Raw genomic sequence first — 57,671 nt, 5'->3', positions numbered from 1 at the left:
CGTTCAGCCGTTTCGCCACCGCTTGCAGCGTGAGCTCGGATGCATACTCCCGGTCGATGATCATCTTCGTTTCCGCAACGAGCCGCTTGGGAGACTGCGACAGAAGGCGGCGGATTTCTTCCGCGTTATCCAGCAGGTAACGTTCAAGCGATCTCATCATATCCGTCAGGATCAAACTGGAAAGCATCGTTTCCCGGATTTCGACCGCCGTCCGGGCGTCCGGTTCGATGCCGAACTCCAGCAGCACGTCCTCCGACCGTTCGATCATCCCGATGCAGAAATGCTGGATATCCTTACGGCTCGCGCCGACGGACAGCATGCGGCGGTAGGCGGCGGAGATCGAAGCGCGGATGCCGTCCGTCTCGCCGGTGCGCAGAAGTTCGGCCACCCGATTGACCGACGAGAGCGACTCTTTCTCCTTCTCGCTGACGATCGTCTCGATCGCATCGAAGGCAAGAACCGTCTTTTTGCCGAGCAGCATGCGATAATCCATGCAAACGCCGGTTTGCCCGATGGCCTCCGGCAGATCGAGAAAGGAAGCCATCGTCCGGCTGATGCCGACCGAAACGCTCAGTTCTTCCTGCGATTCGCACGCTTCGATCATTCGCTTCGCGAAACCGATGCTCCGGGAAGCGTCCGTTTCCGAATCCGACCGGCACGGCAGAAGCGCGTAGACCCCGCTTGCGGTTTCGGACATCCAGACCGTCGTTCCTTCCCGTTTCGATACGGTCTCCAGCGCCTTGCGGACCTGCTTCAGCGCGAACGGATTGCGCGAATAGGGCGAACCTTGCGCATGATCCAGCTCGGCATAGAGCAGGACAAAATTCCCGTCTTCGATCCCGCGGCCCAACAGCCATTCCCGCTTCTGTTCCGCCGCCAGCGTCTCGCCTCCGATCGCCATAAAGAACGAATCCTGCTCCAGCCAATCGTCGCGCTCCCTGGCCCGCAGCTGTTCCACCGCGTTCACGAGATCCTCCGGCCTGAACGGCTTGGTAATGAAATCGGCCGCGCCCAGACGAACGGCTTGTCTCGCATACTCGAATTCATGATGCGCGGTAAGGAAAATAATCGGCAGATCGGGACGCGTCGTCCGGACCGCCTCGGCCAGCGCAATGCCGTCCATGACGGGCATGCGAATGTCGGTTAACAATACGTCGGGACTCGTTCTCTCCACGAGTCCGAGCGCCTCCTCCCCGTTGGCGGCCGTTCCGACAATCGTGCACCTTGCCTGCTCCCACTGCGGCAAACCCGCCAAATAGTCGCGGATTTCGGACTCGTCATCGACGACAAGTATACGCATCCTTATTCCTCCCCTGTCTGGTTCCAAAGCTGGATCGGCATCTTCAGCGTGACCGTTACCGTTCCTTCCGCGTCCCGGCCGAGCTTGGCGCCGTATACGTTGCCGAAATGATGACGAATCCGCATATTGACATTTTCCAGACCGGAACCCAAGCCTTTCTTGCCCGGCCGACCGGGACCCGAGCCGCGATCCGACCCGACGGGCGGGGCCGGATTGCGGACTTCGATCGCCAGCATATACTCTTCTTCCTTTGCCTCGATCTCGATGCGGCCGCCGTCCGGCAGACGGTCGATGCCGTGGATGACCGCGTTCTCGACGAGCGGCTGCAGCACCAGCTTCGGCACTACGGCCTGCCGAAGCATCTCCGGCAGAACGATGGCGTGCTGCATCCGTCCGCCGAACCGGTATTGATGAATCTGCAGGTACTTTTCCGCGAACGCGAATTCCGTCTCGAGCGGTACGAACTTTTCTCCAGGGATGATAGAGAACCGGAAAATGCTCGACAGCTTCTGAACGATATCGGGCACATACCGCGCCTTGTCGGGGTTCTGCGACATAATGCTGATGTATTCCAGCGTGTTGTACAGGAAATGCGGATTGATGTACATGCGGATCGCTTTCAGCTCGGCCTCCCGCACCAGAAGCTCGTTCTTGTAATTCTTGTCGATCAAGTCCTTGGTCCGCAGCACGAGCCGGTTGTAGCCGTGACAGAGCATGGCGATCTCATCCCTCGTCGCAACATCCTGGAACAGCTGGTATTCCTCATTCTCCGCGCGGCGCATCAGCCGGGTAAGCCGCTGGATCGGATCGGTCACGCGCCTTAGGATCAAATACGTCACGACCAGAACGGCCAGCCACGCCAGGAAGGTGAGCGTTGCGGAGAACAGCGCCTGCTTCTTGACGATCTTATCCGTGCCCGGTGTCGCCAGCCGAATGTAACGGTAGTCGGCATACTGCGACTTCTGCCGAATCAGCAGCTGCGTTGCCGGTCCCCGCACATCCAGCACGCTTCCGATTTCGTCCGGATCGGAAGCGGAGAGAATGATGTTGTCCGAGCTGGTGATGTAGAAGGTGCCGGGCGCAAAGTCGGCATACACGTTCTGCAGACTCGAGGGAAGCAGCGTGACGACGAGACGTCCAAGCAATTGATCGGTATCGGCCGTGTTGCCGATCCCGTAAATGTTCATGTCGCAAGCCATTCGTCTAGCATCGGTAAAAAAAGCCCATTCGGGCATTCGGTCGAATTCGAAAGGCAGGAGGCGGTAAGCGGAAGGGTATTGCAGCGTGCGGCTGCCGTCGATGCCGACGACCCGATCGTCCGGCGTGATCAAATACATGCTGTCCACGAATGGACCGATGGTTCGCTTGAGTTCATTCCGTTCGACTTGCAGCACGTCCTTTACGCTCTCGAGCAAGTTGAACCGGTTTTCGTCATTCGTCGCGTTGGCGTCGGTTTGTCGATAGAGTCTCAAATAGGATTGGATCGTATCCCGTTCGCCTATTTCCAGCATCCGCTTCTTGATGGCGAGAAGCGGGGCGTCGATCGCCGACGCGGCTGCGGCAAGCTCTTGTTGGGCGTCCTCCGCCGCTTTCTTGCCGATCAATTGGCTGGAACGGTAGTAGAAGGTGGTGCTGACGACGATCAGCGGAACAAGCGTAAGCAGCGAGTAGATGATCAGCATCTTGTAGAACAGCCTCGAGCGGATCGAGTTGACGAAATCGAATATCAAGTTTGTCATGCCGCCGGCCCCCGCAACGATATCTATATGCCGATTATACTACAGCCGCCGCGCCGTCTCTTTGCTTTGTTTGATCATTTCTTTGCTGCATTTGACACTGCAGATGTCCGTCATAAAGAAATCATTCATTAAAAAATCCCCCGATCGGGGATGGCGTCGGGGGATATGCCGAAGCATCACAACAAACGGAGCTCTTTGGCGCGCCGGATCGCGTGGAATCGATTGTTCACGTCCAGCTTCATGTAAATATGTTTGATATGGGTTTTGACGGTTTCGGAAGTGACGAAGCATTGTTCGGCGATTTGTTTGTTGGTAAGCCCCTTGGCGATCAGCCTTAAAATATTCAATTGCTGGCCGGTCAACATAACCGACGGAGCCGTTGGCCCTTCGACCGTATCGGGGAGCACGCTCAAAAGCTTCTTGATATAGAGCAACGACGCAGGGTTCGATTCCCGTATGAAACGGTGCTGCCTCATGTGCAAGTATCGCGTGAGCAGTTCCGCCATCCCCGCTCCCTCGTCCGCGAAGCTTCGCACGTATCCGTTCGGTTCCGCCAATTGAAGCGCGACGGACAGCTTCTCGATCGCAGCCTCCGTATTCCCACGCCTGTGTTCCATCATGCTCCATTTCACCAATACTTTGATTTTATCCCGGAGCCGATTTTCTTTATGAGTTAGGCGAAAGAGTTTGTCCAACAAAAATTCGGCTTGGTCCGGTTGATGATCATGCTCCAGCACGCGCGCCAACGCGATATATTCGGGAATTCGGTAAAAAGGAACGGCATCGGCAGGCTTTAATCCGCATGTTCGCGCCCAGTCGCCAATGTCGCCGGACGCCGCCCGCGCTAGCTTTGAAGAGACGAGATGAGCTTCCAGCTTCAAGTCGAACACGGCCCGATCGGGCGAATCGATCATCGATTTGGCGTTCTCGATGTGCTCGAACGCCTTATCCAAGCGTCCTTCGGCCTGTTCGACTTGCGACAAGCTGATGGCCGCGCGAACCATGATTCGGGCATAAGGCCGCATATCTTGCCGCTCCATTGCCCGTTCGGCGAACGATTTGGCCTCTTCAAGAAGGTTCCTTTCATACAGCAACTCGCTATAAGAAGCGAAGAAATAGCCGACGAACGGATAGTTGATTTTGTTCTCCCAGGCCTCGATCCAACGGATGAGGAACGCTTCCGCTTCCTGCAAATCGTTGAAGTGGGACAAGAAATGGTCATAGTCCGACCCTTGCGCCGTATTGCCGCCCATCATTTGATAATCGTTGCCGTCGGGCATCTCTTTATCGAATTGTTCCAAATAGGCGGAGGTTTGCGCCGCGTCTTTTTGGATGATGGCGAAATTGGCGAATGCCAAGTAGACATGACCCGCAAAAGGCTGCCACTTCTCCTCCGACAGTTTATCCTGGATTTTCATGATTCGCGACTTCGCAAGATGCCATTGGCCAATAACGATGAGTACGGAGAAATAGAAGATTTCGATCTTTGGATTGTCTGCGATCAACGATTCGGGAAGCATGGTCATCCATCGATAAAGGACGGATCGGTTCAATTGCAGCAGCAGGGGCAACTGGTTTTCAACGATCCTGATAACCTCCGAGCTTTGCTGTCCGGCAAGGAAATGCTCCACCGCCTCTTCGATCCATCCATGGGCTTCAAACCATTTTGCCGCCCGTTCATGAGCTTGTTCCCATTGTTCAGGATCGTTCAGACGAAGCTGCTGCTGCAAAAAATCGGCGAACAAATGGTGATACCGGTACCACTCCCCGTGCTCGTCCAGCGGAATGACGAACAATTGCTTGTTTTCCAACCTCTTCAATTGATCCTGGCAGTCCCGGAGATCCATTACCGCCTGGCATAGCGATTCGTTCATGCGGTTTAACACCGATGTTTTCATCAAAAACGAACGCACCTGCCCGGGTTGCCTCCCGAACACTTCCTCCAACAAATAATTCGCGATATCGCGTTGGCGGCCTTTGAACCTTTGGATGAAATCGGACGGACGGCTGCTCGCGCGCATCGAAATCCCCGCCATTTGCAAGCCGCTGACCCACCCTTCCGTCAGTTCGACGAGCAAAGCCGCGTCTTCCCGGGGAAGGGGCAACTCCATGCAGGTTTGAAAAAAACGGATTCCTTCCTCCGCTTGGAACCGCAAATCGTCTAACGCCAGTTTATACAACTCGCCTCTTGCCAGCAGCCGCGCCGTCGGCAGATCCGGCTGATGACGGCTTGCCACGACAATATGAACGGATGCCGGTAAATAATCGAGCATATAGGCTAATGCATCGTTAATAGAAGGAAGATCGATCGTGTGGAAATCGTCCAGCACCAGGATGAGATGGCCGGGCAACCCGGTGAATTCGCCGAGCAACGCGGATAGAAAAGCATCGTAATCATCGGGTTGAATATTTTTCAGATGCTGCGGAAGCGATGCTCCGAAGCTTGGATACGATTGGTCGACGGAGGCGATCGCGTAGGTCCAGAATCGCTCGAAATCGTTGTCGCGGGCGTCCAAGGATACCCAAGCGACCGGCGTCTCGCATGATTTGGCCCACTCGCTTAATAACGTCGATTTTCCGTATCCCGCCGGAGCGACGACAAGGGTCAGCTTCCCCTTGATTCCCTTATGCAAACGTTGAATTAACGCTTGGCGTTGAACGAGCGGCGTATTGACATAAGGAACTTGTATTTTGGTGCTGATGATCACTTGGCACGACCTCAATCTATATGGATCATGAACTATGCAGTTAATTTCGACGAGTGTCGTCTTTTTCCTTCCGCATCCTTATATTACAAAAAAAACACGCCATGTTTGGCGTGTTTTGTGGTCGGTTTCACTGCCCCAACGTTTTGCTCCATTCGGCCACCCTGCGAAAACTTTCTTCCTCCGAGATATCCTCAATTCGTGTCATAACCGACCATCTGATTCCGAACGGGTCCAGTACACTGCAATATCGATCTCCTGAGACAAAGTTCGCCGGCTGCTCTCTGACGGTCGCTCCGTTGGCAACGGCCAAGGAAAAAGTACGATCGGCATCGGGGACGTAGATTCCTAAAGAATAGCACGCATCGCCTCCTCCCGGCGGCAAAACTAAGCGATAGGCAGGGTTAGCGGCTCCCAATTGCAGAAAACCGTGCCCGAAATCAATATCGGCATGAACAATCATCTTGTTGCCGTCATCGCCGACTTCTGTCACGTTTTTTGCCTTTGCTCCAAATACCGTTTCGTAAAAGGCGATCGCTTGGGCAGGATTGTTCACGACGATAAACGGAGTAATCGAGGTGTATCCGTTCGGCATTCCGTTCGTGGCGTGCTGCCCGGATATCCCTTCATTGTTTTTGCGACCGGTCATTTCCATTCCTCCTTCGTTCTGCTAGTCTCTATTATAGAAGCACTATCGATCGGGTGTATTGTAAAAAGGCGACGCCGAAGGCTTCAGGGAGGTTGACTAGCTTGAAGGAAGTGGACGGGATGTCTACGCGCGGCATTTTGAATGCCGCCGCCGGACGAGGCAAGTTTTCTTTATCCCGATATGAACCGAGCCCTCCGCTCCAACCGTTCGTCGAACATTACTGGATCGTCCGCTACGATTTGAACGCCGAGACGCCTTTTACCCAGACGGTGTTATCGTATCCGAACGTTCACTTGGCATTCGAACACGATCACGAAGGAAGGCGAGCCTTTCTGTACGGCATTCCGAGACGACCGTTCGTTCGCGAATTGAGCGGAGCGGGCCGAGTGTTCGGCGTCCGATTCCGCGCGGGCGGCTTTTACCCGTTCTGGCAGAGGAACGTCTCGCTGTTGACCGGGACTACGGTCGCGGCGTCCGAGTTGTTCGGCCGCGATGCCGACGAGTGGACGAGCGTCATACTCGATGCGGGCGACGATGCGGAGATGGCTCGACAGGCGGAGTTGGCCTTGTCGACTCGACTGCCAAGACGCGATCCTCAGGCGGAACTGGCAGGGCGCATCGTGCAGGAAACAATGAACGATCGAAGTATCATGAAGGTAGAGCAGTTAAGCGAACTTACCGGACTGTCGATCCGGCAAATGCAGCGACTGTTCCGGAAGTACGTCGGCGTCACCCCGAAATGGGTCATCAAACGGTTTCGGCTTCAGGAAGCGGCGGAACATCTCGAACAAGACGAATCCGCGCAATGGGCGGAGCTGGCGACGCAATTCGGCTATTTCGATCAAGCGCACTTTATTAAGGATTTCAAGTCGGTCCTCGGCCAAACGCCTGCAGCCTACAAATCCCGGATATCCGCCGAGTGAACGGGCAGGAGGGTATGGTTCCGCTCGTTTCATCTGCCAAAATGCTTCTTCAGCAGTTCTTTGAACCTGCCGCCGTCTATTTTCTCTTTCGCGGCAGCCCCCTTCGATCCTTGCATTAGAACAGACATGTATATCCGCATGTTTCTGTGGATCCTAGATCCATTCGATCCGTGATGCTACTATAGAATGGGATTTGTCGTACCTCAACGGAAAAGGGGCGATTTCATGAAAATAAGTCAGCTATCCAAAGCGACCGGTGTCAGTGCCCGATCGATCAGATATTACGAGAAGAAAAGGCTGCTGACTGCAAGGCGTTTAGATAATGATTATCGGGAATTCGACGAGGCTGACGTCAAGCGAATCAAAACGATTCAAATTTATTTGGAACTCGGCATGTCGACGAAGGATATTCTTGAAATTTTGAAATGCCATGATAATTATGATGCTTACGATAGCGATGAGTTCTGCGAGGAAATGCTCGAAGCCTATGAGGAAAAGCATGCGGAGATCGTCCATCAAATTCAAACGATGACTACTGTACAACAGAAGCTGGAACAACGTATGGAACAAATGAGAGTCCGGCGGAGAACGAAGATGGGTACGGGGATCGGTTCTGACGAACAATCAAGCAAAACTATAGGAGCGACAATGGTTTAGAAGGCCAGGCCCACGTTGTTGCGGACCTGATCTTCTCCGTAAGTTAAACCGAGGCCGGGTTCCGGATAAGCTCAACTAACCTTGAAAGTCCGTCGGTTCCGTAGCCTTCCGCAACGCCGCGGCTGATCAATTCTTGAATCGGCGTCATTAGCTCAGCACTAATTCCCAGTTCTCGACACGCTTCAATAAAATGAACAAATCCCGTCTGGTTGATAGATAGGCTAGACACGTTCGTTCGATGATCCCCCACGTCTACCGCCTGTGCCATCCGGGGCAGCGAGGCCGCCATGGTCTGGAGCCAAGGAACCGCAAGCTCCGTGAACGCTCCCGCCTTGATCTGTTCCGAACGGATCATGGCCGTAGCATGGAAGAAACCGCCGAACATCCCGTACATGGCGCTTAGCAGCGCCAAATCATATAAAGGCGCCAAGCCTGGGTCTTCGCCAAGAAAATTCGCGGTCCCGAGCCCCTTCAGCGTCGGTTGGCAGGTTTGGAAAACCTTCTCGGATCCGCTGTACAGCACAAGTGCGCCGGTGGTGCCGATCATCTGTGGAACAGCCATGATCCCGCCATCCAGATATTCGGCGCCCCGGCCGGCTACCCAAGCGGCTGTTCGACGGGCTTGTGCCGGGGTGCCGTTGGTGAGGTTTACGATCGCCCGGCCGGCCAAGATCTCGCCCGATTCCTCCAGGATCTCGTGTACGGTACCGTAATCCAGCACGCAGATCGCCACCATCGGACTCGCCGCGATCGCTTCGTTCACCGTGCTCGCGACTTTCGCTCCCTGCTTCCTAAGCGCATCAGCTTTGCCTGCCGTACGATTCCAGACGGTCGTCTGATGTCCTTCCTTCAGGAATGTTTGGGCAAGAGCCGAACCCATCATGCCTAAGCCGATGACGCTCACTGGCGGATGGATAACGTTCCATGGGTTCCAACTATTGCTTACGCTTTGCTCATTTTCTTTCATTCGGATACCTCATCTCCTTTCCCCCTTATCTTAAAAGGTTGACACTGTGTCAATGTCAACAAATAGATTCGAATAACCCGGCCAGTTACCATGACCCCAGGCTTAAGTCCATGTCATAACCGGCCCTCCGATGGTGTATCGAGGCGCCATCACGGATTAGAATAAAGGCACAGCCGGAATGGAATGGCAGGTAATCCCATATGGACACGATTGAAGTCTGGATGGAGCAATACGGTTATTTGACGCTGTTCGTCGCTCTGATGCTAGAGTACATCGCGTTGCCGTTTCCCGGAGAATTGGTCATGGGCTTCTCCGGCTACCTCGCTTACGAAGGCCGGCTGAGCTGGCCGCTTGCCCTGTCGCTCGCGTGGGCCGGAACCTTGGTCGGCATGACCGTCACGTACTTCATTGGACGGAAGCTGGGATATCCGTTTCTGGTTAAAATCGGCCCGCGGATTTTCCTCAGTCCGAAGAACTACGAAACCGTATCCCGTTATGGCGGGGAGACGCTGCTGTACGCCGCCGCCGTCGCTTTGTTCATCCTATCGTACAGGTACGTCGCGCACGATCCGACCAACCGGTTGATCCACGTCAAGCGCGAAAGTTCTTCGCTGAAATGTCATTGGCTGCTCATGGGGGCATTGTGTTCGGCGGTGGTTATGTTTATGGCGTCGATACGGGTCCCGTAACGGAACGGGATTGTTGACTCAAAGGAGGAGAACGAGGTGCTCGTCAAGGAATTCTGGTTCGACAAAAGAATCGCGTTCGTCACCGCCATGCTGATATTGTACATGCTGACCGCGGCATTTACGCCGTACACGTCCTGGACATGGGCCGCTGCGGGGAGCGGTATCGTGCTGTTTTTTTTCATCGAATACCTGGTACACCGTTTCGCGCTTCATGGTATCTTTTCCAAAATCATGCCAAAAGCGTACCGGGAGCATGATATCCATCATAAAGATCCGAAAAATATTCGCTACATGCTAACCCCAAACGCTTACAATGTTCCATACCATCTTGGTTTAGGGATTGCGTTTGCCGCCCTGTTTCAAAATATCCATATGGCAAGCTCAATCATGGCGGGATTCGGGGCTTACCAACTTTTTTACGAATGGATGCACTACGTTTCGCATCGGCCGATAACCCCCAGGACGCCGTGGGGTAAATGGATGAAGCAGTTTCACATGCTCCATCACTACAAGAATGCCGAGGGATATTACGGAGTGACCCATCCGGCGCTCGACATCGCGTTCGGCACGACTTCGATGCCGCACCAGATTCAGCAGCTGAATCAAAAGAACGAGTCGTCGAGGTGATCTCAGTGAACTCTTGCACGTCAAACAGGCGGCGCGCCCTATGGGAAGCGGCGCGCCGGCAGCGTGAAAGACTTCAAACCTCATAAGATATGCTTCAGCTTTTCCGGATTTCTCTGGATGTACAGATTCCTTAACTTTCCTCCTTCGAAGTGCAGGAGAGCAACGGCGACCGCTTTACTTCCGGAACGGACGACAACCCCGATCTGGCCATTCATATTCGCTAATCCGATATCAAGCCCTCCAATAAACTTTGGAGCTTTTCTATACGCTCCGAGCAAGAAACGAGCGGCAAGCTCGCGTGTTTGGATCGGACGAACAGCCGCAATCGCTTTGCCTCCGCTGTCAGAGACAATCATCACGCCTTCCGAGAGCAGCTCCATTACTTTATTGATATTTCCTTTCTCAAGCGCAGCTAAAAATATTCGAACCCATTCTTCATTCTTCGATTCGTGCGATACCGGTATATTTTCCGAGATGCCCATCTTACTTTTGGCTCTGCTCATCATTTTACGGCAGCTCACTTCATTTTTATCGAGCAACTCGGCAATGAACGGATATTCAAAACCAAGAGCCTCCCGAAGGACGAATACGGCACGTTCGGCAGGAGATAAATGTTCGAGGAGTACCATCATGGCATACGAAAGCAAATCGCTGCGGGCAACCGACTCGATCTCATCCGTCTCCGGGGTCGGAGCAGGCTCCGGTAGCCATGGTCCGAAGTATTGCTCCCTTCGCTTACGTGCTGATCTGAGAAGGTCGATGCTGCGGCGGGTCACCATCCTGCAAAGATAGGCTTTCGGTCTCGCCAACCGATCGGGGTCCACGTCATAAAGCTTGATAAACACATCCTGCACGATATCCTCAGCGTCTGCCGCCGAACCGGTCAACTGGTACGCCAGTTTAAACATCAACCCTTTATACTGAACATAAAGTTCTTCCACCTTTTTACCTCTATTCCCATCCGTGGCTTCTCGCTACCTTAACAGACTCGCGATATCCCATCCGTAGTTTTTGATTCTCCAAGCCAGCTTTCCCGTAAGAAGGAAGTCCACCCCCCACTTCCTCGTCCACAGTAATCCGCGTTCAGCTCCCAATCCGATGCAATAATAATTCATCAGCTCTTTATGGACGGGAGCAGGGCGACCTTCTATGTCGGCGATGGCGATCTTCCCCAGCCTTTTGGCTTGAACAATCCCTTCTTTGCAAGTCATCGGATCTTCGTGTCCGGTTACAGGGTCGACGATTCTTGCGCAATCGCCGATACTATAGAACCCGGCCTTCCCCCCGACTCGGTAACATTCGTCGACTTGAACCTGGCCGCCGGCGGTAAGCGGCACTCCCAGCGATCTCAGAATGGGGTTCGGTTCAAGCCCAAGGGTCCAAATGCACAAGCCGACAGGCAAAGATCGCCCGTCTTGCAGGCATAATTCCCCGTCCTTCTCACGCAACGCGATATGTTTATGAAGGACAGTAACCCCGTAATCGTTCAGGAGACTTTGCAGCTTTAGACCTGCTTTATCCGGCCCCTCCATGAATAACCGGTGATGCGCGTTAAGCAAGTAAATCCGAACCTGGTTCGGATCAAGTCCGTGCTTGGCTGCTTCAGAACGCATGGCGAGCGCCAATTCGGCGGAGGTCTCGACCCCGCTGATCCCTGCTCCCGCAACGGCGACGGTCAGAAGCCTTATTCGTTCCCGGGGGTTGAATTCTGCGGCAGCTCTCCTGATATTCGTCCGCCATGTTTCCCGGATGGCAATTCCCGAATTTACATCCGTCAGAGCTAAACCGCCAAGGTCATGATTCGGCCGTTTCACGACACTGCCTACTGTAAGGACGAGAATGTCATAATCCAGATGGCGTTCGTTCCCGCTTGAATCTAAGTATCGAACACGTTTCTCTCCGCTTCCTATTGCCGTTACCGTACCATGTACGAATTGAATAGGCTTAGGCAACAAACTAGACCATGGGAGATCGATCTTCTCTTCGCCGACGGCCGGCCTGAATAACAACACCTTACGAGTATGGTTAGGCTCCTTGTCAATAAGAGTAACTCGAATCGCCCGTCCGAGCTCCTTGGCCGATTTCCCCAACTCTTTGGCCGCATGGAGGCCTACATGACCTCCCCCAACGACGACGCATCTCACTTCCTTCATCGAATATGCACCCCTTTCAATTTTGCACATTTAACGGTGAAGCATGAGATTCTGTGACGTCGTGACGTCGAAAATCTTGAGCGTTCTCTCATTCTCATACGAAGAGAGAAGATTTTCTTTATAGTTTTGCCAGTTCTGAAAATGATGGTAGAATGATCCTTTCGTCACTCCTAAGCGGCTTGTGAGTGTATCAATCGTTAAGAAGCCTGCACCTCGTTCGCCCCATAGCGAAAATCCTTCCTCCAGCCATTTCCGTTTCATATTGGTTCATTCCATTTACGGTTGACGGCAACACGTCCGCAGCCGCGTATCTGATCGGCTATACCGTTGCCCGGACATTGCTGAGAGAAAGCAGGAATCGCATAAATAGGCGAAATAAGCTGTCTGAAATGGATGAGGAGTAACGCTTATAAGGAGGGAGGTCGCCGGTTCATGAGCGTCAATGAACGTCTTTGCCGAAGGTTTGCCGGGCATCGTCGTTTCGTCCATTCATAATGAATGGCTGTTCGAACAAGATTCCTGCACGGCGCCCGGTTGCTACTGAGCAGCCTGGACTCCCGGATAATAGCCTGCTCCAAAACAACCGCCGCAACGGTACCCACCGCGGTTACGGCATTATTGCCGGCAAGTCCGCCGGTATCGGTACCCGTGGCGAGGCGTGCATGTGTTCGGCGCTACCCATTCTTTCACTATGAACGGCGGCACCATATTTAACAATACAGCCTCCAGCGGGGGAGGCGGCGAATTCAACTGCGGTCCCGCCGTCTTTACCCATGAGCGGCGGCACAATCACCGGCCATACAACGGCCAGCTACGGCGGCGGTATCAACAGCACAGCCGCAACCCTATCGACGACGAGTCTGAACAGGTTATTTTCTAAGCCCTATATCTGCTTGACGGTGGATTCTCTGACAATCAGCCGAGGCTCCAAGGTGATTCTTTCAAAAGCTTTAGACTCGTCGCCGATTCGAAGGATCAGCCGTTCTACTGCAATGCGCCCCATTTCCCCCACTAAATTCGAAACCGAACTCACTTTAGGGGTGGTCAAAGTACACCATGGGATATTGTCGATTCCCACTACGGCAACATCTTCCGGTACACGCAACCCGAGACTGATCAGACCTTGGGTGACTCCAATGGCTACGAGATCATTGGCTGCAAACACAGCATCCGGGATTTCATTCAAATGATAAAAATAACGAGCTGCTTCGAGGCCGGTGTCAATGGCCAGCCGTTCGCCGGTATACACCAAAGAACGATTGAACTCCATAAAATGAGAGGCCAGCGACTGCACGTAAGCGGTGTAGCGAGCCCCGCGATGCAGCGTTGTGTTTCCGGCGTAAGCGATGCGCCTTCTGCCGATGCGGATCAGATGATCCATTGCTACGTATCCTTCGTTCTCCCTAAGTCCGACCCAATCCGCCGGCATATCTTCCTCATAATTTCCAATCAGGGCAACGGGAACGGCCGCTTTTTTTATAACCTTGGTTAGTGTTTTGGGATGGCTGGTCGAGAGCAGGACGATACCGTCCACATGCATATCGTTTGCTTCCTTAAGGACCGCGAGTTCCTCGGACGGATTGCCGTAATGATTGATCAGAACCAATCGAAAGTTATTTTGCTTCGCTACTTGTTCGGCAGCCCACGCGAGCTCCGGATAATACGGGTTGCGGATATCGTCAATGGCTAACGCAATTTGACGACGCAGCTTGGTCTTCAAGCTTCGCGCCATGATATTTGGCGTAAAGCCAAGTTCTTCAATGGCCCGGTTCACCTTAAATCTTGTAACAGGTTTAACGCCGGGAACATTGTTAATAATTCGAGAAACGGTGGACTTGGAAACACCCGCCGATTTCGCGACGTCATCGATGGTTACCTTAGGTTTCGTTTCCAATGCCGCTTCCCCCTTCCGAATCAGATCTGAAATCGGTTCGATTTTTATTCAAAATAGAACCGGTTCGATGGTACCATATTATCCTGTTCGATGCCGAAACGCAAAAAAGATCGTGACGCAAATAGGAGCCGCCTTTCCATTCGCCGGTCGTCAGACGGCTCCTTCGGGACGATTTTATTTACTGTCCGCGATGACCGTTGCCGGCCATTTGGGCGATTGATCGAGATAGCCTCGCGGCACGTGCTTCGTCTCCTCGTAACGCGCCAATCCGTCGCTGCCGAGCGCTTCCGCTAATCCGTATGCGCGATAATGGTCCGTTAATTGTTCCCTGCATTCCCTGCAAAGTTCCGGATGCAGCGCCGAGATGTCGTTGAATTCATCCGGATCGGCCAGCAGATCGAACAGGTTCTCCTTGCCGCCGTTAGCATGGTAGATGTATTTGTAACGGTCCCAGCGCAGCATCGTTTTGAACAGTCGGCCTCTGCCGATCTCCGCAAAAATTTTCTCGCGAGTCGGCCGCTCCGTCTGCCTCGCCGCAGGCAGCAGATCCACTCCGGATGAGGCCGCGGGCACCTTTCCGCCGGCTGCAGCGATCAAGGTGGCGTAAATATCCTGAAGCAAGGCAAGCTGCTCCCGCCGCTCCCCTTGAGGGAGCGCCGCCGGCCAACTCACAATAAGCGGCACCTTGGCGGACATCTCATAGTAGGTGCGCTTGCCGTATGAATAATGGTCTCCCAGCATCTCGCCGTGATCCGAAGTAAAGACGATCAAGGTGTCGTCTATCAAGCCGCAGGACTCGAGGGTATCGAGAATTTGGCCAATCTGCGCGTCCACCTGGGATACGCAGCCGTAATAGTAGGCTCGCATTTTCAACTCGTCTTCGTGACTCAGGCTGTCGATGCCATTCACTTTGAAGTCGTTCATAACCTCGATCCAGGCGTCGTCAGGCGTCCGTTCGTGCTCCCGCCGTTTCGGCGGTGGCACCTGATCCGTTGGGTACATCGTATCGTACGGAGCGCTCGGGTCAAAGGGCGGATGCGGTTTGATGAACGAAGTGAACAGGAAAAACGGCCGGTTCTGATTCTGCCGAATGACGCGGCATGCCGTGTCCGCCGTCCAAGCGGTCGTATGCAGATGCCCGGGCAGCTCGGAAACTTGCGGCACGTAATAGAGCTCGCTCCGTTTGCCGTGAGGCTCGGTGACGTGGCCGTATCCTTGCGTCCGCAGAAATTGCAAATATTCGTCGTCGTCAAAGTGGGAAGGGACTTCCTCCGACAGCAGCATCCGGTCGAAACCGTAATGCTTGCGCACCGGATGAAAATGCATTTTCCCGACCGCGCACGTGTGGTAGCCTTGCTCGCGGATCCGCTCGGGCAGCGGATCTTCGATTTCCTTGGATAAGCCTTCGTTCTTGAGCAGGCCGATCTCGAACGGGTTCAGCCCGGAGATCAGGCCGTGCCTTGCAGGAACGCAAACAGGGGTTTGGCTGTACGCTTGATCGAAGACGACCCCCATTCGGGCCAGACGGTCCATATTCGGCGTCTGCACGAGCTTGTTGCCGTAACAGCCCAAGACGTCGTAACGCAATTGATCGCACATAATCAGAAGCAAGTTCGGTTTGCGCCTCATCTCACTGTTCCTCCTTTACCCAAATGCCGGGTGCGCCTTCCCACTGCGGGAATTCCGCCTCGTCCTCGAATACGCCTTGCTTGATCAGCTCCTTGCATTCGGGATCGGTCATCGTCAGCGTATAATCTTCGCCGTTCGGGCCAATGAGGCCGAGATCGCGTTTGGCCCGCAGCGACACCGCCTCCGGATCGACGATCGTCCGCAGCAGCGACTCCATTGTCTCCAGAAGATCGCGGTATTGCTCGTATTCGGCCAAGTCATGCATTTCTTTCGGGTCTTCCTCCAGATTGAACAGCGACGGGCGGTCATTCACGTAATAGGTGTATTTAAAACCGTCCTTGACCAGCATATACCAGTCCTGCTTGAAGAAGTTGCCGTGATATTCGGAGAAAGCATAATCGGGCCGATCCGGCTGCTCGCCGCCTTGGATGAGCGGCAACCAGCTGTTGCCGGGGCGGTCCGGCTCCGTCTCCAGCCCCGCGATGTCCAGGATCGTCGGGTACAGATCGACAAGCGTCACCGGCCGGTCGATTCGCTGTCCCTTCGGCAAGTCCGGTCCCTTGACGATCAACGGCACGCCGACGGAACCGTCATAGCTGCACTGTTTGTAAAACAGGCCATGCTCGCCAAGGTTCTCGCCATGGTCCGACATGTAGACGATGTACGTGTCGTCGTACAGATTCCGGGCCTTCAATTCGGCGATAATCCTGCCGACATTGTCGTCCAGCGCCGTAATCATTCCGTAGTAGGCCGCAATGACGTTGCGCAGTTCCGGCTCGGTCAGATGCCCGAGGCCGAGCGCGTTCTGCATGTTGCGCACCTGCGGGTGCAGGCCGTCATTCGGAAAAAGCGCATCGTGCGGCATGGCCACCTTGTCCGGGTAATACAGGTCGTAATAGCGCTGCGGCACCTTGTAGGGCCAGTGCGGGAACATGAGGCCGACGTACATCGCCCACGGCTTCCGCTTGCCGTTATTCGCCCCTTCCCCCTTGCGCTTCAGGAAGTCGACGGCCCAATCGGTAACGACCCGGTCGTGGTCGTAGAAGCCGAGGTCCTGGTTGTACCCCGTATCGCCGTCCGTGACGATCTCTTCGCGCACGCCCGCGTTCAGAATATGCTGACGTTTATCGACGCGCACGTGCCCTTCCAGCCGAGAGTAGAGCGGCGTCGTACGCGGATACGGCTTGAACGCCGGCCGTTTCTTGATGATCTTGTACTCGCTGAAGCCCCCATCCTGATAGTCGCCGCAGAAATCCATCTTGCCGAACATCGCGGAGGTGATTCCCGCTTCGTCCAGCTTGCGCGACCAGGTCATCTCTTCCCGATCGAGCGGGCATCCCAGGAACCAACTGTCGATCTGGTTCGGATATTTGCCGGTGATGAAGCTCATCCGGCTCGGCGTGCAGACGGGGCAGTTGCTGTAGGCTCTCGTGAAATGGGTGCCGTCCGCGGCCAGCGCGTCGAGATTCGGAGTTTCGATAAAGGGATGCCCGCGATATCCGCTGACGAGCGGATGATGCTGGTCGCTGCAGATGACGACGATATTCGGCTGATTCGATCGGCTCATTCGTTCGCGGCCTCCTCTTGATGGGCTGATAAACCGGATACCGAGAAGCTTCGATAATGAGTGCGGCTTCCCTCCGCGTTCGAGAATCCGATCATTCCGGACAAATAGGGACGATCCTCGTCGGTATAATCAAGGAGAAGGGCGCCGTCAACCGTGATCTGAAAATGATTGCCGACCGCCCGGACCGCGATGGCCGAAGCTCGCCCGAGTTCCCAATCGCAAGCGCATTCGCTTAACGTACGATAGCCATTGTCGTTCTTGTACAGCGCGAGCTTGCCTTCCGGCGCGAAACCGACCGCGTAAGAGCGGATCCCGCCTTGCACGCGGAAGTTGACGCGATGGTGTTCGCCGAGCTTCGGCACGACCTTTGCTTCGAATACATAATCGTCCCATGACAGCTGGCCGGTATAGCTTTCCGCCGGTTCGCCATAATAGCTGCCGCTCAGTTCTCCGTCTTCCAGCGTCCAAATTCCGCGAAGATACGTCAACTGGCTGACCTCGAGGTGCAATCCGTTCCAGCGCTCCAGCCGTTCGCGGGCGAAATCGACCGCATAGTTCGGCTTGCCTCCGAACGAGACATCGTCGATATAGCAGACGAGGCTCGGTCCGCGCGCCCCCTTGCCGTCCATCGGCACGAGTTCGAGGCCCGCCTGCTCCAGGCAGACGCCGCTCAACGAAGGAATGGTAAATTGCAGGGACGTCCAGCGATCCGCAGTCAACGGCACGGTGTCTCCGTAATAATAGGTTCCTTCGTTGCCGTCCTTGACGTACAGGCGGGCCCGAACCCGCTGGCCGGCCGGCCCTTGCAGCCGTACTTTGGCTTCGACCGTCTGGCCCGGATACAGGATCGGCGAGAAGCTCGGATCGTACCGGCTGTCATTGAAGTCATGCGGACGATAGTAGGTCTGGTGGTAAACCCGATACGCGCAGCCGCCCTGCACGCTGTCGAACGCGACTTTGAGCGCCCGGATTCCGGAAGCAGACGCCTCGGTCGTGTTCTCGATCCATCCCGTCACCGGGAGCGGGTCGTTATGCTCCAGCCGGAACGCATGCGTGGAACCGGGATATTCGAAGTGGAAGCTCGTTCCTTGTTCGGCAAGGATCTCTGCCCACTTGCCCGGAGGTCGCTCGTTCTGCAGCTTATACCCGATTCTGGCAATATACGATGCGCACCAGGGGATGTCGAGAATGTTCAGCGAACCGATCACGCTCGAACAGCAGAGAAAGTCGTTGATCGGCTTCCGCCAAACGTCGCCGATCGCGCCGATTCCGCCGCGCACGCCCATAATGGTCGCCACGTTGCCTACGTTGCAGTCCGTATCCCAGCCGCACATGTTGCAGATGTTGATCGTTCGGGAGAAATCGCCCTCTCCGTACAGAAGCGACAAGACGATTACGGCCGAGTTCGGGATAATGTGGCAGTGACCCGGGTACTTGTCGTAGCCGTAATGCTCTTGGACAAAGCGGAACGCATGCCGCCAGTTGTCCGGGTTCTCCTGGTGATAACCCATGACGGTTCGCGTCATCCGCGCGTATTCGCAATCGGCGGGAATGACGGAGAGTCCCTGTTCCATGATGCGCCCGATGTCCTTCTCCGCGAATGCCGCGGCGATGCAAGCGGCGATGAACATGCCGCCGTATTTGCCGTTCCCGTCATGCGAGACGGACGCGATCTTCTCCGCGAAGTGTGCCGCCAACTCCGGGCGTCCGGGCGCGATCAGCCCCCAGACATCAATGAAGATCTGCCCGCCGATCTGCTCGGCGACGGCGGCGCCGTTTTGCTCGATAGAGCCGGAGCGCGGCGCCATGATTCCGTTTTTCAAATTCAGATAGGCCGTATGTTCCGTGGATTTGCCGTATCCCCCCCACCAATAGAAGCCGTGGCCGTCGGGCGCGTAGTTCAGCCAGGTCAGCCCCATCTGCTCCGCCGTAATGTTCGTTCCGCACACGTAGTCTTCCAGCGCTCTCAGAAAAAAGAGCGGGCCGTTCGTGTCGTCGTCGGCCGCAAAGTTTTTAAAGTCGTGAAGATAGCCCTTGATCTCGCCGAACGTGCGCTCGATCCGTTCGTACGTCCAGTTCTCGATGTTGCCGCCGTGCCTGACGCCGATCACCTTGGCCAGCCAGCCCGCGTACACCCGCTCCGCATAATCTTCTTGAATCGCCATGAATCAGGCACCTTCCTTTTTAGGATCGTCTACCTTTTGCGCGCGTCATTTGCATCGGAGCCGTTATCCTTTCACCGAGCCCATCAGCATTCCCTTGTTGAAATACTTCTGCAGGAACGGGTAGACCGCGAGCAGCGGAAGCGCCGTGATTACGATCGCCGCCATCTTCACGGTCGGACTGTATTCGAACGCTCCCGATACGTTCTCCATGCTGTCGTTGGCTTCATTCATCATCTGCCGCAGAAATACTTGCAACGGCCACTTGTCCGAGTCGTTCAAATAGAGTACCGCGTTAAAATACGAATTCCAGTTCTGCACCGCGTAAAATAGCGTAAATGTAGCCACCGCCGGCATCGAGAGCGGCAGAACGATTCGCCCGAGGAGCCGCCATTCGCCGCAGCCGTCGATGCGCGCCGCCTCCTCCAATTCGGACGGCAGGTTCTGGAAGAAGCTTCGCATCACGATCAGGTGAAACGGCGCGATCGCTCCCGTCAGAAAGATCGACCAGTAGCTGTCCAGCAGATGAAGGCTTTTGACGACGAGATAGGTCGGTATGATCCCGCCGCCGAACAGCATCGTGAACAGCACCATAAAGTTCAGCGCCCTCCGGCCCTTCAGCCATGCCTTGGATAGCCCGTAAGCCATGAGCGAGGTCAGGACCATGTTGACGATCGTTCCGACGACCGTGATGTGAACGGCGTTTAGAAACGAGGTCGTGAATTGGCGGTTGTTCATCAAATAGCCGTAAGCGTTGATCGTCCAGCGATGGGGGAGAAGGAAGAAGCCGCGGGTCAGAATTTCTTCTCTCGGCGCGAACGAAGTCATGACGACATACAAGAACGGGAACACGACGGCGAGCAAGCTGATCAGCAGAATGCCGATCGTCAGGATCGTAAAGGCCGGCTGCCTGCCGCGGGCATCGAAGCTTCTCATGCTAGTAAACCCCCTCTTGGCCGAATGCTTTGGCAAGCCGGTTCGCGAGAATGATCAGGACCAGTCCGATCGCCGACTTGAAGACGCCTACGGTCGTCGAATAGCTGAAATTGCCCTGCAGCACCCCGTTGCGGTAAACGTAAGTATCGAAGACATCGGCCACATTCAAGTTGACCGGGTTCTGGATCAGCAGAACGTGCTCGAAGCCGAGGTCCAGCACCTGTCCGAGCCGAAGAATAAAAAGAATGACGATGGTCGATTTCAGCGCCGGAAGCGTGACGTGCCATACCTGTCTCCAACGGCTCGCGCCGTCGATGACGGCCGCTTCGTACAGCATCGGATTGACGCCGGCCAGCGCCGCGAGGAAGATGATCGCGCTCCAGCCGGATTCCTTCCATATATTTTGGAATACGTACAGGGCGCGGAAATAATGAGAATCCGTCAAAAATTCGATCCGATGATAACCGAGGCTATCCAGCAGGTTGTTGATGCCACCGTCCTGCGTGGCGAACAGCACGACCGTAATGTTGACGACGATAACCCAGGATAGGAAGTGGGGCATGTAGATGATCGTCTGCACGCTTTTGCGGAACCACGATCGGCTCACTTCGTTCAGAAGTACTGCCAGAAGTATCGGTGCCGGAAAAAACAAAAAAAGATTCAGTCCGCTTAGGAAAAGCGTATTACGCAGCAGCATTCCGAAGTCCGGATCCGAGAACAGACGGTGGAAATTGTCCAATCCAACCCATGGACTACCCTGAAATCCGAGGAACGGATCGTATTCTTGGAACGCAATCACGAGTCCGCCCATCGGAATGTACTTGAAAATGACGAAGAACAGGAAGCCGGGCAGGATCATCAAGTAGATCGGGATCCCGCGGAACCACGCCGCGGCGCCTCCGCTTCTTCCGACAGGAGAAGAAGCAGTCTGTGCGACTGCCTCTTCTTTTTCTCCCATGCTCATGTTGTTCCTCCTCGGAGAGGGCTTTATTTCTGCGATGCCTGGTAGGCGTCGTTATATTCCTTCGTTATCTGGTCGCCGCCGTTCTTCTTCCAATCCGCCACCGCCTGGTCGATGTCGCCGATCGGCTGATCGCCCATGATGACTTTGATCAGCGTCGCCATAAACTTCTGGTCAAGGGTCGTTCCCTGCTTGGTCGCGGTCGGCGATTCGAGCCCGGCTGCCGCGTCCGCCCATTTGAACGGTTCGCTGTTCTTGAACCACTGATCGACGTTCGCCACCGTTGTCGGATCGTCCCACAGATGGATCTGGGTATGCAGATCGAACCGGCGCAGCAGCAGCGTGGAGATCTGATTGGCGCCGTCCTGATCGAAAGCGTCCAGCTTGACGTATTTATCGCCGTCCTTCTTGTAATCGGTCCCCTCGACGCCGTTCTTGGTCAGAATATCGCCTTCGTCGGACAGGAAGTAATTGAACATATCCAATAGGCGAGCCTGCTTCTCCTTGTCGATCTTGGCATTAATGACGACCTTCTGGGTGATGGAGTTGGTGGACGTCCCCTGCAAGCCGGTCGGTCCTTTCGGCGGCAGCAGCTGCACGGTCTCCGCGTTCGGATCAACCTTCTTGAGATTCGGAACGATCGATTGATAGAAGTTGTTAGGCACGACGTCGTCGATGCCGACTTTCCCCGCGGACTCGTATTTGTCCTGCGGATCTTTCACCTTGTTGATCGCAAAGTCCTTATCCAGCACGCCTTCCTTGTATGCCTTGTTCATGAAGGTCGCGAAATCTTTAAGCTCCTGGGTTTGGGTATGCCAGCTGATCAACCGGCCGTCCTTCACGCCCCAGTTGTTGACGAGGCCGAAAGCCGCTTTGATCGGATCGATATGCTTGAAATCGGTCTTGTTCTGAACGAGAGAAGCCGAGAATCCGTAAGTATCCGCCTTGCCGTCTCCGTCGGGATCCTGCGTTGCGAAGGCTTTGGCCACGTCATAAAATTCATCGATCGTCGTCGGCAACTGCAGTCCGAGCTTATCCAGCCAGTCCTTGCGAATGCCGAAGGACGTCTGCGTCTCGATCTGATAATAAGGCAGACCGTAAATCTTGCCGGGAGGATTCATGAACTGAAGAGATTCCTTGCCTCCCAGGTATTCGGTCAAATTGGGATACTGGTCGATGACGGGGGCCAGATCGAGGAACACGCCTTTGTCCCGCCATTTCAGGAAGTCCGCCTTCTGCACCAGGAAGGCGTCGGGGAATTTCCCGGCGGCTGCCAGCACGTTCAGCTTCTCTTCGTAATTGTCCTGCGAGATCGCTTGGAAGTTCAAATGGACGTTGAACTTCTTGTCGAGGAACTGGGCAATCGCGCTGTCGTTCGACCAGCTGGCGCCGCCGTAGCTGATGGTCAGAATGTCGATATCCAGCTTCTTCGACAGATCGTCCTGAGCAGAAGCCGGCGCGGACGGCGCCGCCGTGTTATCCGCACTTCCCGAATCAACCGAATGGGCCGCGTTGTCGTTAGAGTCCCCGCACCCAGCAATCGTTCCCATGGCAAGTACTGCCGCAATCGAGACCGGAAGCCATCTCTTCATTTTTAATTCCTCCAAATGTCATATGATGAAGCTATTAAACAGAGAGCATTAATCGAGAGCTTGGAATTCGTGAAACAAAGACGCAAAAATGGAACCGGTTCGATTTTAATCTACGTATCATATTCCCTTTTCATGCTGGAACGCAAAAAAAAGGAATGCGCCAAGGAAGCAAGCGTATCTCCGGTGGACCGGTCAACAATGACAGGTAGATAACCTATAATTCCAATAGAATTATTAAGAATTATAATAGCAAGCTGCCCCTATGGCGTCAATAACTTTTTGGTTCCGTCGGCGGCGTTCTGCCGGGATTCCGGGAACCATACGATGCCATTTGCAAAGCGGCGACGACAAGACGACGGTCATACGGCCCTAATCATGCAATCGCCCTGCGTCAACTTTCACTTTCTTTTCAAAACGACCAGGTTGCCCTTCATTCCTTCTTCGCTGTAGCCTTTGCCGACCATCATCTGGATCGGCAGCACCGGGCCACGTTTAAAATACCGGCCGAAGTGCCGGTCCACCGATTGCTCGGTCACAAAGACAAAATGTCCTTCTTCTGCCTTGTCGCGACAGCCTCTGAGCAGCATCGCCCCGCCGGGTTTAAGCACCCGCGCGACTTCCTCCGCAAATCGCCGCCGATTTTCTTCAGCAATACTGTGAAAGCATCCGCGATCATTGACCATATCCACGCATCGGTTTTCCAACGGTAAATTCAAGGCGTCGCCCTGACGCCAATCCACCCGAACCTCCGCCTTGTTCGCCCGTTCCCTGGCGATGTTCAAGGCAGCGGCGCTCAGATCGACGCCGATTACGCGATATCCCCGCTGGGCAAGAAAAATGGCTTCGCTGCCGGCGCCGCAGCCCACATCCAAAGCGGTAATGTTAGGGGGAAGATCCATGGAAGCCACGAACGCGACCAATTCTTGAGACGGATACGGGAGATCCCAGTAGTCTCGAAAGTTTCCGCTGGTATACGCTTCATCCCAATCTCTCATTCTGTAAACCTCCGTTCGGTAACGTTTGCATATTTATTCCACGACCTACTCGTACTTTCCTGCATCACCGTAACCCATGTACAACGCCAGTCCGTCAAGCAGCCAATCGGAGAAAACGGTTCAGGAAAAACAACAATTACGACAGAAGAAGGCCCATGCGCCGACGACGCATGGACCTTTAGTCTTGAGTCGTGCCGATGGCAGTTCACAGCTTCCTTAGCTCATCCAGAAGTATCCACCGCTACTTGCTTCACTGCCTTTAGCGCCTTTTGACAAATGGAGCCCCCCGGTCGGGCTGAAGCTCCGAGAGATTGCCTGATTTTCCTCGCATCGCGGAAATGGGAGTGATATGCTATGGTCATAGAAGGAAGGAGGGGGGATATGCGAATCCTCATTGTTGAAGATGAGGAGGACCTCTCACGCGCATTAGCCAAGGGATTAAAGCGGGAAGGCTATGCAGTGGACAGCGCTCTTGACGGGCTAACCGGGTGGGAGCTGGCGGATACCAATGATTATGATGTGATTCTCCTCGACATCAATCTTCCGGAGCTGGATGGCATTACCCTTTGTCAACGAATTCGCCAGTCCTCGCACCATAACGATGTATTTATCCTCATGCTGACAGCGCGCAGCCATCCGGACGAGGTGGAAGAAGGACTCGATTCGGGTGCGGATGACTATCTCCGTAAGCCCTTTGTGTTCAATGAATTGCTTGCCCGCATCCGGGCGCTCCTTCGCCGGCGTTCGCCTGTGAAAAGCCCTGTCCTGCAGTTCGACCGGCTTACCCTGGATTCGAAGACAAAGGAAGTCTGGTTCGAGAACGTTCTTGTTCCTTTGACGAGAAAAGAATTCGGTTTGCTCGAATATTTGATGCTGCATCCCGGCGAGGTCATATCGTCCGAAAGGCTTCTTGAGCACGTTTGGGATATTCATGCGGATCCGCTTACCTCAACGGTCCGGGTCCACATCAATTCCTTGCGCAAAAAGCTCGCGCACCATGACCCGGAGGCAGGAGATGGGTATATTCAGACCGTCCAAGGCTATGGGTATAAATGGGCGCTGCTCACAGCCGGAGAGAAAGAGGAGACGACATGAGACGATGGAACCGTCTTTCGCTGCGCTCAAGATTGACGCTGTATGCCATTCTTTATTTGGCGGCAATGCTTATTCTATATACGGCTATAGAGTCTTTTTTCTCAGCTTCCAGGATCGTGTCGGAGCTGCAGGGGCGGATCATAAGCTTGCTTGTGGCGCTCGCAGGCATGATTCTCAGCGCGCAATGGCTCGCAGTGATTATCCTTAAGCCTGTGAAGCGGATGAGTGAGACCGCCGCCGGAATAACGGCAACCACGCTCGACAAAAGGTTGGAGATTGACCAGCTTCACGATGAATTGAAGAAGCTCGGGATCACTTTTAATACAATGCTGGATGGGCTGGAGCACTCTTTTAATCAGCAGGCCCGTTTTGTTTCCGCGGCCGCGCATGAATTAAGAACACCGCTTTCCATTCTGCGCACGAATCTTGAAGTGGCCGGAGACAGCGATGGCATTGATCCAAGCGAATGGAGAGATTACAGGGCGACAACGGAGCGGACGCTGTCCCGGCTGGAATCGTTAACGGAGGATTTGCTGCTGCTGGCTGACGGCACGTACGATCGCGCGCATCGTGAGCACGATGTTGTGGAGCTTGCCGACATTCTCACGGATGCGGTCTCATTTATGGAACCAATGGCAGTCAAATACGGGGTGACGCTTCAACCGGTGGAGCCTTTCTCTGCTTTGGTTAAGGGGGACGAAAGCTTCTTATTCCTGGCCTTTCGAAACCTGCTGGACAATGCCATCCGGTATAATCGGCCAAATGGGAACGTTACGCTGCAGGTTTTGCATGAAGATGAACGGATTGCGGTTCTGGTTTCGGACACGGGGAAGGGAATACCCCTTCCATCAAGGGAACTGGTTTTTGAGCGGTTTTATCGAATCGACTCTTCACGGGCGCGCAGGCATGGCGGGGCCGGGCTTGGCCTGTCGATTGTCCGCCATTTGCTTGCAATTTTCCAGGGGACCGTTGAACTGGAGACGAGCTCCGAATTAGGAAGCGTGTTTAAGGTCACGTTGGTCCGGGGTTAAGGGGTACTAACTAAAGAAGGGGCTATCCCTTTTAGGACAACCCCCTTGATCCTATCCGTATTGCCTTACTCGTCTTCCTTGAACACCGGCTTGATCGCTAACTCGAAGGCGATCTCCTTCTCGTCCAGCCGGTAAGGCTCCAGCAATTCCGGGCCGCAGGAGTTGGAACCGACGCCGCTCATCTTGTAATCGAGATGCACGTACGTCAGCTTGCTCTTCTTCAGCTCGTACGAGTGGGCGCTGGCCGTCAGCTCCTCCGGTGAAAAGTGCGACGCGTTGAAGGAGAACGGAGCGGGGCCGGAGAAAGCCAGTCCCATGCCCTGCGCGTTCGTCGCGATGGCCCACTCGGTACCGAAGCGGGAGCCGTTCTCCTGCGGACGGACGTAATCTTCGAACATGCCGTCGACGGTCGTCAGGTACGTGCCCTTCCTAACGCTGCGGCGCTTGTCGATGTAGCTCTCGTGCGGTCCGAAGCCGCGGTATTCGATCTCCTCGGTGCCCGCCGGCATCGTCAACTGCAGGCCGAAACGCGGCAGGAAGACGAGCTCCTCACGCACGCGGACCTGCACGTTCAGCGTCACTTGGCCCGTGCCGTCCACGCGCCACTTCGCTTCGCCCTTCAGAATCGGATAGCGGATATAGCCTCCCAGCGAGAAAACGACATCGATCTCGACGACGGAGTCGCCCGTCTGCGACCACCGGACATCGTACACCTTCATCTTCGCGCGGTCATAACCTTCGTCCGTCCACTTCAGCTTAATGTTCCGGTCGTTGTCCGTCGGCGCCCGCCAGACGGCAAATTTCGCCGGGGCGGCCAGCATCTCCACCTCATGCTTGGTGAGGCTGACGAACGCGCCTTGTCCCAGGTCGAACACGTGCCGGAAGTCGAAGCCCGTCACGGTGAGCAGATCGCCCTGCAGCGAAGCCTGCACGGACGGAGCCGCAGCCGCCAAAGGCGTGGGAGCGGCTCCGGCAGTCGCGGCGTCCGCCGCCAGCACGAACTGCGCGAACGCCAGCTCGTAGCCGGCCTCCGCCCACGATGTCTCGTTCTTCGCCCGAACGGAGAACGTCAACACGCGTTCGGCGGAGGAGGCGCCGGCGATCGGCAGCCGGATCGTCTGGTTGCCGTGAGGCGCGGCTTCCAGCTCCCACACCTGGCCCTGCTGCGCGAGGGAGCCGTTCGACTCGATTTTCCAGGTCAAATAGAGTCCCGACAACCCGGCAAAATCATACAGATTATGCACGCGGAACAGCCCCTCGTCCGCGTTCTCCGCCTCGATCTTCACCGGCGCGATCACCTGCTTCAGCTCCAGCAGGCCGGTATGCGGCTTGCGGTCCGGCGACACCAGGCCGTCGATGCAGAAGTTGCCGTCGTTCGGCCGGTCGCCGAAATCGCCGCCATAAGCGAAGAAGGGGGTGCCGTCTGCCGCCTGAGTCAGCACGCCGTGGTCGCACCATTCCCAGACGCAGCCGCCCATCAGATTCGGGTATTTGTAGATGACATCCCAATAGTCCTGCAGATCCCCCGGACCGTTGCCCATCGCATGGCTGTATTCACACTGGAAAAGCGGCTTCGTCTTGTTCCCGTCCCGGCCATATTCCTCCATATACTGGACGGAAGCGTACATCCGGCTTTCCAGATCGAGGCTGTCGACGTCCGTGCTGCCTTTGTAGCCTTCCGCCGCCCCTTCGTAATGGACGAGCCGCGAACGGTCGCGCTCGCGCGTCCAGCGCTGCATCGCGATATGATTGTCGCCGTAGCCCGACTCGTTGCCCATCGACCAGATGATGACGGAAGGATGGTTCTTGTCCCGCTCCACCAGGCGCTTCGCCCGGTCGAGGAACGCTTCGCGCCAATCCGGATGGTTCGTGAGCGTATGGAAGGAGCCTTCCTTCCAATGTTCGGCGGCGCCGATGCCGTGGCATTCGAGATCCGCTTCGTCGACGACATAGAAGCCATACTCGTCGCACAGGTCCAGGAACCGCGGATCGTTCGGGTAATGGGACGTGCGGATCGTGTTGACGTTGTGCCGCTTCATCAGGTTGAGATCCTGAATCATATGGTTCAGCGGAATCGTCTGTCCGAGCTCCGGATGAGAATCGTGCCGGTTGACGCCCTTCAGCTTGACGGCGACGCCGTTGACCGTAAACACGCCCCCCGCGGCGACTTCGATCCGGCGGAAACCGACCGGGAACGAGAGCACTTCCGTTCCGGACTTCACGTACAGCCGATACAAATACGGCTGCTCCGCGTTCCACAGCGTCGGCGCGTCGATCTTCAGCTCAATCGCCGCTTGACCGTTCGTCTCGGCGCTGCCGGAAGCGACCGTGCGGCCCTCGGCGTCGCGCAGCTCTACGGCTACCGGCAGCGATCCGCCGGCAGCGTCCAGTTCGGCCCGCAGCACGGCCTGGCCGAAGTCCGGCGACAGCTCCTGGCGCAGGAACACGTCCCGCACATGAACTTCGTCCCGCGCCAGCAGGTAAACGTCGCGGAAAATGCCGGAATACCGCCACAGGTCCTGGTCTTCGATGTACGTCCCGTCGCACCATTTGAGCACCATCACCGCGATCCGGTTCGTACCGGGACGCAGCGCCTTCGTCAGGTCGAATTCCGCCGGCACGCGGCTGCCCTGGCTGTAGCCGATGAACGTGCCGTTCACCCACAGGTAGAAGCACGAATTGACTCCCTCGAAGACGACGTATTTTTTCTTCCCGTCCCATGCGTCCGGAAGGTTGAACTCCCGCACGTACAGTCCGGCCGGATTCTCGTCCGGCACGAAGGGCGGATCGCACGGAATCGGGTAGTTCACGTTCGTGTAGTGCAGCTGGTCGTAGCCGTTCGTCTGCCAGCAGGACGGAACCAGCAGCGAGTCCCAGCCGGATACGTCCGCTCCGTCTTCATAGAATCGTTCCTCTACTTGCCGCGCGCTCTCGTGGTAACGGAATTTCCAGCTGCCGTTCAGCGTCCGGTAATAGGGCGACCTGCCGCGCTTGCCGGCCTTGGAAGACCCGGCATCGCTGTAAGGAATATAGTACGCCCGCGGCTCTTCGCGGTGAAGCTGCAGCACGGACGGGTCCTGCCACACCTTAGGCACGTTGATCATCGATTATGGGCACTCCTCTCGAATCGTATCCGAATGATTGTACTTTTGTTGGCGTTTACGCCCCTTCATTATACGTTGTGCTATACTGGCGAAGTAGGGACGGAACGGACATGCAATAGTACAAAACGGACATGATTCCTAAGCAACAAGGAGAGAGCCGCATGGAGCTGCTGCCGCTGCGCACGAATCCGCATACCGGAGAACTGTGGGAAATTCCCTACGTCGTCTACACGGCGGGAACCGAATATCAGCAGCCGATTGCGAGAGTGGAAGGATTCTCCGCCCACCATCTGATCGTCACCATATCCGGCAAAGGCCGATTCCGGCCGATCGGCGGCGGAGAGGAGTGGGACTTGATCGAGGCCGGGACGCTGCTGTTCATTCCCGCCGGTTTCGGCCATGAGTATACGCCGTACGGGGAACACCCCTGGCATGTCGCGTACGTGACCTTCACGACGACAGCCGCTGCATCCGGCACTGCGGCCGCCGACACGTCATGGGGCTTCGGGCGGGAGCCCTCGCTGCGGCCGCTACGGCAGACCGACCGGCTGCTGCGGCTGATCGCCGGCATCTGGGCGCGAATGAAGGCGCCCGTGGACAGCTGGGCGACGGCGGAGCTGCTGTACGCGTTCCTCGTGGAGACGCGCAAGCAAGTAGTCGTCGACGGAAAGAGCGCCCCCGGACGGAAGGTGTCCGGGCCGTATACGGTCGTCCAACGGGCCGCGACGTTCATGCAGGACCATATGGAGCGGAGCCTGGCGGTGGCCGACGTCGCCGAACGGTTCGGCTACTCGCCCAAGCAGTTGACGCGGCTGTTCCGGCAGACGTACCGCACGACGCCGCTGCAGTACTGGAAGCGCATCCGGCTGCAGACGGCGGCCGCGCTGCTGGACAGCGGCATGAGCCTCGCGCAGATCGCCGCCCGCATCGGCATGGAGCCGGTCTACTTCAGCCGCGCGTTCCGCGCGCAGTATGCCTGCACGCCGTCGGAATTCCGGGAACGGTTGCGGCAATAAAGAATCCGACAAATGGAATATTTCTCGGCCAACGGAAAACACCTTGAAGCCGCAGTGGCCGGGAAGCGGAACCGCCGACACACCAAGAGCGATCGCGCCTTCTTGAAACCGCGCAGCGGGCCTTCGGGAAGCTCTGCCGCAGCCTGCGCGCGGGAACGGAAGCGAGGCGCGCATCAAGCCGCGCTTCCCTCCGTCGTCCGCTCCTCCTGCGGCTTGCGGCGATCGCGGAGCCAGTCCCACCCCAGAGCGCCGAAATAAAACACCGCCTCCAGGGAAGTAATGAAGAAACTGACGGGCGCGTTCGTATAATAGCTGAGCGCAAGCCCTCCCCACACGCCCAGAACGCCGAACAGGACGGAGATCAGCACCATCCGGCCGACGGAATGCGTCAGATGGCGGGCTGCCGCGGCCGGCGCGGTCATCAGCGTGAAGACGAGCAGCGCGCCGACGATCAGGATCGCTTCGGAGACGGCGATGGCCAGCAGCACGAGGAACCCGATGGAGAGGAGACGGACCGGCAGCCGAGCGGCCTGGGCTCCCGCGGGATCGAACGAATCGAATTTGAGCGGCTTGTAGAAGAACAGCAGCACCGCGATCACGCCCGCGGATAAATAGACGATGTCCAGCACGTTCTGCAAGCTGATGCCGACCACGCTGCCGAACAGCAGCGCATACATCGCCGTCGCTTTCTTCGCGGACAATGAAATAAAGAGCAGCCCCAAGCCCAGAAAAAAGCTGAGCACGACGCTGATCGTCACTTCCCGGCGGAAAATCTTGACGCCGAAGCCGCCGATCGCAAAGGCGCTTAACGTGGAGAACAGCAGCAGCCCGCCGATGGGATTCCAGCCGACCAGCACCGCGAAGGAAGCGCCGGAAAATCCGATATGCGAGAACGTGTGGGCGATAAAAGACAGATGGCGGGCAATGACGAACACGCCGATGACGCCGCACATGACCGCCACGATCGTGCCGGCTTCGAACGCATGCTGCATAAAATCGTACTGTAGCAAGTCCTCACTCCCAAACTGGCGTTTTGTGTTCAGGCCTCATCATTAATGAAAGCAAACTTTCGAGTCCGGTTGGCTGGACGTCGTCACGAACAGCTTGCCGTCCAGTCTGATGACATCGACCGCGCTTCCGTATAGCTTGCGCAAAACGCTGGCCTGCATAATTTCCTCCACGGTGCCGATGGCGTATTGGCCCGGCGTCAAATAGAGAATCCGATCCGCATAGCGGTTGATCAGGTTGACGTCGTGGCTGATGAGCAGCACGCTGATGCCGCGCGTGCGGCAGATGGAGTGGACGACCTCGGCCATCGCCTCCTGCGCGCCCGGATCGAGATTGGAGGTGGGCTCGTCGAGCAGCAGAATTTTCGGATCGCGAACGAGGGCCTGCGCCAGGAAAATGCGCTGACGCTCCCCTCCCGACAAACGCCCGATCGACTGGTCGGCCAGATGGGACGCATCGGTCAGCTCCAGCGCGCGGCGAACCGCTTCCTTGTCGGCGCGGTTCAGCCAGGGGCGCAGCGGGTGCGGCAGGCCGAGACAGACGAAGTCCCGCGCGCGCATCGGCAGCTCCGGGTCGATCTGGCGAGATTGCGGCACGTAGCCGATGACCGCCTTGCCGAGCGTTCGGCCCCCATTCATCCGGACTTGACCCTGCTGCGGCTTGATCAATTGCAGGAGCACGCGGAACAGCGTCGTTTTGCCGGCCCCGTTCGGTCCCAGGATGCCGAGAAATTCGCCCGGCTTCACCTCAAAGGAGATGTCGCTTAACACCGTTTTGCCGCCGAGATGGACGGACACCGCTTGCACTTCCAGCGCAGCGGGCAAGGAACCGGGGCCGCCCTCGGTTGTGCGATTCAAAGCGGCCGCTGGCGCGGTAACGCTCATCGTGCTTCCCCCTTTCCGCGAAACCCGGAAAAACTTCGCCCGCGACGGACAAAGTTTTTCGGATGCCGTGATCGTTGAACATGATTTTTATTTATTTCATCGCATCTTGAATCTGTTTCAGTTGGTCCGTCATCCACTGCAAATAGTTTTTGCCGGAGGGCAACGTCTCTGTCACTTCGACGACGGGAACGCCGCTTTGCTTGGCGAGATCGACGAGGTTCTGAACGGTCTGGCTGGTGGCCTGGCTGTTGTTGACGAAAAATTTGATGCTCTTGTTCTTGATATCGTCCTGCAGCTTCGCCACGTCGGCCGGCGCGGGGTCCGTCTCTTCCTCGGCGGCCATCTCGAATTTCTCGTCGGTCACCTGCAGGTTCAGCGCCTCGGCCATGTAGTCGAACACCGGCTCGGATACGGCGATTGGCAGCGGAGACGCTTGCTTGAGCGAAGCGACCGCGTCCGTGAACGGAGCGAGCGTCGCCTTGTAGGCATCGGCTTGCTTGGCGTAGTCGTCTTTGTGATCCGGGTCCAGCTTGCCGAGCTGATCGGCGAGATAGTCGGCGTATTTCGGCATCGTTTCGGGATTGTACCAGACGTGCTCGTTGTCTCCGTCCTGGTGCCCCATGACATCGCTGGCGACCCGAATCACCGTTTTGTCCTTGGCGTCGCCGGAAGCGTCGATCAGCTTCTGGGCCCAAACATCGTAGCCGATTCCGTTGAAGATGACCACCTTGGCGCCGTCGATCGCCTTGGACGCGTCCGGCGTCGGCTCGTAATCGTGCGGATCCATATCCGGGCTCGTGAGCAAGGACGTCACTTGCACGTAGTTGCCGCCGACGGCCTCGGCCACTTCCCCATAGAAATTCTCGGCGGCAACGATATCGATCTTAGCGCCGGAGGAACCGGAGGCGCTCGGAGAATTCGAAGCCTGATTCGAATCGTCGGAGCTTCCGCAAGCGCTGAGCAGACCGATGACGAGAACGGCGGATAGCAGCAATGCGAGTCGGGTGAAACGGCGTTTACTAACGGATGATTTCATGAGTACACTCCTTGAATTTTAATCGTAAAAATTACTATTAAACCATTGTCGCTATTATAGGCCAGCTTGCGGAGCGTGTCAACGAGCGATTTGAGGCGCAAGAAATTACGGCGGATCGTGCGAATGTGCGAACTCGGACTGTCCGCATGAGACGCCCCGAGGCTCATGAGCGGGATTACGACGCACGCTCAGGGGGTCGCCGCCTTCGGCAGCTCCCCGGCAACGTTCGGGAACGGGTCTTCGAAGCGCCGCCAGTCGTACGGCAGCTCCGCGTCGGACAACAGGCAGGCGTCCAGGCCGGCTTCCAGCTCGGCGCGGTTCATGCCGATGCCGATCAGCACGAACCGATTGATCCGGTCCCCGTATTCCGGATGCCAGCTCCTCCTCAGTTCCGGCTCGTCGCGAAGGATCTCCAGCCGCTCGGCCTTCGGCAAAGCGGCGACCCAGCAGCCTTCCGGTCCCAACTGAATGGAGGGGCCCGCCTGGCTGAAGCTTTGCGCATAATCGTTCCTCGTCGCCAGCCAGATCGTACCTTTGGACCTCACCACCTCGGCCGGCCAATCCCGCATCCAGTCCATCAACCGGCCCGGATGGAACGGTCGAACCCGCTCGTAGACAAACGACGCGATGCCGTACTCCTCTGTCTCCGGCGTATGCTGCGGCTTCTCCAGCTCCCGAATCCAGCCTGCGGACAAGCTCGCCTGCTCGAAATCGAACAGTCCGGTATTCAGAATGGCGGATGGATCGATCGCTCCGTTCACCGTCCGCAGAAGCCGGGCTCCGGGCTGAAGCGCGCGAAGCACGCCCTCCAGCTCATGCAAGCTCTCCTCCTCCACCATGTCGCATTTATTCAGCAGCAGGACGTCGCAAAACTCGATTTGGTCGATCAGCAGATCGACGACCTCGCGGGTGTCGTTTTCCCCGGTCGCCTGGTTGCGGTCCAGCAGCGTTTCGCCCGACGAATAGTCGTGCCAGAAGCGGTAGGCGTCCACGACGGTGACCATCGTATCCAGCCGACAGAACTTCGTCAGGTCGATGCCGAGCTCCTCGTCGATATAGCTGAACGTCTGGGCGACGGGAACGGGCTCTCCGATTCCGGTCGATTCGATGAGAATGTAGTCGAAGCGATCCTCCCGCGCAAGCCGCTCCACCTCGCGAAGCAGATCCTCGCGCAGCGTGCAGCAGATGCAGCCGTTGGACATCTCCACCAGCGTCTCGTCGGTACGCGACAACTTCCCGCCGTCCCGAACCAACTCCGCGTCGATATTCAGCTCGCTCAGATCGTTTACAATCACCGCCACCTTTAAACCGTTGCGGTTGTTCAGCACATGGTTGAGCACTGTCGTTTTTCCCGCACCGAGATAACCGCTTAGAACGGTAACCGGAATTTTTTCCTGTCTCAAACGCTTACCCTCCAGAAAGGTTGTCTTTTTTTCTTGCGCGATTTGATCGTCTCGAGTCATAACGCCTTGATTCGAAACCTTAGGCGCTATAAGTAACTTCAGGCTTGCGGTTTTTTCCGCAGTTCCCGCAATAGCCGTAGACGTCGAAACGGTGCTTAATCACCGTAACCGAGTCCGGCAAGGCCGGAAGCGAAGCCATAGGGCAATATTCTATCGGCATCACGTAATCGCATGCCAAACAAATAAAATGATGATGGTGACTCGGCTTCTCGTCGCGATTGATTCTGAACTTGTTGCCATCCTCGAAATGCACGAGTTCCACAAGCTCCAATTTCAAAAGCAAGCGTAAATTGCGGTAGACGGTATCGTAGCTTAGACCGGAATAAAAGGATCGCAGATATAGGAATATTTCCCCGGCCGACACAAAACCGGGCGACTCCGCGAACAACTTCGCCATCTTCTTCCTCTGCTCGGTTATCCGCAGGCCGGCTTCTGACATACGATTCAACATAGATTCCATTTTGTTGTCGGCCACTTTCCTCACCCTTTCCAATATGTAATTTTTACAGCTTCAGATCATTCAAATCGTAATATTTACACTTTTACAGTGTAGGCATCATTGCCAAATTCGTCAAGAACTTCTCCTGCCGCTTTTGCATCACCTGGCCATGATCGTCATATCAGTCTGCCCGAACTGTCGACAAGGCTCTCTAAACATGCCAGCCGGCATTCATCGCCAAACGGCATCCTCCATGAGTTTACTTTGAGACTCCGCTCATACCATTCAACGACGACGCTCCAGCAGCGAGGCCAGCTCCTGCCCGGAGAACTGCTCGCCTATAAAAACCGCCGCATTCCGGACGCTCCCCTGCGGATTGATCCGGAACACGTCCAGCTGTCGGTAGGCATAGTGAAACATCATCCGTTCCCCGCTCTCTGCCGACGTAAAGACGCCCTTGGCCCGATAGACGCGATCCGGCAGCCGGCTTATCGTCTGCTTCAACCACTCCGGTTCAATCTCGCCCTCGAAATAGTGGGTATATACCGTCACGTGATCGTAAGAATGGCGGTGCTCGCGCGTACGATCTTGGCTGCGGTCCGTCGCGCGGCTTTGTTCCGCCGGCAGGGAGACGGCCGCCGGCACTGCATGACCCCCGAGGATAAGTTCTTTCCTGGCACTTCGGTCAACTTCGCATCGGACCGCCGGGTACAGGAGCGCGTGCGCATTCAGTTCCCGAACAGCCGCCATTCCTTCCTCAAGTTCGGCGGTTGTGACCAAATCGGCCTTATTCAAAACGATGACGGTTCCGCAGCGGATTTGATCAGCCATGAGACGATACGTTTTGCCTCCGGCTTGCCGCCATTTCAGCCAATGGGCGATATCCACCACAGTCGCCACCGCCCGAATCTCGATGGGAAGCAGCAAGGCCGCTTCCGTTGCCGCATCGAGCAGTTCCATGGGATTCGCGACGCCTGTCGCCTCAATAAAAATAACATCGGGCGACACCTCATCGGCAAGTCGACGGATTTCCGTTCCCAGATCGGCACGGAATGTACAACAGATGCACCCGTTCAACATTTCGCGTTGAGGAACGTTCTCGTCCACTGCCAATCCATCCAGATTGATATCCCCGATTTCGTTCATAATGAGCGCGGGAGATTGCCCGCTGTCCAGGGCATCTTCAAGCAATTTGGCGAGAAGCGTCGTCTTGCCGGCTCCCAGAAAGCCTGCCAGGATGATAATGGGAGTCTTCTTCATGGGCGGACAGCCCCTTTCTATTTTTTATCGATTCCCTTCACGGAACGTCCCGTCGGCGTCAGCTGCCCGTCGAATGAGTAGACGACTTTCTCCTCCAGCCGTTCTCCGGCCGCATGCTTGCGCACTAGTGACTTACCGTCTTCCGGCGTTATGTTCTGATACCAGACGCCTTCCGGATAGGCGATCACGACGCATGCATCCTTGCAGCGCCCGTTGCAGCGAGTTCGGGTGGTGTGCATTTGTCGGTCCAAGGCAAGCTCCGCGATCTCCTCGCGGATGGCGGTCGTCACTTCTTCCGCCCCCAGTTTCTTGCAGCTGTCGCCATTGCAGATGAGCAAATGACAGCGGGTTTCCTGCAAATTCCATGTCGTCATCCCAATACCCCTTTCTACTCCCGAGTCTTTGTTTGACAAATCGAAATCGGCGTTCTATACTTTAATCGTAAATTTTACAATTAAAAGAGAGGATGAACTTTCATGCCCGAAGCCATTCAAGATCCCCGCATTCCCGTCAGCGTGCTGACCGGTTTTCTCGGCGCGGGGAAGACTACGCTGCTGAATTACATACTGACCGCCGATCACGGCCAGAAGATTGCGGTCATCGTCAATGAGTTCGGCGAAGTCGGCATAGACAACCAGTTGGTCGTTGGCGCGGACGAAGAGATCTTCGAGATGAACAACGGCTGCATCTGCTGCACCGTGCGCGGCGACCTCATTCGCATTCTTGGCGATTTGGCGGAGGCCAAATTCGGCAAAGGCAAACGCAAGGCCGACTTCGACCGCGTGGTCATCGAGACGACCGGATTGGCCGATCCCGCCCCCGTCGCGCAAACGTTCTTCGTGGACCCGGAAATCGCCGACCGGTTCAAGCTGGACGCGATCGTGACCGTCGTCGACGCCAAGCATGCGGATCAGCATTTGGACGAGGGACACGAAGCGCAAGAGCAGGTTGCCTTTGCCGACGTTCTGCTGCTCAATAAGACGGATCTCGTCTCCGAAGAGGAACTGCAGAAGCTCGAGCAGCGTCTGCGCTCCATGAATTCCGCCGCCAAGCTTCACCGTACCCGTCAATCCCAGATCGATCTTCAACACGTCTTAGGGATCAACGCATTCGATCTGGAACAGAAGCTGGAGATCGATCCCGGCTTCCTCGAAGAAGAAGACCATGAGCATGACGACGAAGTGACATCCGTCTTCTTCCGCGAGACCCGGCCGCTCGATCTGAACCAAGTGGAGCTCTTCATCAACGAGTGGCTCGCCGAGCACGGCGCGGACACGTTCCGCTACAAAGGCGTTCTGAATATTAAAGGCGCCAAGCAGCGCATCGTGTTCCAGGGCATTCACATGCTGTTCGCCTCTTACCCGGATCGAGCGTGGAAGCCGGGCGAAGTGCCGGTCAGCGAATTCGTCGTCATCGGCCGCAACCTGGACGAACAATGGTTCCGAGAACAATTCGCCCGCTGCGTCGCCAGTTAATCCTCCTCCTTCTGTCAGAACCTCGCAACTTGCTCATCGGCAGGTGCGAGGTTCTGTCGTTTCGGCATACGGGACCTTTTTAATTGTAATTTTTACGATTATAAATTTCGAAAAAATTTAGTCCAGCGGAGACAAACCGCTGCTCCGCCATTCATCGATCGGCTCCGGCTTCCAGTACAACAGCGCCGCCTTAAATCGATGCGGGTAAATATATTCCCCCTTGTGTCTTGTCACGTAACGAAGAAGGATGTCTACTGCAGCTTTACGATCGTAATTTTCGTCCATGATCGGCCGCAAATTGTCCCGAATCAGTTGCTCTTCGGTTTCGTAACGGTAAACCCGTTCCAACTCGACGATTTGGCAATTGGCATCAATGCCCAATTCGTAAAGCAGATTCATCAAGTAAATATAATCTTTGCGCTTGAACTTAATGCGGCACCCCAACTGTCGATGAATCTCCCACAAATGCGGCTTTTCCGGTCCGCTTGTTAGGCCTACTATGGCCAGTCGCTTGGCAGCGTTGTTCATACGGATCAGCGCCTGATCGATCTTCCGCATACGGTAGTAGCAGTTGATGCCGAACACGACGTCGAACGGCTCTTCGGGGCGGAATTCCTCCCACTTGGCATGAACGAACCGCGTTACCCGCAAATTTCTCCGGCTTGACTCCTCCCGAAGGAAGTCCAGCACGCTTCGAGAGCTGTCCAGACAGGTCAGCGAAGCCGCCTTCTCGGCTGCGGCGAACGAATAATTGCCCCATCCCGGACCGATCTCCAGCACATGATCCGTCGGCTCCAAATAACGAAGCAGCGCCAATCGAAGAGCTTCCATGCTGTCGTCCGTCGCGCCTCTTTTTTTCTCCATCATCTCTCGCCAGAATGCCTCTTCCTGCTCGTCGTTCGTCATACGCTCCGGAAGCTCTCCGTCCCAGTCTTTCATGCCGTCCAGCCACATTTGTTTGCTATCCATTCGGATACGTACGCCGTAATACATATCGGTTCTCCTCTAAATGTAATTTTTACGATTAGATTTTATATGATTTCGATTCCTCTTGCAACTTTTTTCGTTACCGAAACAACGCTCTTCTCGACCAATGAAGAAAGCCGCCCGGCTTTCACCCTGCGGCCGCGCTGCGTTGTCGCTCGCTCCCGTTCCCGTTCTATCCGTCCGGCACAACCCGATAAACATTTTTCTCCCCTATATTTTGCAAGATGCGGGTTGGCACACAAGATAGTTTCAATACATCCGTATCCCCTTTTGCATTTTTCGTTAAGGTTAGAATCAAGATGGTACCTCGCAATCTGGCATGATGCCGGGGATGTTCGGTGGATACGAAATTCCCCAGAGAAGACGCCGCTACCCGATTTCTAGTGAGTCCGTCGATGTCCTTCATCTTAAACATTCTTATTGGATGCAGCACATGGGGATGCGCTCCCAGCACTACGTTCACACCATTTTTAAACAGCAGGTGCATAAGCCGGATTTGGTTGCGGTCGGGATGAGTTCGAAATTCTTTCCCGAAATGCAGGCAAACAATGAGAAAATCGGCTTGACTCTTCAAACTGCGTACATCCGCTATTATTTTTTTTCGGTTTATCCTGTTGACCGACCACGGATCCGGTACCGGGATCCCGTTCGTTCCTTTCGTATAAGCCAATATTCCGATCTGTATTCCCTTTACGTTAACAATCAGTTTTCGGCGGGCTTCCCGGGCGGAACGATACGTGCCCGTGTGTCGGAGACCGTGTCGGTCGAGGACGTTTAATGTCCGTCTCAAACCGGATTGTTTCCCGTCCATGCAATGGTTATTGGCTGTGCCTAATACATCGAAGCCCAAGTTCCGGAGCGTTGCCGCGAAGTGATCCGGGGAGTTGAACAACAGTTTTCCGGGCTTTTCGCGAAAATGATTGCCGGAGAACGTCGTCTCCAGGTTGCCTATCGTCAAATCGGATTTCCGCAGAAGGGGTTTCACCTTGGCAAAAATGGGGGCGAATCCGCCTTCCTTTGCAGCCGAGGCGATCATTTTCTTTTTTATTAACAAATCCCCGACTGCAGCAATGGTGATTTTCGTCAAATCCGAACACTCCTTCCACGATGATACGTTATGCGAATGATCAGCAAATGCTTGTAAGTTGGGCCCCGCGGCATGGCGAGAAAAAGACCAAGTCTGGTTTTTCTAGGATTGAATTCCTTGGCCTCTGAGGAGAAATTTATTCTTTATACGAAGGTTGATGAACTGTAATTTACTTCACAGAACTCCGATCTTTTTAAAATTATACTCAAGCTATCACTTGATATTGGAGGTTTCGAAACGATGAGCAACCAAAATTTAACCGAACAACTGGAAGCGGCCACGCGGCAGTTTAAGGCCAATACTCCGATTGAAGCGCAGATCAGGATCGGTCAAATGATCGAGGAGCTTCAGAAGTCGGGGATCGCTTCCGGGAAGCAACCGGGCGAGAAGGCGGTGGACTTTCAATTAACAAACGCGCTGGGACGGGATGTCATTTTATTTGAAGAGCTCGCGAAAGGACCGGTTGTGCTGGTCTTCTATCGCGGCGGCTGGTGTCCTTTTTGCAATATGCAATTAAAGGCTTACCAGCAGACATTGCCGGAAATCCAGGCGATGGGAGCGCAGCTTATCACGATTAGCCCGCAAAAGCCGGATCATTCGTTATCCCTTCAGGAAAAGGAAGGACTGAAATTTCAAGTCCTTAGCGATCCGAACGGCTTGGTAACGGCCAAGTACAATCTGCTTTTCGATGTTCCGCAGGGAGTAAGGGAACTCATGGAAGGCGTCGGACTCGATCTTGCGGAGTACAACAATACCTCCAAATGGATTTTGCCGGTTCCGGCGACATTCATGATCGATGAGAACGCGACTATTCGCTCTGCTTATGTCAATCCGAATTTTATGCAGCGTCAAAGCCCGGAGGAAATTTTGCGAGAGCTAAGTAAGCTGTAACGATTTTTGCATCATTCGTTTGATATGTGAGCAAAATAAGCGAGGTAAATGATGAAGGAGAGAATATATCGTGACCATAACCAAGGAAGAAATTTTAGCAGCTCATCATTTTCGGCATGCAACCAAAGAATTCGATCCTAGCAAAACCATCTCCGACGACGACTTTGAATTTATTTTGGAAACGGGCCGGCTCTCGCCCAGCTCGTTTAGCGCAGAACCGTGGAAATTTGTCGTTGTTCAAAACGAACAGCTGCGGAACAAAATAAAAAAAATTTCGTACGGAGCGGCCAGCAAACTGCCGGAGGCCAGTCACTTCGTCGTTATTCTGGTCCGGACCCCGCTGGATATGAGATACGACTCCGCCTACCAGAAGGAGCAGCAGTCCAAAGCCGTTCCGAAGGAACGCCTGACAAGACATCTTGAAATCTTCGAAGAGTTCCAGAGAAATGACTTCAAGCTCCTGGAGCATGAACGCTTTCTTACCGATTGGGCCATCAAGCAGACGTATATACCGCTTGCTAACATGATGACGGCTGCGGCGTTAATCGGCATTGACTCCTGTCCGATCGAAGGCTTTGATATGGAGAAAATGAATCAGCTGTTGGACGAGGAAGGGCTGCTGGAGGACGGACACTTTACCATCTCGGTCATGATTGCCTTCGGTTATCGCAAAAAAGAGCCGGGACCGAGAATCCGCCTTCCGTTTGATGATGTTGTGAAATGGGTCAAATAAATAGGCTATAAACCTAGGAGGTAGCAGCATGACGCAATTATTGTATATTACCGCTACCCCCAAGTCGCCCGACCGTTCGGTCGGCCTCCAGGTCGGCCGGGCGTTTCTTCAAGCCTATCGGGAAGCTCATCCGGACGACGACATACGCGTATTCGATGTCTACCGGGAAGCGTTCCAGACGGTCGACGGCGATGTCGTGCGGGCATGGGAGAAATTGAGAAAAGAACGACTGATCATCTCCGAGCTGAGTACTGTGGAACGGCAGAAAGTCGATGCCCTTAACGACATTACCGAAATGGCGATGCGCGCCGATAAATACGTGTTCGTCTCCCCCATGTGGAATTGGAGCATTCCCCCTCGGCTCAAGGCGTTCATCGACGCCTTCGTCGTCGTCGGCAAGACGTTCCATTACAAGGAAGGCAGGCCGGTTGGCCTGCTGCACGACAAAAAAGCGCTGCACATCCAGTCGAGCGGCGGGATTTACTCCACCGGGCCGACAGCGGCCATGGATCACAGCCATCCTTATCTGCGCCAGGTGCTCAACATCGTCGGAATTCGCGACGTACAAGCGCTGTACGTGGAAGGCCATGATTTTCAACCGGAGCGCGCGAAAGAGATCGTCCGGGCCGCAATGGAACAGGCCGTCAAGCTTGCCGCGGCCTGGTAACGCGCCGGATGCGAAAAATCCCCTTCAAGGGGATTTTTTTATTTGAACGCTCCATTGGCGTCACATCGAGCCTCGCTATCTCGTTAAGACACTCGCAATCGCCTTGATTCCCTTTAAAATGTTGATTTCATCCACATTGCCAAATCCCATAATAAGTCGATCTTCGTACCTTCCTTTAGCGATGGTGTATTTTTCTGCCGGATATACTTTAATATGAAGCTCCTCAAGTTGAGCGACTACTTGGGAGTCGAATATGCTTCCGGCCATTTCCGCAACCAGATGCAGGCCTGCGGCATCCCCGGAGATTTCCGCTCTGCTGCCGAAAATGTCGGACAAACCGGCGATGAGACATTTTCGTCTTTTGCTATAAATGCGCTTCATACGGGCGATGTGGTGTTCCAGGCGGCGTTCGGCGATAAATCTCGCCAAAGTGATTTGCGGCAAGATCGGGCAGTGCATGTCTGTCAGCTTCTTTAAACGAAGAAGCGGAGTAAGCAGCTCGTGCGGAACTACCATATAACCAATACGCAACGCAGGAAACAAGTTTTTACTGAAAGTCCCGACATAGACGATACGTTCCGAGTCGAGCTCTCGTAGGGCATGTACCGGCATTCCCGTATAACGGAATTCGCTGTCGTAATCGTCTTCGATAATATAACATCCGGATTGTCGGGCGTAATCGATAAGCTGAATGCGCCGCCCAATGGAAAGAATGCTGCCTAAAGGAAATTGATGTGAAGGAGTGACGAACACGCATTTGGGGTGCCGATGAGTCGGCATATCGTCGACGCGCAGGCCATGCTCATCTACGGGAACCGGTATCATATCAGCACCTGTCGACGCAAAAATATGTTGAATGAAGGTGGCGCTAGGATCTTCTATGACTCCTGCGTCCCCCGGTTTCAATAAAAGCCGGGACAGCACGGCGATCGCTTGAGTCGCTCCGGCGGTTATGATCACCTGTGAAGGCAGACACCGAATCCCCTTGGTATGCAGCAAAAGCCGACAAATATTCGTGCGAAGCTGCCAATGGCCGGCAGGATCATCGTCATAGCCAAATTCTCCTGAATGAGTATTTGCGTATGCGGCAATGGCGGTTTCTTTCCATTTCTTGAAAGGAATGTGCTCCAAAGCCGGAAAACTTGGACGAAAATCAATGCCTTGGAAGCGAGCCGGGGGGTCCGCAGCAGTCCCATCCCCGGAAGAATCGATTTCTTGAAGCCGAGAAGGGAATTGTCGTTTGCTTCCGCCCAAATCAACGACATAGCTGCCGGAGCCTTGACGGCCCTCCAAGTACCCTTCGGCGATTAGCTGTTCGAACACGTCCACGATGAGTGCCCGCGATACTCCGAATTCGTTGGCTAAATCCCGCGTCGATGGGAGCTTGACACCGGCTGCATAGACGCCTTGAAATATCTGTTCGCGCAGCAAGGAATAGATTTGCTTGGTTTTCGATTCAATTGCAGCAGACAACGTGCGACGAGGCATAAATCAAGCCTCCTTCACTTCAAATAAGTGGTATGCCGATTCTGAAATAAAAGTGGATCTGATCGAATCCAATTTTACATGCTAAGATGGATGTTGCCAATGCCAGAAACGTAGTTGTGACGGGGCCTCTATTATCCGTATTTATCAAAAAACACTTTTCCCGCAAATCGCCGAACATCAATCGATTGGCGCTTTGGATAAATGCGGAACCGCTGTTTCATGTTGGATTGCGCAAGGAACAAAACTAACTTGTCCCCTAACGCCTTGCCTTATACATGGAAACTTTCGAATTTTGGAGGCTCGATATTCAATGGACAAACTCTGGTATTTATCGCAAATCAGCATTTTTGAAGAAATGTCGCATGATGAGATGAGAGAGATCGATCAACTGGATACCATCCATCATTTCAATCGGATCACAAAAAATACACTGGTCCAAACCCCGGAGTCTACGCGCGAGGGACTCTATTTCGTCAAGGAGGGCAAGCTTAGACTCTATAAACTGAACGACAGCGGAAAACAGTTCACGCTTGGCATTCTCACAAGAGGAAATATATTCGGAGAGTTAAATTCATTCTCGTTCGGAACCCGGCGGGTTTATATTGAAACGATGGAATCGACGCTTCTTTGCACCATGTCCGAGCCTCAGTTCGAACGGTTGATGATCAATCGGCCACAGCTCGCGCTCAAATTTCTTAAAGCACTCAGCGACCGGTTAAAGGAGCGGGAGGATCAATTGGAACAGCTTGCGCTTCATGGTCTTAGAAAATGCGTGCTTCATCTCCTTTCCACGCTGAGCGCCAAATTCGGCGTCATTCAAGACGGATATGCGCTGATCGATCTGCCTCTTTCCCATCAAGAGATTGCCAATATGCTCGGTGCCAGCCGCGAAGCGGTCAGCGGCGTAATGAGCGAGCTTGCCAAGGAGGGCGTCGTTAAGACATCACGCCTGTCCGTTCAACTTGCCGTTCCCATACTTGAAGAAAATATTCCTTGAAACTGATTGCAGGCCGACGGTTTAGATGAACGGCGTGGACTATACGATCTCATTTACGAGGGAGATGATCCGCTTTGAAAAATTTCATCGAATACTGTCTAAACAAAAACGGAGCGATTAAGGATTATCCCTTGGGACCCGATCAAGATCCGTTCGCGATAAAAATTGCAGGTAAAATATTCGCACTTTTTTATGAGGAAAAAGGGTACTTGAACCTAAAATGCGATCCAGTGATTGCGGAAAACTTGAGAGAACAGCATGAGGACATTCGACCGGGATATCACATGAATAAGCAGCACTGGAATACGATTATTCTCGAGGGTTCTTTGCCGGAGTCGGATATCTTTGCAATGATTGATCAATCTTACGATTTGGTTGTTAAAAGCCTTCCTAAGAGCATCCGGGAGTCTATTTAGTCTATCAACTATCGCTCCCCTTCGTATTATGAGGTCAGCCAGTTTTTACTGGTTGATCTCTTTTTTCTGGCGGCGATTCATGTTTGGTATGATTTTCCACATACTTGGAGACCCTTTAGAAAATATCCATCCATTATCATTTCCTACAACCCCCTTCAACAAGGAGCGACGACGAACATGAACGAACGAATTACCGGAACCCAGCTTGCCGGGTTGCTGTTTTCATTCGTTTTTCCCGTTTTGGTCATTCCGGCCCCCGGAATCATGGCTTCGTTCGCCAAGCAAAACGCCTGGCTGGCCGTGTTGCCGGGCACCTTGCTCGCCGTGCTCAACATCTGGGTCATGACGGCTCTGTCGAAGCGTTACCCGGGTCTGACGATTCTGCAATATAGCGAGAAAATTGTGGGTAAATGGCTAGGCAAAGCCCTGGGTTTGTATTTTTTCTATTTTTGGTTCTCACTTGCCTCTGCCGCCATCAATGAGCATTCCAGGTTTATCAATACGTTCCTGCTGCCCAGAACGCCGCCCATTGTCGGAGTCGGCACGATCATCCTACTCGCCGCGTTAGCCGTGTACGCGGGAATTGAAGTGATCGGAAGGTGCAACACCTTCCTTATGATATTCATCTTCGCTTTCCTGCTTCCTCTCTGTATACTGGCTTTGAATGACGCGAACCCTGAGCGTCTGAAGCCGGTGCTTGCGGAGGGCATTGTGCCGGTATTGCAGGGGGGATTGCCCATATCGGCCAACATCAACCAGGTATTTCTGCTCAGCTGGCTGATCCCCTTTCTGCACCAACGTCAAAAGGCGCGGAAGGCTGCCATGTATGCGCTGCTCGGTATCGCGGGGCTGATTATCATCGTCGATTTGCTGACTGTTATGGTCTTCGGGCCGATCACGGGCAAGCTGACATACTCGTTTCTGTCGCTTATCCAGTTTGTCGGCATTCAAGGCTCCTTCGAGCGTTTGGAGGCCCTCGCCGTGGCAATATGGGTCGCAGGCATTTTCATCAAGGTATCCCTATGCCTGTTCATGCTGGCCCTCTGCCTGAGCAACGTGTTCGGCATCCGCAGTTACCGGGATATCGTCGCGCCGATCGCTTTGCTGTCGCTGATCGGAGCCATATGGGCGTTCAAGACAAATACGGATTTTCAACAGTTCGAAACGTTCTCCTACCCGTTATGGGCCATCCTGACGCAAAACGTCCTGCCGGCGGCACTTCTGTGCATCGATGCTCTTAAAGGAAATGCAAGGCCATTACTTTCTTAACAGCTGCTTGCCGACCTCTTGGAAAACGAAATCGACAGGGGCGTTAAAGCTCGGCACCTTAACCTTGGCGATGATGAGGGTACCGACGACAAGGCAGATCAGCAGGATTCCTCCGTACACAATGGCCGCCGCCGGCTCTCGTCTGCGAATCATCAAGCGGATGCGGATGATCCCCCAGACGGCGAGCAGCACCGCGTATCCCGTCACTTTCAGCATCATTTTTCGATCTCCTTTTCCTTTAATTGCAGCGGCTGTCCTGTCACGCCGGAATGGCGCAGGTTCAGCTTGACCGAAACCGCTATGTCCGCTTCGGGAAACAGATCGTCCCACTGCTCCTTGATGCGCCTCCATTGATGCGGATGGTTCTGGTAAAGGACGCTGCTGAATCCGGCGACATCGGACCGATACTGCTTCTGGAGTTTGTTCAGGCAATTCCGGACTTGTCGCTCCACTTCATCTTCCAGCGCGTGTTGAGCAAGCTGAAGATTCCGTTTGCCGGTAATATCCAGCGGCGAGTTGTTTTCGAACAAATCGCCGTTTCCCGTCAGCCTGATGTTGAATTTAACCTTTTGTCCCCTTACCTCGGAGTCGATATGGCGCTCGGCGCTGACCAGGATCATTCCGACGATGCCTTTCCCCTTCGGAAGGGGGGCGCTAATTCGGCTGTGTTTCATTTTGCCTGATATCCAGAGCAAGCCGTTCGTTTCCTTTTCATTCAAAAACCCCGCCAATTTAAGCCCTTTGAACACGGCCGAGCCGGACAGGCGAAACGTTTCCGCCTCCGCATTTTTTTCGGATGAAGCGTCAGACCGGATCGCCGCGGTTACCGGACTCAAACCTTCGCTCGATGCCGATATGAAGAAATCCCGCATGGTAGTGGCCAACTGGTCCCCCAGTATTTCCGCTTCCCTTACCCCCTCGGTCGGAGCCTCTTCAAATGGATAGCGGATCTGCACGATCCGGTCCGGATGGGGATCTTGAACCACGATAATAAACGTCCGTAATCGATTGTGAGGATCGTGGGTAAACGCGTCAAGAAAATCTTCCAGCCCTTTCCTTGCCAGCCGTTCGCTTATAAAAATGACGCTGCGATGGGACGTGAACAGACGCCGTGACAAATGATCCTGTAGTAGTTGCTGAAGTTCGATATGGTTTTTGCCGGTTTCGCTTAGCACAAAAAACTTTTTGTTCTGGCCGCCCCCATTCATCATTCCTGCTTGCCGGGGAAGCGCAATCTGAATCGTCGCCTTGAGATCCCCTTTCTCCGTCAAATCAAACAGGGTACCCATGTCGAGCGCCAGATCATTGACTTCCGTACGGTCCCAGCAGCCTGCCGTCGGGAGCAGAGCGGTCAGAAGGGCGAAGCGCAAAATTCTTTTGATCATGCCGGTCCCCTTCTTCCTCTGCCTTATGAATCTGCTCACCGGTTCCCGGTTTCCGGGCCCGGAGGCTGCCGTGTTTTGCTCCAAACGGGCACGCGAAGCGCAATGTCTTTCAGATTGCGTATCGAGAGCGGAGCCACCGGGGCGAAATAAGGCACCCCGAACGACCGCAGGGTGCAAAGATGGAGAAGGATGCCGAGAAAGCCGAGCGCGATGCCGTAGAGTCCCAGCGTCCCCGCCAGAAACAGGACCGGAAAGCGAAGGAGGCGGACGCCGTTCGCAAAACTGTAACGGGGAATCGTGAACGCCGCGATCCCGGTGATCGACACAATGATGACGACCGGGGCCGAGATGATGCCTGCCTCCACCGCCGATTGGCCGATCACGAGCGCCCCGACGATGCTGATGGCCTGTCCGATCTGCTTAGGCAGTCGGATTCCGGCTTCGCGCAGCGCTTCGAAGATAATTTCCATCAGCAGGGCCTCAATCAGCGCCGGGAAAGGGACCGGCTCCCTGGAGCCCGCGATGCTCAGCAGCAGGCTGGTGGGGATCATCTCCTGATGAAAGGTAGTGATCGCCACGTAAAGGGCCGGTGCGAAGATGGCGATCACCAGAAAAATCATCCGGATCCAACGGACGAAGGTCGCGATCGGCCAGCGGATATAATAATCCTCGATGGACTGCATACCGGCCCAGAAGGTCATGGGGAGGAGAAGCGCGAAAGGCGTAGAATCGACCAGAATCGCAATATTGCCGCCGAGCAAGCCGGCGGCGACAACGTCCGGCCGCTCCGTGCTCTGCATCTGCGGAAAAGGCGTGAAGGTGACATCCTCGATCATTTCCTCGATATTGTTCGACTCAAGCAGGCCGTCGATGCGGATGTCCCCGACTCTCTTCCGGACCTCGTCCACGACGGCGGCATCGGCAACGCCTTCGATATAAGCGATCATAACCTCGGTTTGGGTCAATTCTCCGATCGTCAAGGTTTCCAATTTGAGACGGGACGTTTTCAGTCTGCCGCGAATGAGTCCGACGTTCGTCGAGATATTTTCGATAAATCCGTCCCGCGGACCTCGGACGACCGGTTCGGAGGAAGGTTCCTCCAGCCCGCGCTTAGCTTTGCCAGGGACCGAAACGCTCATCGCGCGATTGTCCCCGGTCGTAAGAATGATAGCATAGCCGCTCAGCACAAAACGCACAGTAGCGGACAAGTCGGAAGTAATGGCGACCGTGCCGACGGAGATGAACCGATCTTTAAGGACCTCCATGGCGGGCCTTAGCCCCATATCTGAACAGGGGCGATCCTCGAGCAGAGGACCCAATACATGCTCCTCCAGCAGCTTGTCTTCAACCAGCGTGGAGATGAAGACGACGGTCCACCGCATTTTTTCATCCGCCCGGATGCTGCGAAAGACGATGTCGGAGCAGTTGCGAAAGATGTTCTTCAGCATCGTCTCGTTGTGCTCGATATCCGAAGTAAATTCACCGTGGTCCTCTTCCTGTAACTGAATCGGCCACTGGTATCTGCCCTTTCTCACGGCGATCCCCCTCGGTTTTGAACGAATATGGTTATTCTCCCACAGATAGCCAATCGTATCCCTGCGCGTTCAAGTATGTAATTTACTTCACATAACTTTTCTTTTGGAATGGTTATAATCAATTTGTCTCCCGCGGACAAAGGAACTGGGAAGATTGAAAATCGGAAAATATGGTAAGGAGAGTTATCATGGGAACCTTGGAGAAACAGGCGAAGACGATACAGGGAAGCGTCCAAATGAAAGCGATTGTGGTGACGGACGAGGCCGCAGGAACGGCCGGGATGAAGCTGGCGGAGGTGCCGAAGCCGGACGTGGCGAGACTCGCCAGCCTCTCGGGCGCGAGCTACGGCGATGTCGTCGTTCAGGTTCATGCGTCGGGATTCACCTGGGATGAGCTGACCTGGCCCTCGACCTGGACCGATCGCCTCGGACGGGACCGGACGCCCTCGATCCCCGGCCACGAGGTGGCCGGAGTGGTCACTGCCCTCAGCTATGGCACAACCGGACTGTCGGTGGGACAGCGAGTGTTCGGCCTCACGGACTGGACTCGCGACGGCACCCTCGCGGAGTATGTAGTCGTCGAGGCACGCAATCTCGCGCCGCTCCCGAGCGAAGTTGACTTCACGGTAGGCGCAGGCGTCGCCATGACGGGCCTGACCGCCTGGCAAGGTCTGTTCGAGCACGGCCATCTCCGGGCGGGGCAAAGCGTCCTCGTTCACGGTGCGGCCGGCGCAGTCGGCTCGATGGCGGCACAGCTCGCACGTCAGGCCGGCGCCTACGTCATCGGCACCGGACGCGCTGCCCACCGTCAGACGGCGCTCGACTTCGGCGCACAAGAGTTCGTTGACCTTGAGAACGAGTCGTTGGAAGACGTTGGCAGCGTCGATCTGGTTTTCGATGTCTTCGGCGGCGACATCGGGAAGCGGTCCGCGGGTCTGGTTCGAACCGGAGGAATGCTGGTAACCGTCGCTGGACCGCCCGAGGCGCAGCCCGCCGACGGCCTGGCGGTCGACTTCGTTGTCGTGTCCGATCGCGCCCAACTGAACGAGATCGCCCAGCGAGTGCGTGACGGACGGCTGCGGACAAACATCGGCAAAATCGCGACCCTCGACGATGCCGTCGAAGCCTTCAACCCGACCGAACGGGTCAAGGGGAAGACGATCATCCGTGTTCGTCCGTGAGACAGTCCGGTTCCAGTCGATGAAAATCAAAAAAAATGGTAAGGAGTGGTATCATGGAAACCTTGGAGAAAGATTTATTCACTGCACTGCGCGAACGGCGCTCCATTTATGGAATTAGCAAAGAATCACCGATTTCGGATCAAAGAATCCAAGAAATAATCGAGGAAACCGTTAAACATACACCTTCGGCGTTTAACAATCAAACTACCCGCGTTGTTCTGCTCTTGGGTGAACAACATAACAAGTTATGGGATATTACGGCCGAAGTTCTCAAAGCAAAAGTTTCTTCCGAACAATTCTCTTCTACTCAGGAAAAAATGAACGGATTTCGGAACGGATACGGTACCGTGCTATTCTTTGAAGATCAGTCGGTTGTCGATATTTTTATGAAACAATATCCGTCTTACCAAGAACATTTCCCGATTTGGTCGCAGCAAACAAATGGAATGCACCAATTGGTGATCTGGATGGCACTGGAGGCCGAAGGGCTGGGCGTAAACCTGCAGCATTACAATCCATTGATTGATGAACGGGTAAAAGCAGAGTGGAAGTTACCTGAAAGCTGGAAACTGATTGCCCAAATGCCGTTCGGTAAACCGTCTGCCGCAGCAGGCGAAAAGAAATTCAATCCGGTACAAGAACGTATAAAAGTTTTTAAATAAACTTAAATTCATCGGATAGACTCCTAGGACAGCAAAGAGGCAGACGTTCGCGTCTCCCTCCTTGCCGTCCTGCGGATACGGCGCCGTTCCGGTCAGCGGGAGGCGCTCATGGCTTCCATTTCCTCTTTGCTCGGTCCGTAAACGCCTGGCACGGCCAAGCCCGCTTGGCGCATCAGCACCATCAGTTGGCCGCGGTGATGCGCCTGGTGGCGGATAAAGCGAGCAATAGTCTCGGATACGGACCAGTCGAACATGCCGAACATCAGGCGTTGTTCCTGCAGCGTAGCATCCGTCCACTGGGCCTGAATGGCCGCGATTGCCGCTTCGCTCGCAGTTCGGTAACTTTCTGCAATGCCTTCGGCGGTGGCGGGGGCTTCGGATTTGCTCGTCGGCGCGTCGAACTGCAAGCCGGCTTGCCCCAATATGCTCTGGAACGATGTCGCCAAATGCCAAGCCAGCTGGCCAAGCGTGCGGTGTCCCTCCACGATCGGCTGCGCTAGCGATGCGTCCGTCAGCGCGTCCAGAACTTTCAGCGTCATTGCGCTTTCTGCTTGCAAATCTTGAACCGCTTGTTGTAAAGTCGAGTACATCTTCCATCTCTCCTTAAAAGGTAAGGATAACTGCTACGCGGGTGAGTCGCTGTCCCGTAGGAATCAAGAGCCGTCGATTCAACAGCAAGTAGAGTATTCATGCCATCTTGTCACTTCATCTGTGGTAGATTTGGCCGTACTTCAACCGCATTGCTGGGGCAACGGGATGCCCACTCTAGCGCAGTGTCAAGATCCGGAACATCGATGATAAAGAATCCGCCAAGCTGCTCCTTCGTCTCGCTGATTGGCCCATCTTGCACGAGCATTTCGCCTTCGCGTCTCCTTAGGGTGGTAGCGGTCTCCGGAGCATAGAGGCAGGCGCCGCTCACAAAAATGCCGGAATCACGCAAAACTTTTTCATAATGGATCCAGCTTGCCGAATACTCCTCCTGCCGTAATGGATCGGTTCGAAGCGAGAACTCCTCAGGGCTTCCATGGAATAGCAGCGTGTAGTGCATGTTTGGTTCTCCTCTCAAAGTTTTTCGACATCATCCGAAAATATTTATTGGCATGAAGAAAGCAGCTTGTCACGTGATTCGATTCGCTTGTTGATATAAAAATTGCCGAATGGACGGATCCTCACAGAGTCCGATGGCACGACTATAAGCCGAACGGGCTTCCTCCTGTCTCCCCAATTGCATGTGCAAATAGGCTTTAAGAGCCCAGTAAGGCTGATAATTCATGATTTTATCGCAAGGCATAGCTTCAAGCAACGCAAAGCCCCGTTCCATTCCATATCCCTCTGCAACCGCAGCTGCTCGCCCGACCAGTACTCCAATAGTAGGACTAAGTTTGGCAAGCCCTTCATAGAGCAAGGCGATTCCTTTCCATTCGATGGACCCTGTGCGCGCTCGCTGGGCGTGCATCGATTGTATGGCTGCGAGCAACTGGAATCGCCCGATCCTGTTTGAATGCGATGCTGCTCGAAGACAATGTTCCGCCTCCTTGATCATTTGAGTCGACCATCGTGAAGTATCCTGTTCGGACAGGGGAATATAACTTCCCGATGCATCAATCCGGGCTTCTCGCCTGGCTTCACAATGCAGCATTAGAGCAAGAAGTCCTTGAACCTCAGGTTCGCCAGGCAAATAGTTCGCAAGAAGCTTGCCCAGATAAATGGCCTCGTGGACCAATCCCTTCCTACGAGGATCTACACCTGTATAATCGTCCCAACCGCTGCCGTATACCGCATAAATGGCTTCAAGAACGGCATCTAAGCGATGGGGCAATTCCTCGGCATCGGGCATTGCGAACGTAAGGCGTTCGGTGCGGATTTTTGCTTTAGCACGAGTAAGCCTTTGCCCCATCGTAGATGGTTTTACAACGAATGCGGACGCAATGCGAGAGGCATCCATTCCGAGCACGGTCTGAAGCATAAGCGGTGTTCGTATCGACGGATCGATTGCCGGATGTGTACAAAGAAACAGCATATTTAATCGTTCATCGGGAAATGCAGTGCCAGCGGACGACTTTTGCTCAGACTGTTCCGACAGGGCGATCAACGCCGACATTGCTCGTTCGGAAACACGTTCACGGCGGGCGCGGTCAATAAGCCTCCGTCTGGCTACCGCAAGCAGCCAGGATTCCGGTTTATCTGGGATACCGGCCTTCGGCCACGATTCTAATGCGGCTACAAAAGCATCCGAGAGCGCATCCTCTACAGATTCAATACTTCTCCATTTTAGGGTTAGATAGGAAATTAACCTTCCGTAAGCATCACGCGCCGTATCTTCGATTATGTTGTGGGCGTTCATCTTAAGATCGTTTCATAGGAGGAAGATTTCCCCGGACTTCAACAGCATTAACAGGGCCTCGTGAAGCCCACTCAAGTGCTGTTTCAAGGTCGGGTACATCGATAACGAAGAAACCGCCGATCTGCTCCTTTGCCTTGGAAAACGGACCATCCTCCACATACATTTCGCCATTGCGGCGAAGTAATGTCGCTGCCGTTTCAGGAGCGTCGAGGCCAGCGCTGCCGACAACAACTCCGGATTCGAAGAGCGCATGTACATAATGAGACCATCCAGCAAGGTATTCTTCTTGCCTGGCCGGATCCTTTCGTGCGGCGAAGTCCTCAGGGCCCTCGTAAAACATAAGAGTGAAATGCATGCTTCTTGGCTCCTTTACTGTCTTTTTGGATTTATGATTTTCTCTCACATCATAGAGTCGATTTAAGAATAACGATTTCTACATTCCGCCAACATTTTTACGGCCTCTGAAAGAACAGGCAAAGCAAACAGATGATTCACTGGCTTTTTGAAAAAAACCTGAATTTGCGGGCTGTGTAGGTCCATACAAACTAAAAAGAAAAATGTTGACAAGCTATTAGCCGGTTTTAGCGTAACATGCGTACCATTTGTCCGAGATGACTTCGATAAAGGATGCATTACGTTGCAACACCACGCTGGTTGGACGAAAACAATAAAAAGCACCATTCTCTTTATCGGAACGCGACCGGTTATAAATCAATTCATTCAATGCCTCAATATGACCAAACCCATTCTCTTAATGCAAAAACGGAGAGAACCACTTGATCTATATTTTCATCTAAGTGGAGATTTTCCGCGAAAAATGAATTCCATACTAGGTAATTCAAGTTCAATACATATTCCCCTAAACGATTAAATCCCAAGCAATTTCAAAATAAAACCAGCCTTGACCAATCTTATGGACTAAAAAAACAGCCACTCCCTGAGTGGCTGTCACAGACCGGCAAGAAAGCTTAAACTTTCCTTCTGCCTAAATATAAAAGCCCTGAGGGGAATCCTCCCCTCAGAGCAACATTATCTGATGAAGCTTGTTTTGAGGTCTCAAAGACAAATCCGAAGAATAATATAAAACGATATAATTCTGTGACAATTAATCATAACTTGACCCATAATAATCTGATCATATGCAGGAGGAATGTGCTAAATGCAGAGTATGGTATACATGATGACCAATACGAACGAAATGAATCTGGTCGTGGCATTTTACCGGGGCATGAATGGATTGCTCACCTTTATGGCTTCCTATCCGACCTACGGAAAAGGTACGGGGACAAAGGAAGTCTCAACTGCAACACCAAACGATGGAATCGATCCTCTTCATTCGGAAGGCTCTCTAACTTTGTCCCGTGATGGTCGTTTTCTTTTTGCGGTCAATGCAGGTAGTCATAGTATCAGCAGCTTTAGGGTAACTGAAAATGGGCAGCTTATCTTCGCGGACGTGAAACCATCAGGAGGCGTCCAGCCCAATAGCATAGGTGTATTTGGTAACCTTCTCTATGTCTCCAATGTGGGATATCCCGCCAATCAATTTAACTCGAATATTTCGGGTTTTTACATAGAGGAAGACGGGCGTCTTACTCCTGTCCCGGGATCTACTCATTCTCTAAGCACCATTAATGCCCAACCTGCGCAAGTACTATTTACTCCAGACGGCAGTAAAATTGTTATACCTGAACTTACGACAGATCATCTCAGTGTATTCAATGTTAATAAGAACGGCACAGTCACTGGACCAATGATTAATGAATCCAGCGGTAAGATGCCGTTTGGCTCTCACTTCCTTTCAACAGGGTTGCTTTTAGTTACGGAAGTAGGTTCTAATGCGCTTTCTTCCTATACCTTAAGTGACAACGGGGTACTTCATGTCATTAGCGGCTCTGTACCGACCGGACAAAAGGCCACTTGCTGGGTGACGACAACGAAGGATGAACGTTTTGCTTATGCGACCAATACCTTAGGTGGGACCATAACCATCTCTCAAATTAATGGCAATGGAGCGTTAACGGTAATCGGACATGTTACCAGTACACCGCCAGGGATACCAACCGGTCTACCCATGAATATTGAAGTAAGTAAAGATGGACGATATCTTTATACCCTTAACGGGAATCAGGGGACAGTATCGGTATTTCAAATCAACGATGATGGCAGTCTCGCCAGATTACAGGTTGCTGCGTGGACCGATTTTCAGTATTTTGGATCACAAGGCCTAGCTGTGCTTAATTAAAAATTCGTATCTAGCCCGCTACGTATTATGGGGTCATTGGTTTATCACCGAGGTCATGGTAAACAGGAACCCCTTTCAAGGTGTTGATCCAGCCGTTCGAATCCCATCGGTTCGGCGCTTCAACCGCCCGCTCATCTATCTGGATTGCAAGGCCTGCGAGCCCGCCTTGAATGGAAGACCTTCCGCCGAGCTTGCGTTCCGTTTCTGACGGCATAGTACCGCGCAAACCTTACGGAATAACCTAACATGTAGAGAACCACCAGGGAAGCGAGAACATTCAGGACGATCAGAGACACGTACAAGTCAAATAAGTAGCTTAAGAGACCGACTCCCACGATGGGGACAATAAATCCGATATAACCCGCAAAGTAGAAGGTCGTTATCACCTTCGGCCGCTCCGATGAATTTGGAAGCTCGCCGGCCAGTCGTAGGCTGATCTGGAACGTCCAACCGCTGCCCAGCGCCTGAACGAGCACCCCGATCCACATCAGGCTTATGCTTTCCGACGTCCCGGAGAGAACGATAAGCCAGGCTCCGCAAGCCAATAAAGCGATACCGATCCGAAGGCGTAAGACCGGCTGTTTGAACCAAGGCAGCATTTGCATCATCGTACCGCCCCCCATAAGCAGTAAAATCAGGAGACCGGAGACGGCAAGATTGGAAGTTTGAATCACGTTTTTCACGAACGAAGGAATCAAGGAGAGAACCGTTCCGTTCAAGGTAAACAGCGTGAAAATGGGCAGCGCGCTGAATGACCAGAAATGAGGCTTGATGTCGGAAGACACCCCGAGCGAGATCGATCCCGACGCCTCTCGACGGCGTTCCTTCCAGAATTGAAAATCCTCGTCCTGCAGCGTTTCCAGGCCGACCCAAGCGCTCAGCAACAGAACGGTCAAAAGCCAAAACGGCGCGCGCAGCGGCATCAGATGCAAATACTCGATAATTAAACCGGCCAAGGCAGGTCCTAGACCGAAACCAACGGAAACGGCCATACCCGATAACAGAATCGCTTTGCCCGCTTTCTCTTTGGGAGTTTGCTTCAGCAAGAATGCGACTGCGCTACCCGTAAAGCTTCCATAAGCGATTCCTTCCAACATTCTCGCCCCGTAAATGAGCCAGGCCTGCTGACTTGCCATAAAGAGAATAGTGGCCAGGATCGATAACAGGATGCTGATGCGAAGAACCCGCTTCAGCCCCCAACCGCCTCCTCTGGAGCCGCCAATGAGCAAAGAGGGCAGCAGGAAGACCGCATACACAGCGAATAAAATGGTGATTTGCAGACTACTTAACCGGTACTGCTCCTGATACAGCGGAAATAAAGGCGACGTAAAAGAAGTTCCGGTGGACATCATGAGGATGACCCATAACATTTTTTTCGTAGAGAACGACCTCGCTTCTATTGGATGATGATTTTAGGAATTTATGCCCATCTGCCTTAGCCATCCACCCTTTAGATCGTTGCTTGCGAATAATTGATGTGCGCAACCGGGCTCCCTGACAATCTTCGAAGCAGCGTCAATTGGCCGATATGGCTGGTCGCGTCCGCTAACGGTCCCTGAACAAGCTTTTCGACAACGCTTTGCACCGGTATAAATTGCAAGATGGCTTGATCCAATTGTTCGACTATTTCATAGAATCGCGCCGCTTCTTCGTACCAGCCTTTAGATTCAAGTCGTACGCGCGGCGAACCGGCAATCGTTGAACAGCAGTTTTGTAACAATTGCGATATGTGACATACCATTTCGATCGGCGTCCTGACGCCGTAACCGGCATCAAATGAAGCAAAATCGCTCTCTGTTCCGGAAATGGCAACCGTGAATCGGAACTTCAC

53 protein-coding genes (2 of these 53 only partly in view) are annotated in these 57,671 nt (G+C 54.3%); 17 read left to right on the top strand and 36 right to left on the bottom strand.

The annotated features are described in order from the left end of the window. The 4 genes from H7C18_RS14660 to H7C18_RS14645 all read right to left on the bottom strand — a co-directional run. Window positions 1–1,300 carry the 5' portion of a response regulator transcription factor gene (locus H7C18_RS14660; RefSeq protein ID WP_185129821.1) on the bottom strand. 242 nt of this gene lie to the left of the window's left edge, so only the first 1,300 of its 1,542 coding nucleotides appear in the window; it begins with the start codon at window positions 1,298–1,300; the stop codon falls past the left edge of the window. Window positions 1,301–1,302: 2 nt separating this feature from the next. Beyond that, entirely contained in the window at window positions 1,303–3,039 is a 1,737-nt protein-coding gene (locus H7C18_RS14655; protein ID WP_185129820.1) for a sensor histidine kinase, read from the bottom strand. Between the two features lie 176 nt (window positions 3,040–3,215). Then, a complete protein-coding gene (locus H7C18_RS35730) occupies window positions 3,216–5,747 on the bottom strand; it encodes a winged helix-turn-helix domain-containing protein (protein WP_185129819.1) in 2,532 nt (843 codons plus the stop codon). A 127-nt stretch (window positions 5,748–5,874) separates the two neighbouring features. Next, on the bottom strand, window positions 5,875–6,393 hold the full coding sequence (locus tag H7C18_RS14645; protein WP_185129818.1) for a VOC family protein: 519 nt from the start codon (window positions 6,391–6,393) through the stop codon (window positions 5,875–5,877). Window positions 6,394–6,503: 110 nt separating this feature from the next. Here H7C18_RS14645 and H7C18_RS14640 point away from each other — a divergent pair, with 110 nt between their 5' ends. Together H7C18_RS14640 and H7C18_RS14635 are read left to right on the top strand one after the other, a co-directional pair. Then, complete coding sequence (locus tag H7C18_RS14640; RefSeq protein ID WP_337913517.1) at window positions 6,504–7,316, top strand: helix-turn-helix domain-containing protein; 813 nt, start codon at window positions 6,504–6,506, stop codon at window positions 7,314–7,316. Between the two features lie 225 nt (window positions 7,317–7,541). Continuing rightward, complete coding sequence (locus H7C18_RS14635) at window positions 7,542–7,973, top strand: MerR family transcriptional regulator (RefSeq protein WP_185129817.1); 432 nt, start codon at window positions 7,542–7,544, stop codon at window positions 7,971–7,973. Between the two features lie 43 nt (window positions 7,974–8,016). Here H7C18_RS14635 and H7C18_RS14630 read toward each other — a convergent pair whose 3' ends face one another. Then, complete coding sequence (locus H7C18_RS14630; RefSeq protein ID WP_185129816.1) at window positions 8,017–8,940, bottom strand: NAD(P)-dependent oxidoreductase; 924 nt, start codon at window positions 8,938–8,940, stop codon at window positions 8,017–8,019. Window positions 8,941–9,140: 200 nt separating this feature from the next. Here H7C18_RS14630 and H7C18_RS14625 point away from each other — a divergent pair, with 200 nt between their 5' ends. Beyond that, a complete protein-coding gene (locus H7C18_RS14625; protein ID WP_185129815.1) occupies window positions 9,141–9,629 on the top strand; it encodes a DedA family protein in 489 nt (162 codons plus the stop codon). A 36-nt stretch (window positions 9,630–9,665) separates the two neighbouring features. Next, window positions 9,666–10,256: a sterol desaturase family protein gene (locus H7C18_RS14620; protein ID WP_185129814.1), complete on the top strand. Its 591-nt coding sequence runs from the start codon at window positions 9,666–9,668 to the stop codon at window positions 10,254–10,256. An 80-nt stretch (window positions 10,257–10,336) separates the two neighbouring features. Here H7C18_RS14620 and sigJ read toward each other — a convergent pair whose 3' ends face one another. The 11 genes from sigJ to H7C18_RS14565 form a co-directional block, all read right to left on the bottom strand. Further along, window positions 10,337–11,197 carry an RNA polymerase sigma factor SigJ gene (gene sigJ / locus H7C18_RS14615; RefSeq protein WP_185129813.1) on the bottom strand — a complete coding sequence of 287 codons (861 nt, stop codon included), beginning with the start codon at window positions 11,195–11,197 and terminating at the stop codon, window positions 10,337–10,339. A 33-nt stretch (window positions 11,198–11,230) separates the two neighbouring features. Then, entirely contained in the window at window positions 11,231–12,409 is a 1,179-nt protein-coding gene (locus H7C18_RS14610) for an NAD(P)/FAD-dependent oxidoreductase (protein WP_185129812.1), read from the bottom strand. Window positions 12,410–12,439: 30 nt separating this feature from the next. Further along, complete coding sequence (locus H7C18_RS36020; protein WP_185129811.1) at window positions 12,440–12,670, bottom strand: TetR/AcrR family transcriptional regulator; 231 nt, start codon at window positions 12,668–12,670, stop codon at window positions 12,440–12,442. Between the two features lie 622 nt (window positions 12,671–13,292). Next, complete coding sequence (locus tag H7C18_RS14600; protein WP_185129810.1) at window positions 13,293–14,303, bottom strand: LacI family DNA-binding transcriptional regulator; 1,011 nt, start codon at window positions 14,301–14,303, stop codon at window positions 13,293–13,295. A 174-nt stretch (window positions 14,304–14,477) separates the two neighbouring features. Continuing rightward, complete coding sequence (locus H7C18_RS14595; protein WP_185129809.1) at window positions 14,478–15,932, bottom strand: sulfatase family protein; 1,455 nt, start codon at window positions 15,930–15,932, stop codon at window positions 14,478–14,480. Window position 15,933: 1 nt separating this feature from the next. Further along, window positions 15,934–17,499, bottom strand: a complete 1,566-nt coding sequence (locus tag H7C18_RS14590) for a sulfatase family protein (protein ID WP_185129808.1) — start codon at window positions 17,497–17,499, stop codon at window positions 15,934–15,936. Continuing rightward, the gene (locus H7C18_RS14585; protein ID WP_185129807.1) at window positions 17,496–19,664 is read right to left on the bottom strand and encodes an ADP-ribosylglycohydrolase family protein; all 2,169 of its coding nucleotides are present in this window, start codon (window positions 19,662–19,664) and stop codon (window positions 17,496–17,498) included. Before H7C18_RS14585 ends, H7C18_RS14590 begins: the two co-directional genes overlap by 4 nt. Window positions 19,665–19,727: 63 nt before the next feature. Further along, a complete protein-coding gene (locus H7C18_RS14580; RefSeq protein ID WP_185129806.1) occupies window positions 19,728–20,597 on the bottom strand; it encodes a carbohydrate ABC transporter permease in 870 nt (289 codons plus the stop codon). A 1-nt stretch (window position 20,598) separates the two neighbouring features. Beyond that, entirely contained in the window at window positions 20,599–21,456 is an 858-nt protein-coding gene (locus tag H7C18_RS14575) for an ABC transporter permease (protein ID WP_273386753.1), read from the bottom strand. A gap of 128 nt (window positions 21,457–21,584) precedes the next feature. Then, entirely contained in the window at window positions 21,585–23,150 is a 1,566-nt protein-coding gene (locus H7C18_RS14570; protein ID WP_185129804.1) for a type 2 periplasmic-binding domain-containing protein, read from the bottom strand. 398 nt (window positions 23,151–23,548) lie between these two features. Then, window positions 23,549–24,145 carry a class I SAM-dependent methyltransferase gene (locus H7C18_RS14565; protein WP_185129803.1) on the bottom strand — a complete coding sequence of 199 codons (597 nt, stop codon included), beginning with the start codon at window positions 24,143–24,145 and terminating at the stop codon, window positions 23,549–23,551. Between the two features lie 381 nt (window positions 24,146–24,526). On the opposite strand from H7C18_RS14565, the gene H7C18_RS14560 reads away from it, so the two are divergent. Continuing rightward, window positions 24,527–25,240, top strand: a complete 714-nt coding sequence (locus H7C18_RS14560; protein ID WP_185129802.1) for a response regulator transcription factor — start codon at window positions 24,527–24,529, stop codon at window positions 25,238–25,240. Beyond that, complete coding sequence (locus H7C18_RS14555) at window positions 25,237–26,271, top strand: sensor histidine kinase (RefSeq protein WP_185129801.1); 1,035 nt, start codon at window positions 25,237–25,239, stop codon at window positions 26,269–26,271. Before H7C18_RS14560 ends, H7C18_RS14555 begins: the two co-directional genes overlap by 4 nt. Before the next feature lie 65 nt (window positions 26,272–26,336). Here H7C18_RS14555 and H7C18_RS14550 read toward each other — a convergent pair whose 3' ends face one another. After that, the gene (locus H7C18_RS14550; RefSeq protein WP_185129800.1) at window positions 26,337–29,375 is read right to left on the bottom strand and encodes a glycoside hydrolase family 2 TIM barrel-domain containing protein; all 3,039 of its coding nucleotides are present in this window, start codon (window positions 29,373–29,375) and stop codon (window positions 26,337–26,339) included. A gap of 161 nt (window positions 29,376–29,536) precedes the next feature. On the opposite strand from H7C18_RS14550, the gene H7C18_RS14545 reads away from it, so the two are divergent. Next, a complete protein-coding gene (locus H7C18_RS14545; RefSeq protein ID WP_185129799.1) occupies window positions 29,537–30,391 on the top strand; it encodes a helix-turn-helix domain-containing protein in 855 nt (284 codons plus the stop codon). A gap of 173 nt (window positions 30,392–30,564) precedes the next feature. On the opposite strand, the gene H7C18_RS14540 is transcribed toward H7C18_RS14545, so the two are convergent. The 7 genes from H7C18_RS14540 to H7C18_RS14510 form a co-directional block, all read right to left on the bottom strand. After that, the gene (locus H7C18_RS14540; protein WP_185129798.1) at window positions 30,565–31,401 is read right to left on the bottom strand and encodes a metal ABC transporter permease; all 837 of its coding nucleotides are present in this window, start codon (window positions 31,399–31,401) and stop codon (window positions 30,565–30,567) included. A 42-nt stretch (window positions 31,402–31,443) separates the two neighbouring features. After that, complete coding sequence (locus H7C18_RS14535) at window positions 31,444–32,283, bottom strand: metal ABC transporter ATP-binding protein (RefSeq protein WP_185129797.1); 840 nt, start codon at window positions 32,281–32,283, stop codon at window positions 31,444–31,446. 91 nt (window positions 32,284–32,374) lie between these two features. Further along, window positions 32,375–33,319, bottom strand: a complete 945-nt coding sequence (locus H7C18_RS14530; RefSeq protein ID WP_185129796.1) for a metal ABC transporter solute-binding protein, Zn/Mn family — start codon at window positions 33,317–33,319, stop codon at window positions 32,375–32,377. 188 nt (window positions 33,320–33,507) lie between these two features. Continuing rightward, window positions 33,508–34,722 carry a GTP-binding protein gene (locus H7C18_RS14525; RefSeq protein WP_238357696.1) on the bottom strand — a complete coding sequence of 405 codons (1,215 nt, stop codon included), beginning with the start codon at window positions 34,720–34,722 and terminating at the stop codon, window positions 33,508–33,510. A gap of 79 nt (window positions 34,723–34,801) precedes the next feature. Then, on the bottom strand, window positions 34,802–35,257 hold the full coding sequence (locus H7C18_RS14520) for a Fur family transcriptional regulator (protein WP_337913505.1): 456 nt from the start codon (window positions 35,255–35,257) through the stop codon (window positions 34,802–34,804). Window positions 35,258–35,506: 249 nt separating this feature from the next. After that, entirely contained in the window at window positions 35,507–36,481 is a 975-nt protein-coding gene (locus tag H7C18_RS14515) for a CobW family GTP-binding protein (protein ID WP_185129794.1), read from the bottom strand. Between the two features lie 17 nt (window positions 36,482–36,498). Further along, window positions 36,499–36,855, bottom strand: coding sequence for a (2Fe-2S) ferredoxin domain-containing protein (locus H7C18_RS14510; protein ID WP_185129793.1), 357 nt, complete (start codon window positions 36,853–36,855; stop codon window positions 36,499–36,501). Between the two features lie 102 nt (window positions 36,856–36,957). Here H7C18_RS14510 and H7C18_RS14505 point away from each other — a divergent pair, with 102 nt between their 5' ends. Beyond that, on the top strand, window positions 36,958–37,956 hold the full coding sequence (locus H7C18_RS14505) for a CobW family GTP-binding protein (RefSeq protein ID WP_185129792.1): 999 nt from the start codon (window positions 36,958–36,960) through the stop codon (window positions 37,954–37,956). Between the two features lie 117 nt (window positions 37,957–38,073). Here the strand turns inward: H7C18_RS14505 and H7C18_RS14500 are convergent, their stop codons facing one another. Continuing rightward, window positions 38,074–38,949, bottom strand: a complete 876-nt coding sequence (locus H7C18_RS14500; RefSeq protein WP_185129791.1) for a class I SAM-dependent methyltransferase — start codon at window positions 38,947–38,949, stop codon at window positions 38,074–38,076. 166 nt (window positions 38,950–39,115) lie between these two features. Then, entirely contained in the window at window positions 39,116–40,030 is a 915-nt protein-coding gene (locus H7C18_RS14495) for a CapA family protein (protein WP_185129790.1), read from the bottom strand. Window positions 40,031–40,270: 240 nt separating this feature from the next. Between H7C18_RS14495 and H7C18_RS14490 the strand changes: the two genes are divergently transcribed. The 3 genes from H7C18_RS14490 to H7C18_RS14480 all read left to right on the top strand — a co-directional run bounded on the left by H7C18_RS14490 (window position 40,271) and on the right by H7C18_RS14480 (window position 42,321). Further along, the gene (locus H7C18_RS14490) at window positions 40,271–40,921 is read left to right on the top strand and encodes a peroxiredoxin-like family protein (RefSeq protein ID WP_185129789.1); all 651 of its coding nucleotides are present in this window, start codon (window positions 40,271–40,273) and stop codon (window positions 40,919–40,921) included. A gap of 70 nt (window positions 40,922–40,991) precedes the next feature. Continuing rightward, window positions 40,992–41,654, top strand: coding sequence for a nitroreductase family protein (locus H7C18_RS14485; protein ID WP_185129788.1), 663 nt, complete (start codon window positions 40,992–40,994; stop codon window positions 41,652–41,654). Between the two features lie 28 nt (window positions 41,655–41,682). Continuing rightward, the gene (locus tag H7C18_RS14480) at window positions 41,683–42,321 is read left to right on the top strand and encodes an FMN-dependent NADH-azoreductase (RefSeq protein WP_185129787.1); all 639 of its coding nucleotides are present in this window, start codon (window positions 41,683–41,685) and stop codon (window positions 42,319–42,321) included. Between the two features lie 75 nt (window positions 42,322–42,396). Here H7C18_RS14480 and pdxR read toward each other — a convergent pair whose 3' ends face one another. Beyond that, entirely contained in the window at window positions 42,397–43,809 is a 1,413-nt protein-coding gene (gene pdxR, locus H7C18_RS14475) for a MocR-like pyridoxine biosynthesis transcription factor PdxR (protein WP_185129786.1), read from the bottom strand. 310 nt (window positions 43,810–44,119) lie between these two features. Between pdxR and H7C18_RS14470 the strand changes: the two genes are divergently transcribed. From H7C18_RS14470 to H7C18_RS14460, 3 genes are all read left to right on the top strand, one after another. After that, a complete protein-coding gene (locus H7C18_RS14470) occupies window positions 44,120–44,806 on the top strand; it encodes a Crp/Fnr family transcriptional regulator (protein WP_185129785.1) in 687 nt (228 codons plus the stop codon). Window positions 44,807–44,880: 74 nt separating this feature from the next. Then, window positions 44,881–45,222, top strand: a complete 342-nt coding sequence (locus tag H7C18_RS14465; protein ID WP_185129784.1) for an MmcQ/YjbR family DNA-binding protein — start codon at window positions 44,881–44,883, stop codon at window positions 45,220–45,222. A gap of 177 nt (window positions 45,223–45,399) precedes the next feature. Further along, complete coding sequence (locus tag H7C18_RS14460) at window positions 45,400–46,491, top strand: GerAB/ArcD/ProY family transporter (protein WP_185129783.1); 1,092 nt, start codon at window positions 45,400–45,402, stop codon at window positions 46,489–46,491. On the opposite strand, the gene H7C18_RS14455 is transcribed toward H7C18_RS14460, so the two are convergent. The 3 genes from H7C18_RS14455 to H7C18_RS14450 are packed head-to-tail and all read right to left on the bottom strand — an operon-like array spanning window position 46,480 to window position 49,411. Continuing rightward, window positions 46,480–46,710, bottom strand: a complete 231-nt coding sequence (locus H7C18_RS14455; protein WP_185129782.1) for a hypothetical protein — start codon at window positions 46,708–46,710, stop codon at window positions 46,480–46,482. The genes H7C18_RS14460 and H7C18_RS14455 overlap by 12 nt on opposite strands. Continuing rightward, a complete protein-coding gene (locus H7C18_RS35105; protein ID WP_238357699.1) occupies window positions 46,707–47,876 on the bottom strand; it encodes a Ger(x)C family spore germination protein in 1,170 nt (389 codons plus the stop codon). Before H7C18_RS35105 ends, H7C18_RS14455 begins: the two co-directional genes overlap by 4 nt. A gap of 35 nt (window positions 47,877–47,911) precedes the next feature. Beyond that, on the bottom strand, window positions 47,912–49,411 hold the full coding sequence (locus tag H7C18_RS14450; protein WP_337913502.1) for a spore germination protein: 1,500 nt from the start codon (window positions 49,409–49,411) through the stop codon (window positions 47,912–47,914). Window positions 49,412–49,599: 188 nt separating this feature from the next. On the opposite strand from H7C18_RS14450, the gene H7C18_RS14445 reads away from it, so the two are divergent. Then, window positions 49,600–50,592: an NADP-dependent oxidoreductase gene (locus H7C18_RS14445; RefSeq protein ID WP_202887077.1), complete on the top strand. Its 993-nt coding sequence runs from the start codon at window positions 49,600–49,602 to the stop codon at window positions 50,590–50,592. Window positions 50,593–50,654: 62 nt separating this feature from the next. Then, entirely contained in the window at window positions 50,655–51,254 is a 600-nt protein-coding gene (locus tag H7C18_RS14440) for a nitroreductase family protein (protein WP_185129836.1), read from the top strand. Window positions 51,255–51,346: 92 nt separating this feature from the next. Here the strand turns inward: H7C18_RS14440 and H7C18_RS14435 are convergent, their stop codons facing one another. From H7C18_RS14435 to H7C18_RS14420, 4 genes are all read right to left on the bottom strand, one after another. Further along, entirely contained in the window at window positions 51,347–51,844 is a 498-nt protein-coding gene (locus H7C18_RS14435; protein ID WP_185129781.1) for a DinB family protein, read from the bottom strand. 110 nt (window positions 51,845–51,954) lie between these two features. Then, complete coding sequence (locus tag H7C18_RS14430; protein ID WP_185129780.1) at window positions 51,955–52,302, bottom strand: YciI family protein; 348 nt, start codon at window positions 52,300–52,302, stop codon at window positions 51,955–51,957. A 69-nt stretch (window positions 52,303–52,371) separates the two neighbouring features. Then, window positions 52,372–53,598, bottom strand: a complete 1,227-nt coding sequence (locus tag H7C18_RS14425; protein WP_185129779.1) for an RNA polymerase sigma factor — start codon at window positions 53,596–53,598, stop codon at window positions 52,372–52,374. A 1-nt stretch (window position 53,599) separates the two neighbouring features. Beyond that, window positions 53,600–53,953: a YciI family protein gene (locus tag H7C18_RS14420; protein WP_185129778.1), complete on the bottom strand. Its 354-nt coding sequence runs from the start codon at window positions 53,951–53,953 to the stop codon at window positions 53,600–53,602. Window positions 53,954–54,757: 804 nt separating this feature from the next. On the opposite strand from H7C18_RS14420, the gene H7C18_RS14415 reads away from it, so the two are divergent. Beyond that, entirely contained in the window at window positions 54,758–55,840 is a 1,083-nt protein-coding gene (locus tag H7C18_RS14415) for a lactonase family protein (RefSeq protein WP_185129777.1), read from the top strand. A gap of 131 nt (window positions 55,841–55,971) precedes the next feature. Here the strand turns inward: H7C18_RS14415 and H7C18_RS14410 are convergent, their stop codons facing one another. Further along, on the bottom strand, window positions 55,972–57,192 hold the full coding sequence (locus H7C18_RS14410) for an MFS transporter (protein WP_238357695.1): 1,221 nt from the start codon (window positions 57,190–57,192) through the stop codon (window positions 55,972–55,974). Between the two features lie 98 nt (window positions 57,193–57,290). Beyond that, on the bottom strand, window positions 57,291–57,671 hold the 3' portion of the coding sequence (locus tag H7C18_RS14405) for a hypothetical protein (protein ID WP_185129775.1). It continues 66 nt past the right edge of the window; 381 of the gene's 447 nt are visible here — the last part of the coding sequence; its start codon lies off the right edge, out of view; it ends in the stop codon at window positions 57,291–57,293.

The organism is Cohnella zeiphila (genome assembly GCF_014212055.1).
GTDB classification, from domain to species: domain Bacteria; phylum Bacillota; class Bacilli; order Paenibacillales; family Paenibacillaceae; genus Cohnella; species Cohnella zeiphila.
This window is presented reverse-complemented; position numbering and strand designations above follow the sequence as displayed.

Bases quoted from the DNA above. Each gene is read 5' to 3' on its own strand.
- H7C18_RS14655 (WP_185129820.1), bottom strand. From the start codon at position 3,039: ATGACAAACTTGATATTCGATTTCGTCAACTCGATCCGCTCGAGGCTG.
- H7C18_RS14645 (WP_185129818.1), bottom strand. From the start codon at position 6,393: ATGACCGGTCGCAAAAACAATGAAGGGATATCCGGGCAGCACGCCACG.
- H7C18_RS14635 (WP_185129817.1), top strand. From the start codon at position 7,542: ATGAAAATAAGTCAGCTATCCAAAGCGACCGGTGTCAGTGCCCGATCG.
- H7C18_RS14630 (WP_185129816.1), bottom strand. From the start codon at position 8,940: ATGAAAGAAAATGAGCAAAGCGTAAGCAATAGTTGGAACCCATGGAAC.
- H7C18_RS14625 (WP_185129815.1), top strand. From the start codon at position 9,141: ATGGACACGATTGAAGTCTGGATGGAGCAATACGGTTATTTGACGCTG.
- H7C18_RS14610 (WP_185129812.1), bottom strand. From the start codon at position 12,409: ATGAAGGAAGTGAGATGCGTCGTCGTTGGGGGAGGTCATGTAGGCCTC.
- H7C18_RS36020 (WP_185129811.1), bottom strand. From the start codon at position 12,670: ATGAAACGGAAATGGCTGGAGGAAGGATTTTCGCTATGGGGCGAACGA.
- H7C18_RS14595 (WP_185129809.1), bottom strand. From the start codon at position 15,932: ATGAGGCGCAAACCGAACTTGCTTCTGATTATGTGCGATCAATTGCGT.
- H7C18_RS14590 (WP_185129808.1), bottom strand. From the start codon at position 17,499: ATGAGCCGATCGAATCAGCCGAATATCGTCGTCATCTGCAGCGACCAG.
- H7C18_RS14585 (WP_185129807.1), bottom strand. From the start codon at position 19,664: ATGGCGATTCAAGAAGATTATGCGGAGCGGGTGTACGCGGGCTGGCTG.
- H7C18_RS14580 (WP_185129806.1), bottom strand. From the start codon at position 20,597: ATGAGAAGCTTCGATGCCCGCGGCAGGCAGCCGGCCTTTACGATCCTG.
- H7C18_RS14575 (WP_273386753.1), bottom strand. From the start codon at position 21,456: ATGATCCTGCCCGGCTTCCTGTTCTTCGTCATTTTCAAGTACATTCCG.
- H7C18_RS14570 (WP_185129804.1), bottom strand. From the start codon at position 23,150: ATGAAGAGATGGCTTCCGGTCTCGATTGCGGCAGTACTTGCCATGGGA.
- H7C18_RS14565 (WP_185129803.1), bottom strand. From the start codon at position 24,145: ATGAGAGATTGGGATGAAGCGTATACCAGCGGAAACTTTCGAGACTAC.
- H7C18_RS14560 (WP_185129802.1), top strand. From the start codon at position 24,527: ATGCGAATCCTCATTGTTGAAGATGAGGAGGACCTCTCACGCGCATTA.
- H7C18_RS14555 (WP_185129801.1), top strand. From the start codon at position 25,237: ATGAGACGATGGAACCGTCTTTCGCTGCGCTCAAGATTGACGCTGTAT.
- H7C18_RS14550 (WP_185129800.1), bottom strand. From the start codon at position 29,375: ATGATCAACGTGCCTAAGGTGTGGCAGGACCCGTCCGTGCTGCAGCTT.
- H7C18_RS14545 (WP_185129799.1), top strand. From the start codon at position 29,537: ATGGAGCTGCTGCCGCTGCGCACGAATCCGCATACCGGAGAACTGTGG.
- H7C18_RS14535 (WP_185129797.1), bottom strand. From the start codon at position 32,283: ATGAGCGTTACCGCGCCAGCGGCCGCTTTGAATCGCACAACCGAGGGC.
- H7C18_RS14530 (WP_185129796.1), bottom strand. From the start codon at position 33,319: ATGAAATCATCCGTTAGTAAACGCCGTTTCACCCGACTCGCATTGCTG.
- H7C18_RS14515 (WP_185129794.1), bottom strand. From the start codon at position 36,481: ATGAAGAAGACTCCCATTATCATCCTGGCAGGCTTTCTGGGAGCCGGC.
- H7C18_RS14510 (WP_185129793.1), bottom strand. From the start codon at position 36,855: ATGACGACATGGAATTTGCAGGAAACCCGCTGTCATTTGCTCATCTGC.
- H7C18_RS14505 (WP_185129792.1), top strand. From the start codon at position 36,958: ATGCCCGAAGCCATTCAAGATCCCCGCATTCCCGTCAGCGTGCTGACC.
- H7C18_RS14500 (WP_185129791.1), bottom strand. From the start codon at position 38,949: ATGTATTACGGCGTACGTATCCGAATGGATAGCAAACAAATGTGGCTG.
- H7C18_RS14490 (WP_185129789.1), top strand. From the start codon at position 40,271: ATGAGCAACCAAAATTTAACCGAACAACTGGAAGCGGCCACGCGGCAG.
- H7C18_RS14480 (WP_185129787.1), top strand. From the start codon at position 41,683: ATGACGCAATTATTGTATATTACCGCTACCCCCAAGTCGCCCGACCGT.
- pdxR (WP_185129786.1), bottom strand. From the start codon at position 43,809: ATGCCTCGTCGCACGTTGTCTGCTGCAATTGAATCGAAAACCAAGCAA.
- H7C18_RS14470 (WP_185129785.1), top strand. From the start codon at position 44,120: ATGGACAAACTCTGGTATTTATCGCAAATCAGCATTTTTGAAGAAATG.
- H7C18_RS14460 (WP_185129783.1), top strand. From the start codon at position 45,400: ATGAACGAACGAATTACCGGAACCCAGCTTGCCGGGTTGCTGTTTTCA.
- H7C18_RS14455 (WP_185129782.1), bottom strand. From the start codon at position 46,710: ATGATGCTGAAAGTGACGGGATACGCGGTGCTGCTCGCCGTCTGGGGG.
- H7C18_RS35105 (WP_238357699.1), bottom strand. From the start codon at position 47,876: ATGATCAAAAGAATTTTGCGCTTCGCCCTTCTGACCGCTCTGCTCCCG.
- H7C18_RS14445 (WP_202887077.1), top strand. From the start codon at position 49,600: ATGGGAACCTTGGAGAAACAGGCGAAGACGATACAGGGAAGCGTCCAA.
- H7C18_RS14435 (WP_185129781.1), bottom strand. From the start codon at position 51,844: ATGTACTCGACTTTACAACAAGCGGTTCAAGATTTGCAAGCAGAAAGC.
- H7C18_RS14430 (WP_185129780.1), bottom strand. From the start codon at position 52,302: ATGCACTACACGCTGCTATTCCATGGAAGCCCTGAGGAGTTCTCGCTT.
- H7C18_RS14425 (WP_185129779.1), bottom strand. From the start codon at position 53,598: ATGAACGCCCACAACATAATCGAAGATACGGCGCGTGATGCTTACGGA.
- H7C18_RS14420 (WP_185129778.1), bottom strand. From the start codon at position 53,953: ATGCATTTCACTCTTATGTTTTACGAGGGCCCTGAGGACTTCGCCGCA.
- H7C18_RS14415 (WP_185129777.1), top strand. From the start codon at position 54,758: ATGCAGAGTATGGTATACATGATGACCAATACGAACGAAATGAATCTG.
- H7C18_RS14410 (WP_238357695.1), bottom strand. From the start codon at position 57,192: ATGATGTCCACCGGAACTTCTTTTACGTCGCCTTTATTTCCGCTGTAT.